This window comes from Avibacterium sp. 20-129, from assembly GCF_026226845.1.
Lineage (GTDB): Bacteria > Pseudomonadota > Gammaproteobacteria > Enterobacterales > Pasteurellaceae > Avibacterium.
In genome coordinates, this window is the sequence record NZ_JAKKOE010000001.1 from 1,326,445 (window position 1) to 1,384,115 (window position 57,671).

General features: G+C 41.8%; 48 protein-coding genes, 7 tRNA genes, 2 pseudogenes and 2 CRISPR repeat arrays (2 of these 59 only partly in view). Of the genes and pseudogenes, 34 read left to right on the top strand and 23 right to left on the bottom strand.

Annotation, left to right across the window (positions count from 1 at the left end; translation table 11 throughout):
- From udp to L5B90_RS06360, 4 genes are all read left to right on the top strand, one after another.
- Window positions 1-420, top strand: partial view of a uridine phosphorylase gene (udp, locus tag L5B90_RS06345; RefSeq protein WP_250351368.1) — the 3' portion only. It extends 339 nt beyond the left edge of the window; 420 of the gene's 759 nt are visible here — the last part of the coding sequence; its start codon lies beyond the left edge, outside the window; its stop codon occupies window positions 418-420.
- 401 nt (window positions 421-821) lie between these two features.
- Window positions 822-1,925, top strand: a complete 1,104-nt coding sequence (locus tag L5B90_RS06350) for a transglutaminase-like domain-containing protein (RefSeq protein WP_265762411.1) — start codon at window positions 822-824, stop codon at window positions 1,923-1,925.
- Window positions 1,900-2,277 carry a mercuric transporter MerT family protein gene (locus L5B90_RS06355; protein ID WP_265762412.1) on the top strand — a complete coding sequence of 126 codons (378 nt, stop codon included), beginning with the start codon at window positions 1,900-1,902 and terminating at the stop codon, window positions 2,275-2,277. The genes L5B90_RS06350 and L5B90_RS06355 overlap by 26 nt, the downstream gene beginning before the upstream one ends.
- Window positions 2,274-2,546 carry a heavy-metal-associated domain-containing protein gene (locus L5B90_RS06360; RefSeq protein ID WP_265762413.1) on the top strand — a complete coding sequence of 91 codons (273 nt, stop codon included), beginning with the start codon at window positions 2,274-2,276 and terminating at the stop codon, window positions 2,544-2,546. The genes L5B90_RS06355 and L5B90_RS06360 overlap by 4 nt, the downstream gene beginning before the upstream one ends.
- A gap of 97 nt (window positions 2,547-2,643) precedes the next feature.
- On the opposite strand, the gene L5B90_RS06365 is transcribed toward L5B90_RS06360, so the two are convergent.
- Window positions 2,644-4,143, bottom strand: a complete 1,500-nt coding sequence (locus L5B90_RS06365) for a helicase HerA-like C-terminal domain-containing protein (protein ID WP_265762414.1) — start codon at window positions 4,141-4,143, stop codon at window positions 2,644-2,646.
- A gap of 177 nt (window positions 4,144-4,320) precedes the next feature.
- On the opposite strand from L5B90_RS06365, the gene L5B90_RS06370 reads away from it, so the two are divergent.
- The 3 genes from L5B90_RS06370 to dtd are packed head-to-tail and all read left to right on the top strand — an operon-like array spanning window position 4,321 to window position 6,091.
- Window positions 4,321-4,818 carry a YchJ family protein gene (locus L5B90_RS06370; protein WP_250351364.1) on the top strand — a complete coding sequence of 166 codons (498 nt, stop codon included), beginning with the start codon at window positions 4,321-4,323 and terminating at the stop codon, window positions 4,816-4,818.
- Window positions 4,794-5,657, top strand: a complete 864-nt coding sequence (locus tag L5B90_RS06375; protein ID WP_265762415.1) for a virulence factor BrkB family protein — start codon at window positions 4,794-4,796, stop codon at window positions 5,655-5,657. The genes L5B90_RS06370 and L5B90_RS06375 overlap by 25 nt, the downstream gene beginning before the upstream one ends.
- Window positions 5,657-6,091 (top strand): D-aminoacyl-tRNA deacylase, encoded by a 435-nt coding sequence (gene dtd, locus L5B90_RS06380; protein WP_265762416.1) that lies wholly within the window; start codon window positions 5,657-5,659, stop codon window positions 6,089-6,091. The genes L5B90_RS06375 and dtd overlap by 1 nt, the downstream gene beginning before the upstream one ends.
- A 393-nt stretch (window positions 6,092-6,484) precedes the next feature.
- On the opposite strand, the gene tuf is transcribed toward dtd, so the two are convergent.
- The 5 genes from tuf to L5B90_RS06405 all read right to left on the bottom strand — a co-directional run bounded on the left by tuf (window position 6,485) and on the right by L5B90_RS06405 (window position 8,162).
- The gene (gene tuf, locus L5B90_RS06385) at window positions 6,485-7,669 is read right to left on the bottom strand and encodes an elongation factor Tu (RefSeq protein WP_046097610.1); all 1,185 of its coding nucleotides are present in this window, start codon (window positions 7,667-7,669) and stop codon (window positions 6,485-6,487) included.
- 102 nt (window positions 7,670-7,771) lie between these two features.
- Window positions 7,772-7,847, bottom strand: a tRNA-Thr gene (locus L5B90_RS06390).
- 4 nt (window positions 7,848-7,851) lie between these two features.
- Window positions 7,852-7,926 (bottom strand) — tRNA-Gly (locus L5B90_RS06395).
- Window positions 7,927-7,967: 41 nt separating this feature from the next.
- Window positions 7,968-8,052 (bottom strand) — tRNA-Tyr (locus tag L5B90_RS06400).
- Between the two features lie 34 nt (window positions 8,053-8,086).
- Window positions 8,087-8,162, bottom strand: a tRNA-Thr gene (locus L5B90_RS06405).
- Between the two features lie 215 nt (window positions 8,163-8,377).
- On the opposite strand from L5B90_RS06405, the gene coaA reads away from it, so the two are divergent.
- Window positions 8,378-9,331 carry a type I pantothenate kinase gene (gene coaA, locus L5B90_RS06410; protein WP_265762417.1) on the top strand — a complete coding sequence of 318 codons (954 nt, stop codon included), beginning with the start codon at window positions 8,378-8,380 and terminating at the stop codon, window positions 9,329-9,331.
- A 63-nt stretch (window positions 9,332-9,394) separates the two neighbouring features.
- On the opposite strand, the gene gltS is transcribed toward coaA, so the two are convergent.
- From gltS to L5B90_RS06480, 14 genes and pseudogenes are all read right to left on the bottom strand, one after another.
- Window positions 9,395-10,603: a sodium/glutamate symporter gene (gene gltS / locus L5B90_RS06415; protein WP_250351360.1), complete on the bottom strand. Its 1,209-nt coding sequence runs from the start codon at window positions 10,601-10,603 to the stop codon at window positions 9,395-9,397.
- Window positions 10,604-11,459: 856 nt separating this feature from the next.
- A CRISPR array of direct repeats spans window positions 11,460-12,930; the repeat unit is 28 nt; unit sequence TTTCTAAGCCATCTATGCGATGGATAAC.
- 148 nt (window positions 12,931-13,078) lie between these two features.
- Entirely contained in the window at window positions 13,079-13,675 is a 597-nt protein-coding gene (gene cas6f, locus L5B90_RS06420; protein ID WP_265762419.1) for a type I-F CRISPR-associated endoribonuclease Cas6/Csy4, read from the bottom strand.
- A gap of 10 nt (window positions 13,676-13,685) precedes the next feature.
- A complete protein-coding gene (gene cas5fv / locus L5B90_RS06425; protein WP_265762420.1) occupies window positions 13,686-14,699 on the bottom strand; it encodes a type I-Fv CRISPR-associated protein Cas5fv in 1,014 nt (337 codons plus the stop codon).
- 10 nt (window positions 14,700-14,709) lie between these two features.
- Complete coding sequence (gene cas7fv / locus L5B90_RS06430; RefSeq protein ID WP_265762421.1) at window positions 14,710-15,675, bottom strand: type I-Fv CRISPR-associated protein Cas7fv; 966 nt, start codon at window positions 15,673-15,675, stop codon at window positions 14,710-14,712.
- A 29-nt stretch (window positions 15,676-15,704) separates the two neighbouring features.
- Window positions 15,705-18,359: a CRISPR-associated helicase Cas3' gene (gene cas3, locus L5B90_RS06435; protein ID WP_265762422.1), complete on the bottom strand. Its 2,655-nt coding sequence runs from the start codon at window positions 18,357-18,359 to the stop codon at window positions 15,705-15,707.
- 139 nt (window positions 18,360-18,498) lie between these two features.
- Window positions 18,499-18,735: pseudogene (locus L5B90_RS06440) on the bottom strand (hypothetical protein); the annotation flags it as partial.
- Window positions 18,736-18,982: 247 nt separating this feature from the next.
- Window positions 18,983-19,219: pseudogene (locus L5B90_RS06445) on the bottom strand (helix-turn-helix domain-containing protein); the annotation flags it as partial.
- A 94-nt stretch (window positions 19,220-19,313) separates the two neighbouring features.
- Window positions 19,314-20,182: direct repeats of the CRISPR family, unit length 28 nt; unit sequence TTTCTAAGCCGCCTATGCGGCGGATAAC.
- Between the two features lie 148 nt (window positions 20,183-20,330).
- A complete protein-coding gene (cas6f, locus tag L5B90_RS06450) occupies window positions 20,331-20,903 on the bottom strand; it encodes a type I-F CRISPR-associated endoribonuclease Cas6/Csy4 (protein ID WP_265762423.1) in 573 nt (190 codons plus the stop codon).
- Window positions 20,904-20,905: 2 nt separating this feature from the next.
- Window positions 20,906-21,913, bottom strand: a complete 1,008-nt coding sequence (gene csy3 / locus L5B90_RS06455) for a type I-F CRISPR-associated protein Csy3 (protein WP_250363889.1) — start codon at window positions 21,911-21,913, stop codon at window positions 20,906-20,908.
- A 12-nt stretch (window positions 21,914-21,925) separates the two neighbouring features.
- A complete protein-coding gene (gene csy2, locus L5B90_RS06460; RefSeq protein WP_250363888.1) occupies window positions 21,926-22,825 on the bottom strand; it encodes a type I-F CRISPR-associated protein Csy2 in 900 nt (299 codons plus the stop codon).
- Window positions 22,822-24,180, bottom strand: a complete 1,359-nt coding sequence (gene csy1 / locus L5B90_RS06465) for a type I-F CRISPR-associated protein Csy1 (RefSeq protein WP_265762424.1) — start codon at window positions 24,178-24,180, stop codon at window positions 22,822-22,824. Before csy1 ends, csy2 begins: the two co-directional genes overlap by 4 nt.
- A 358-nt stretch (window positions 24,181-24,538) precedes the next feature.
- Window positions 24,539-27,865, bottom strand: a complete 3,327-nt coding sequence (gene cas3f, locus L5B90_RS06470; protein WP_250363886.1) for a type I-F CRISPR-associated helicase Cas3f — start codon at window positions 27,863-27,865, stop codon at window positions 24,539-24,541.
- On the bottom strand, window positions 27,862-28,842 hold the full coding sequence (cas1f, locus tag L5B90_RS06475) for a type I-F CRISPR-associated endonuclease Cas1f (RefSeq protein ID WP_250363885.1): 981 nt from the start codon (window positions 28,840-28,842) through the stop codon (window positions 27,862-27,864). The genes cas3f and cas1f overlap by 4 nt, the downstream gene beginning before the upstream one ends.
- 234 nt (window positions 28,843-29,076) lie before the next feature.
- Window positions 29,077-30,018, bottom strand: coding sequence for a GlxA family transcriptional regulator (locus L5B90_RS06480; RefSeq protein WP_250363884.1), 942 nt, complete (start codon window positions 30,016-30,018; stop codon window positions 29,077-29,079).
- Window positions 30,019-30,198: 180 nt separating this feature from the next.
- Between L5B90_RS06480 and L5B90_RS06485 the strand changes: the two genes are divergently transcribed.
- The 3 genes from L5B90_RS06485 to L5B90_RS06495 all read left to right on the top strand — a co-directional run bounded on the left by L5B90_RS06485 (window position 30,199) and on the right by L5B90_RS06495 (window position 33,718).
- Window positions 30,199-31,050 (top strand): MBL fold metallo-hydrolase, encoded by an 852-nt coding sequence (locus L5B90_RS06485; RefSeq protein WP_250363883.1) that lies wholly within the window; start codon window positions 30,199-30,201, stop codon window positions 31,048-31,050.
- Between the two features lie 326 nt (window positions 31,051-31,376).
- A complete protein-coding gene (locus L5B90_RS06490; RefSeq protein ID WP_250363882.1) occupies window positions 31,377-33,245 on the top strand; it encodes a monovalent cation:proton antiporter-2 (CPA2) family protein in 1,869 nt (622 codons plus the stop codon).
- 47 nt (window positions 33,246-33,292) lie between these two features.
- Window positions 33,293-33,718, top strand: a complete 426-nt coding sequence (locus tag L5B90_RS06495; protein WP_250363881.1) for a GNAT family N-acetyltransferase — start codon at window positions 33,293-33,295, stop codon at window positions 33,716-33,718.
- Here the strand turns inward: L5B90_RS06495 and L5B90_RS06500 are convergent.
- A complete protein-coding gene (locus L5B90_RS06500) occupies window positions 33,710-34,120 on the bottom strand; it encodes a copper chaperone PCu(A)C (RefSeq protein WP_250363880.1) in 411 nt (136 codons plus the stop codon). The two genes, L5B90_RS06495 and L5B90_RS06500, sit on opposite strands and share 9 nt — an antisense overlap.
- 159 nt (window positions 34,121-34,279) lie before the next feature.
- Between L5B90_RS06500 and hflD the strand changes: the two genes are divergently transcribed.
- From hflD to L5B90_RS06540, 8 genes are all read left to right on the top strand, one after another.
- The gene (gene hflD, locus L5B90_RS06505) at window positions 34,280-34,891 is read left to right on the top strand and encodes a high frequency lysogenization protein HflD (RefSeq protein WP_250351341.1); all 612 of its coding nucleotides are present in this window, start codon (window positions 34,280-34,282) and stop codon (window positions 34,889-34,891) included.
- 12 nt (window positions 34,892-34,903) lie between these two features.
- Window positions 34,904-36,271 (top strand): adenylosuccinate lyase, encoded by a 1,368-nt coding sequence (purB, locus tag L5B90_RS06510; RefSeq protein WP_265762425.1) that lies wholly within the window; start codon window positions 34,904-34,906, stop codon window positions 36,269-36,271.
- A 166-nt stretch (window positions 36,272-36,437) separates the two neighbouring features.
- Window positions 36,438-37,556 (top strand): A/G-specific adenine glycosylase, encoded by a 1,119-nt coding sequence (gene mutY / locus L5B90_RS06515; protein WP_265762426.1) that lies wholly within the window; start codon window positions 36,438-36,440, stop codon window positions 37,554-37,556.
- Window positions 37,556-37,837: an oxidative damage protection protein gene (locus L5B90_RS06520; RefSeq protein WP_250363877.1), complete on the top strand. Its 282-nt coding sequence runs from the start codon at window positions 37,556-37,558 to the stop codon at window positions 37,835-37,837. Before mutY ends, L5B90_RS06520 begins: the two co-directional genes overlap by 1 nt.
- Window positions 37,834-38,907 carry a membrane-bound lytic murein transglycosylase MltC gene (mltC, locus tag L5B90_RS06525; protein WP_250351345.1) on the top strand — a complete coding sequence of 358 codons (1,074 nt, stop codon included), beginning with the start codon at window positions 37,834-37,836 and terminating at the stop codon, window positions 38,905-38,907. The genes L5B90_RS06520 and mltC overlap by 4 nt, the downstream gene beginning before the upstream one ends.
- A 156-nt stretch (window positions 38,908-39,063) precedes the next feature.
- A tRNA-Phe gene (locus tag L5B90_RS06530) sits at window positions 39,064-39,139 on the top strand.
- A 4-nt stretch (window positions 39,140-39,143) separates the two neighbouring features.
- Window positions 39,144-39,219: transfer RNA gene (locus L5B90_RS06535), tRNA-Asn, on the top strand.
- A gap of 143 nt (window positions 39,220-39,362) precedes the next feature.
- Window positions 39,363-39,439: transfer RNA gene (locus L5B90_RS06540), tRNA-Arg, on the top strand.
- 122 nt (window positions 39,440-39,561) lie between these two features.
- Here L5B90_RS06540 and L5B90_RS06545 read toward each other — a convergent pair.
- Window positions 39,562-40,164, bottom strand: a complete 603-nt coding sequence (locus tag L5B90_RS06545; RefSeq protein ID WP_442778764.1) for a YajG family lipoprotein — start codon at window positions 40,162-40,164, stop codon at window positions 39,562-39,564.
- 147 nt (window positions 40,165-40,311) lie between these two features.
- Here L5B90_RS06545 and L5B90_RS06550 point away from each other — a divergent pair, with 147 nt between their 5' ends.
- From L5B90_RS06550 to coaD, 12 genes are all read left to right on the top strand, one after another.
- Window positions 40,312-40,623 (top strand): BolA family protein, encoded by a 312-nt coding sequence (locus L5B90_RS06550; protein WP_250363874.1) that lies wholly within the window; start codon window positions 40,312-40,314, stop codon window positions 40,621-40,623.
- 380 nt (window positions 40,624-41,003) lie between these two features.
- A complete protein-coding gene (locus L5B90_RS06555) occupies window positions 41,004-42,362 on the top strand; it encodes a Na(+)-translocating NADH-quinone reductase subunit A (RefSeq protein WP_250363873.1) in 1,359 nt (452 codons plus the stop codon).
- A gap of 2 nt (window positions 42,363-42,364) precedes the next feature.
- Window positions 42,365-43,603 carry an NADH:ubiquinone reductase (Na(+)-transporting) subunit B gene (locus L5B90_RS06560; RefSeq protein ID WP_250363872.1) on the top strand — a complete coding sequence of 413 codons (1,239 nt, stop codon included), beginning with the start codon at window positions 42,365-42,367 and terminating at the stop codon, window positions 43,601-43,603.
- Window positions 43,596-44,372, top strand: a complete 777-nt coding sequence (locus L5B90_RS06565; protein WP_250351350.1) for a Na(+)-translocating NADH-quinone reductase subunit C — start codon at window positions 43,596-43,598, stop codon at window positions 44,370-44,372. The genes L5B90_RS06560 and L5B90_RS06565 overlap by 8 nt, the downstream gene beginning before the upstream one ends.
- Window positions 44,372-44,995, top strand: coding sequence for an NADH:ubiquinone reductase (Na(+)-transporting) subunit D (locus tag L5B90_RS06570; RefSeq protein ID WP_250351351.1), 624 nt, complete (start codon window positions 44,372-44,374; stop codon window positions 44,993-44,995). Before L5B90_RS06565 ends, L5B90_RS06570 begins: the two co-directional genes overlap by 1 nt.
- A gap of 3 nt (window positions 44,996-44,998) precedes the next feature.
- Complete coding sequence (gene nqrE, locus L5B90_RS06575) at window positions 44,999-45,595, top strand: NADH:ubiquinone reductase (Na(+)-transporting) subunit E (protein ID WP_250363871.1); 597 nt, start codon at window positions 44,999-45,001, stop codon at window positions 45,593-45,595.
- A 14-nt stretch (window positions 45,596-45,609) separates the two neighbouring features.
- The gene (gene nqrF, locus L5B90_RS06580; RefSeq protein WP_250351353.1) at window positions 45,610-46,833 is read left to right on the top strand and encodes an NADH:ubiquinone reductase (Na(+)-transporting) subunit F; all 1,224 of its coding nucleotides are present in this window, start codon (window positions 45,610-45,612) and stop codon (window positions 46,831-46,833) included.
- Between the two features lie 121 nt (window positions 46,834-46,954).
- Entirely contained in the window at window positions 46,955-47,962 is a 1,008-nt protein-coding gene (locus L5B90_RS06585) for an FAD:protein FMN transferase (RefSeq protein ID WP_265762560.1), read from the top strand.
- 9 nt (window positions 47,963-47,971) lie between these two features.
- Window positions 47,972-48,220 (top strand): (Na+)-NQR maturation NqrM, encoded by a 249-nt coding sequence (gene nqrM, locus L5B90_RS06590; RefSeq protein ID WP_250351355.1) that lies wholly within the window; start codon window positions 47,972-47,974, stop codon window positions 48,218-48,220.
- A 50-nt stretch (window positions 48,221-48,270) separates the two neighbouring features.
- Window positions 48,271-49,422, top strand: coding sequence for a tRNA 2-thiouridine(34) synthase MnmA (gene mnmA / locus L5B90_RS06595; RefSeq protein ID WP_250364521.1), 1,152 nt, complete (start codon window positions 48,271-48,273; stop codon window positions 49,420-49,422).
- Between the two features lie 92 nt (window positions 49,423-49,514).
- Window positions 49,515-50,804 (top strand): lipid IV(A) 3-deoxy-D-manno-octulosonic acid transferase, encoded by a 1,290-nt coding sequence (gene waaA, locus L5B90_RS06600; protein WP_250363870.1) that lies wholly within the window; start codon window positions 49,515-49,517, stop codon window positions 50,802-50,804.
- Window positions 50,801-51,295, top strand: coding sequence for a pantetheine-phosphate adenylyltransferase (coaD, locus tag L5B90_RS06605; RefSeq protein ID WP_250363869.1), 495 nt, complete (start codon window positions 50,801-50,803; stop codon window positions 51,293-51,295). The genes waaA and coaD overlap by 4 nt, the downstream gene beginning before the upstream one ends.
- A gap of 66 nt (window positions 51,296-51,361) precedes the next feature.
- Here coaD and L5B90_RS06610 read toward each other — a convergent pair whose 3' ends face one another.
- Window positions 51,362-54,388 carry a glycoside hydrolase family 2 TIM barrel-domain containing protein gene (locus tag L5B90_RS06610; RefSeq protein ID WP_265762427.1) on the bottom strand — a complete coding sequence of 1,009 codons (3,027 nt, stop codon included), beginning with the start codon at window positions 54,386-54,388 and terminating at the stop codon, window positions 51,362-51,364.
- 569 nt (window positions 54,389-54,957) lie between these two features.
- On the opposite strand from L5B90_RS06610, the gene L5B90_RS06615 reads away from it, so the two are divergent.
- The 3 genes from L5B90_RS06615 to L5B90_RS06625 all read left to right on the top strand — a co-directional run.
- Window positions 54,958-55,320, top strand: a complete 363-nt coding sequence (locus L5B90_RS06615) for a winged helix-turn-helix transcriptional regulator (protein ID WP_250363867.1) — start codon at window positions 54,958-54,960, stop codon at window positions 55,318-55,320.
- Between the two features lie 88 nt (window positions 55,321-55,408).
- On the top strand, window positions 55,409-55,816 hold the full coding sequence (locus L5B90_RS06620; RefSeq protein ID WP_250363866.1) for an OsmC family protein: 408 nt from the start codon (window positions 55,409-55,411) through the stop codon (window positions 55,814-55,816).
- Window positions 55,817-55,849: 33 nt separating this feature from the next.
- Window positions 55,850-57,671, top strand: the 5' portion of a protein-coding gene (locus tag L5B90_RS06625; protein ID WP_250363865.1) for an SNF2-related protein. Its footprint extends 1,073 nt past the window's final position; only the first 1,822 of its 2,895 coding nucleotides appear in the window; its start codon is at window positions 55,850-55,852; its stop codon lies beyond the right edge, outside the window.

The following is a 57,671-nucleotide window of genomic DNA, read 5'->3' on the forward strand; positions in this document are numbered from 1 at the left end:
TTAGATGGCGCAAGCCGTCATTTTGCTCCATTGGAATATCCTGCCGTAGCCGACTTTACTTGCACCTCAGTGCTTCACAAAGCCGCATTAGAAAATCAGAACGCCAAAGTGCATATCGGTATCACCGCGTCATCCGATACGTTCTACCCGGGGCAAGAACGCTACGACACTTACACGGGCAAAATTTACCGCCACTATCAAGGTTCATTAAAACAATGGCAAGAACTCAATGTGATGAACTATGAAATGGAAAGTGCAACCTTATTTACAATGTGTTCAGCCTTAGGGTTGCGTGCGGGAATGGTGGCAGGCGCTATTGTAAACCGTACCCAGCAAGAAATTCCAAACGAGGAAACCATTCACCAAACGGAACAAAACGCCATTGATATTGTGGTGAAAGCCGCCGCATTATTAGTTTAATTAAAAAATAAAGTGCGGTGAATTTTTACCCATTTTTTACCGCACTTTCTTAAATGACGTATCATAATTATGATGAATTTCAGGCTTTCTTATCTGGTTCTTGTCCCTCCGTACTCAATAAAAGATTGCAATTTCAGCCATAGATCGTAAAATCCCTTTGTTCGTTGAACAGCTATATCGCAAGTATTGTGTATAGGAAATGATCAAACTGTTTTCAATTCTGGTTTTCATCGTTATACCATTCTTGCCGTTTTCAATTTCTCTTAAGGATTTAAGGAAGGTTAGAAATTTGGCAATTCTTTAACGCAATGCGTTTTCTCTCGCCTAATTCCTATAAGGTAGCCCATTTTTAATCGCGAATGGCATAACCTTGCAATCCCTTTTGTAAACAGGAGTTTTCTATGAAAAAAACGATTTTTACTACCGCACTTTTCGCGGCGGCTACGTTGGCAAATGCTACAACGATGCCAACCCCCAATACTACTACGCATACTTATGAGTTCACCCAAACCTATGCGTTGCAAGTTCCCAAAGGTTCATCAGGCACCACCAATTTATGGGTGCCATTACCTTTTAGCAATGACTATCAAAAAGTAAAATCCATTACATTTGACGGCAATTATCAACAAGCGTACATCACCGAAAATAATCAATATAGTGCAAGTACCTTATTCGCCAGTTGGGCGCCAGATGCCCAAAAACGTGATTTAACAATTACCTTGGTGGTGGAAACGCAAGATCGTGAACCAAAGCAACAAGGATTACTGAAAGACTATCAAGCCCCACAAAACATAGAATATGGCGTTGATGTAAAACCTTATTTACAGCCAACAAAACATATTAAAATTGACGGAATCGTAAAAGAATATGCCGATAAAATTGTAGGCAATGAAACCAATCCACTCAAAAAAGCAGAACGCATTCATCAGTGGATCGTGGCGAATATGGAGCGAGATAATTCGGTGTTAGGCTGCGGTGATGGCGATGTAGAAAAAATCTTAACCACAGGTGTATTAAAAGGAAAATGCACAGATATTAATTCTGTATTTGTTGCCTTAGCCCGTGCTTCTGGCATTCCTGCTCGTGAAGTGTTTGGTATCCGTTTAGGTGAAGCCGTGAAAATGGGGAAATATTCTCAGTCTGCGTTTGGCAGTGCCAAAAATAACATTGCCAATGAAAACGGTGGGCAACATTGCCGTGCAGAATTTTACCTTGCCGGCTTTGGTTGGGTGCCTGTTGATTCAGCCGACGTAGCAAAATATCGCCTAACAGAGAAAAAAGACGTGGCGGATACAAATACCCAAGCCGTTTCAGATTATTTATTTGGAAATTGGGAGGGGAATTGGATGGGCTTTAATCACGCACGAGATTTCACTCTTTACCCAACGCCAGAACTCTCACCAATCAATAATTTTGGCTATCCTTATGCCGAAGTGGGTGGCGATCCGTTAAATTCATTTGATGCAAAAGAATTTGGCTATGAATTTATCTCACAACAACGTTAATCCGAAAAACGCCAATACCAAATTTTGGGCGATATGTACCACTGCAGTGAGTGCTGCGGTGGCATCAACATTGTGCTGCATTGCTCCGTTATTTTATTTACTCTTCGGCATTTCCAGCACTTGGTTGGTGAGCTTAAATCAGCTTGCCTTTTTACAAATTCCAATGCTTGTGATTTCTCTCTTTGCCTTTGGTTATGGCTTTTGGCTATTGAATTTCTCAGGGAAAATCATTTGTAGCAAATATTTATCACGCCGTATGTTACAAATTTTATATTGGTTAATGGCGCTGATTATTCTCTTTTTCTTAACCTATCCTTATGTTTTACCTTATATTTTGGATTATTTAGAATGAAAAAAATATTACTTTTTTTTACCGCACTTAGTTTTTCACTATCAAGTCTTGGCGCAGAACGAAAGGTGACATTGCATATTGAAGAAATGAATTGCCAGCTTTGTGTCTATTTAGTCAATAAAGTATTACGTAATATTGATGGCGTGCAATCCACTAAAGCGAATTTTAACTCGCGTTCAGTAAATGTCGTTGCAGATGAGAAAGTGAGTGATGAAATGCTGATTCAAGCCATTGATAGCTTGCATTATCACGCAGTAGTACAAAAATAAATCCTCCTATAGCCATCAACTAAAATAGAAAAATGCAATAAAAAAGGCTTAAAACCTTATCATTGGTTTTAAGCCTTTCGCTATGCAATTTAAAACATTATTTCTTTAACGCACCTAAAATCCCGCGCATAATTTGCTTGGTGATTTGGTTACGAATGTTGCGTCCTACGGATTTAGCCACGCCACTAACCACTTGTTCCGTCACGCTCAGTTGCTCGCCACGTTTTTTCTTACCAAACAACATTCTGCTTAAGCTACCCATAAAGCCATTTTCTTCTTCCTCTTGCGCTTGTTCTGCTTGTTTTTGTGCAACAGCGGCAAGATCAGCTTGCTCTTGTAACATTTCAAAAGCCGAAATATTATCCACATAATTATGGTAATAAGGATAAAGATCATCGTCTTTTACCCATTGGCTACGCTGTTCAAGAGAAATCGGTTTAAGCTGGCTTTTCGGTGGATAAATATACGCCACTTCCACGGGGGTTGGCATTCCTTTCTCATCAAGGAAAGACACTAATGCTTGCCCAACACCGAGGGTAGAAATCGTTTCTACCACATTCACATTTGGATTTGTGCGGAAGGTTTCAGCCGCAGATTTAACGGCTTTTTGATCGCGAGGCGTAAAGGCACGCAAGGCGTGTTGTACACGGTTCCCTAACTGTCCTAGCACGGTATCGGGTAAATCTAATGGATTTTGTGTAACAAAATAAATCCCTACCCCTTTAGAACGAATGAGACGCACCACTTGCTCCACTTTATCCACCAATACGGCTGGCGCGCCATCAAATAATAAATGGGCTTCATCAAAGAACATCACAAATTTAGGTTTCTCTGGATCGCCCACTTCAGGCAATTGCTCAAATAATTCTGCCATCAGCCAAAGTAAAAAGGCGCTGTACATACGAGGGGAGTTAATTAATTTTTCTGAATTCAATACATTAATCACACCACGCCCATCACGGGTTTGTAGCCAATCATCAAGATTTAATGCGGGTTCACCAAAAAGGTTAGTTGCCCCTTCATTCTCTAAGGTGAGTAAGGCACGCTGAATTGCCCCTACGCTAGCGGCTGAAACATTGCCATATTCCACTTGGAAGGTTTTTGCATTTTCTGCCACATATTTGAGCATTGCGCGTAAATCTTTTAGATCAATAAGTAACAACCCTTTATCATCTGCCACACGGAATACCAAATTGAGTAAGCCTTCTTGCGTAGCGTTAAGATTGAGTAAACGAGAAAGTAACAATGGTCCCATTTCTGAAATAGTGGTACGCAATGGAATGCCTGTTTCACCAAATACATCCCAGAAAGAAACGGGATAGCCTTGCAAATAGCTTTCCCCACCTAAATGAAATTGCGCAATTCGTTCTGCTACTTTGCCTTGAAATTCACCCGCTTTAACTAAGCCCGATAAATCGCCTTTGACATCCACCAAAAACACTGGCACACCGTCATCGCTGAATGCTTCTGCCATTTTACGCAAGGTAACCGTTTTTCCCGTTCCAGTTGCGCCCGCGATTAAACCGTGGCGGTTTGCCATTTTAACGGTTAAACCTAAAACCTCGCCTTGTTCTGTTTGTGCTAATGAATATTGCATATAAGCCTCTAAAATCGATCAAAATGTGGGGGCATAATAAAAAAAAAATAAAGTGCGGTCAAAAATTATCACCAATTTTCTGGATCTGTCGTTTTTATTTTTGACAAATGAAATCATTAAATTGATGTGGTATGCTTAGGCTAATTTGCTAAATTTTTGAAGAATTATTGTTGAAAAATGAACGAAAAAAGCACCGCACTTTGTCCTTGCCAATCGGGTAACACATATCAAGATTGTTGCCAACCATTACATCAACAGCGCAAAATGGCACAAAATGCCGAGCAACTAATGCGTTCACGTTATGCCGCTTTTGTTCTGCAACAGATTGATTATATTGTGGAAACCACCGTACCAAGCCAACAAAACCTCTTGGACTATCAGGCCTTAAAGCAATGGGCGGCACAAACACAATGGCTTGGTTTAGAAATCATAAAGCACGAACCTGAATTAGATAAAAAGCACAGTGCGGTGGAATTTAACGCACAATTTGCTAGCCCTGAGGGAAAGCAAATTCATCACGAAAAATCGCTATTTGTCAAAGTAGATGAACGCTGGTATTTTGCTGATCCTACGGTTAGCCTGCCGGCGATGAAACAGCCTTGCATTTGCGGTTCAGGGAAAAAATTTAAACATTGTTGTGGAGTGATGTTATGTCAGTTTTATGGCGAAAACTAAGCCTCTTTCTCAACGTATTTTGGTTACGTTTCAACCAAAATAAACTTACCCAAGCAGCGGGGTATCTCACGTACAGCACGATGTTGGCGCTTGTTCCGCTGATTATGGTGATTTTTTCTATTTTCTCTGCCTTTCCAGTATTTAACGAAGTAACTGGGGAGCTAAAGCACTTTATTTTTACCAACTTTGCGCCTGCTGCCAGTGATACGGTCGGCGAATATATTGACCAATTTGTTGCTAATTCTAAACAAATGAGTGCGGTAGGTATCATCAGTTTAATTGTGGTGGCATTATTACTCATCAATTCGATTGACCGCACCTTAAATAGTATTTGGCACGATAGCAGTGTGCGCCCAACCATTTTTTCATTTGCAATTTATTGGTTAATTCTCACGCTTGGCCCTATCATCATTGCAACCAGTATTGGCGTGAGTACTTATGTAACCAATCTTGCGAGCAATTTTCTCCAATCAGATCTGAGCCTACCCTTTGGCTTAAAAATACTCAGTTTTATCCCCTTTATACTGACGTGGTTTATTTTCACCTTAATTTATAAAATTGTGCCGAATAAACCCGTTAGCATAAAACATTCTGCCGTAGGTGCATTAGTCGCCGCAATTTTCTTTACCTTAGGCAAACAGGCCTTTGCGTGGTATATCACTAACTTTCCTTCTTACCAGCTTATTTATGGTGCAATGGCAACACTGCCCATTATGTTACTGTGGATTCAATTAAGCTGGATTGCCATTTTACTCGGCGCACAACTTGCCGCCGTTCTTGGTGATATGCGTTTATTAAAAAACGGTGAGATTGAATTACAACAAATTGAGGAACAATAATGATCGCATTAATTCAACGCGTAACCCAAGCCAAAGTAGAAATCAATGGCGAAATAACAGGGCAAATTCAACAGGGTTTGCTAGTGTTACTTGGCGTACAAAAAGAAGATAACGAAAACAAAGCAGATCGCTTAATGGAAAAAGTACTGAACTACCGAGTATTCAGCGATGAACAAGGTAAAATGAATTTAAATGTCCAACAAGTGAACGGTGCATTGCTTGTCGTTTCCCAATTCACTCTTGCCGCAGACACACAAAAAGGGCTACGCCCCAGTTTCTCTAATGGTGCTGCCCCACAGAAAGCCGAGCAGCTTTATGATTATTTTGTCCAGAAATGCAGTGAACGCATTTCAACCGCAACGGGAAGATTTGCTGCGGATATGCAAGTTAGCCTGACCAATGATGGCCCTGTGACTTTTTGGCTGGAGATGTAAAGATTACATAAATAGGAAGAGAGATAAAAAAGTGCGGTACTTTTTCTCTAAGTTTTTATGATCTTCATTGAAATAATCAATCAATGGAAGATAACCCATCACTAAATAAAGAATAGATTTAAAGAAAAAGAATATAAAAGAGAAAAATGAATAGAAACATTCAAAGTAAAAAAGAGAAATCATCCTGATTAAGCTATTACTTAAATTTAGTTCTTTAATGAATGACATTTTTATCTGGCTTTATATCATTCAGCTTCACTTCATTTAGCTTACTATTACTTTTATTTCATCCTTCTTTATAGCCTAATCTTTAAATCAAAAAAAACAAAAGGGCATCTTTCGATGCCCTCTTTCGCTTTCTGATAGCTTTCTAGTGTTACCTAGCAATAATCATTATTTGATGATTTTCGCTACAACACCCGCACCTACTGTACGGCCACCTTCACGGATCGCAAAGCGTAAACCTTGATCCATTGCGATTGGGTGAATTAAGCTTACTGTCATTTTGATGTTATCGCCTGGCATTACCATTTCTACACCTTCTGGTAACTCGATTGTTCCTGTTACGTCAGTGGTACGGAAATAGAATTGTGGACGGTAACCTTTGAAGAATGGGGTATGACGTCCACCTTCTTCTTTTGATAATACGTAAACTTCTGATTCAAAGTCGGTGTGTGGGGTGATTGAACCCGGTTTCGCTAATACTTGACCACGTTCGATTTCTTCACGTTTTGTACCACGTAATAATGCACCGATGTTTTCACCTGCACGACCTTCGTCAAGTAATTTACGGAACATTTCTACACCAGTTACAGTTGTTTTCGCTGTTTCTTTGATACCAACGATTTCTACTTCATCACCTGTGCGGATGATACCACGCTCTACACGGCCTGTTACTACGGTACCACGACCTGAGATTGAGAATACGTCTTCGATTGGTAATAAGAACGGTTGGTCAATCGCACGCTCTGGCTCTGGGATGTAAGTATCTAAGTGGTTTGCTAACTCAAGGATTTTTTCTTCCCATTGTGCATCGCCTTCTAACGCTTTTAACGCTGAACCACGTACGATTGGGGTATCATCACCTGGGAAGTCATATTGAGAAAGAAGCTCACGCACTTCCATTTCAACTAGTTCTAATAACTCTTCGTCATCTACCATATCGCATTTGTTTAAGAATACGATGATGTATGGTACACCTACTTGGCGACCTAATAAGATGTGTTCACGAGTTTGTGGCATTGGACCATCTGTTGCTGCTACTACTAAGATTGCTCCGTCCATTTGCGCTGCACCAGTAATCATATTTTTCACATAGTCCGCGTGTCCCGGGCAATCAACGTGTGCGTAGTGACGAGTTGGGGTATCGTATTCAACGTGTGAGGTGTTGATGGTGATACCACGCGCTTTTTCTTCTGGCGCGTTATCAATTTGGTCAAATGCGCGTGCCGCACCACCGTAGTGTTTTGCTAATACGGTTGTGATCGCTGCTGTTAAAGTTGTTTTACCATGGTCAACGTGGCCGATTGTACCCACGTTTACGTGCGGTTTTGTACGTTCAAATTTTTCTTTAGACATTAAGAGTCCCTCTAGATAAACACGGTTATCGATGGTTCAAAATACCACATTAACCAATTGAATAAGTCTAAGCTATTAATAAGAGAAAGGTGAAATTAAGGCTGGTGCTGATAGGCGGATTTGAACCGCCGACCTCACCCTTACCAAGGGTGCGCTCTACCAACTGAGCTATATCAGCGCTTTGGAGCGGGCAGCGGGAATCGAACCCGCATCATCAGCTTGGAAGGCTGAGGTAATAGCCATTATACGATGCCCGCAGTCCTAAATTCATCTGTCCCATCAGAATTCATCTAAAAAATGGTGGAGGGAGAAGGATTCGAACCTTCGAAGGCTGAGCCGGCAGATTTACAGTCTGCTCCCTTTGGCCGCTCGGGAATCCCTCCGCACTAAATGAATGAACTTGGCTACGCTTGGTTATGGTGCCGACTACCGGAATCGAACTGGTGACCTACTGATTACAAGTCAGTTGCTCTACCTACTGAGCTAAGTCGGCGTCGTAAGCAAGTGAGGCGTATTATAGGGAAATTTTTATTGCTGACAAGCGTTTTTTTGAAAAAAAATTAATTTTTTTTATTGTTCGGCTATTTCTCACTCAAAATGCACAAAATTTATAAAAAAAGTGCCAATTTATTCTAAATTTTACTAATCAGAAGCCAATTTATAGGGTATATTTCTATTCATCATTCTATAAATTATGAAGACAACATTGTGGCCTTTTCTGATTCAACGTTATTAAATGAGCAATTAACGCCTTTTCTTTCTTTTGATCGCCAGCAATGGGCAGAATTACGCAAATCCGTTCCATTAAAACTGACCGAGCAAGATCTTAAGCCTTTGTTAGGTTTCAATGAGGATCTTTCATTAAATGAAGTAAGTACCATTTATCTGCCTTTGGCACGTCTAATTAATTACTATATTGAAGAAAATTTACGCCGCCAAACCGTATTAAAACGATTTTTAGCTGGCGATACCCCAAAAGTACCTTATATTATTAGCATTGCAGGCAGTGTCGCGGTGGGGAAAAGCACTTCAGCACGCATTTTGCAATCGCTCCTATCAAACTGGCCGCAAGTGCGTAATGTGGATCTTATCACCACCGACGGCTTTCTTTATCCCTTAGAAAAACTTAAAAAAGACAATCTGTTACAAAAGAAAGGCTTTCCTGTTTCTTATGACACCCAACGCCTAATCCATTTTTTGGCAGAAATAAAATCAGGTAAACGCAATGTGAGCGCACCGATTTATTCTCACTTAACTTACGACATTGTACCTGACCAATTTGATTATGTGGATCAACCTGACATTCTTATTTTGGAAGGATTAAATGTGCTACAACGTGACAATAGCAATACAAATCAAGTTTTTGTTTCTGATTTTGTGGATTTTTCTATTTTTGTTGATGCCGAAGAACACTTATTAAAAGAATGGTACATTCGCCGTTTTCTCAAATTCCGCCAAAGTGCATTTAATAATCCTCATTCTTACTTTAAGCACTATGCCAGCCTTTCCGAACAAGAAGCCATTGCCACCGCGAGTAAAATTTGGGAGGAAATCAACGGCAAAAACCTCCGAGAGAATATTTTACCGACCCGAGAGCGGGCTAATTTAATTTTGACCAAAGGCGCCAATCACGCGGTGGAAAAGATTAAATTGAAAAGATAGATATGAAAAATCGTTGTTAAGTTTGATTAACAACGATTTTTTATTATATCAATCGGCTCCTGTTTAATGGAATATCGCGACCACTTCCACAAAAAGCTTCAGTAAACTCGCATTAAGAATATCAATAAAAAATGCCCCCACCATTGGCACAATCAAAAAAGCTTTGTGAGAAGGCCCATAGTGAGACGTTACCGCCTGCATATTCGCAACAGCAGTTGGCGTTGCCCCTAAACCAAAGCCACAATGCCCCGCACTCAGTACCACAGCATCATAATCTTTCCCCATCACTCGGAAAGTAACAAGAATAGCATATAACGCCATTACTGCCACTTGAATGAGCAAGATCACTAAAATTGGCAATGCTAAGCCGACTAATTCCCACAATTTGAGCGACATCAATGCAATGGCTAAAAAAATCGAAAGTCCGACACTTCCCAAAATATCAATGGCCTCTTCCGCTACTTTAAATTTAAACAGATGAGATAAAGAATTACGCACAATCACCCCAGTAAACAAACACCATACAAAGGTTGGAAGTTGGAATGCGGTGCCTTTCGCCAATAAATCTAATTGTTGCCCAATAAACAAACAAATCGATAACATCGTAATTGTTTCAATAATTGAACGCGTATTGACTTTACGGCGATACACGGGTTTTTCAAACGCCTCTTCCACATCATCTAAATTTTCATCTTCAGGAATTTCTTTGCGGTGTAAACGCTTAAGTAAAAAGCTCGCCACCGGCCCGCCGATAACCCCACCAAAAATCAAACCGAAAGTTGCACAAGCCATTGCTAATTCTGTCGCACTTTGAATACCAAAACGTGCTGCCAACGCATCGGCCCAAGCCGCCCCCGTACCGTGTCCTCCGGTTAAGGTCACGGAACTGGCTAACAAGCCATAAGCGGGATCTAAGCCTAATGCCATTGCACTGAAAATGCCTACCGTGTTTTGTAATGCAATTAATCCCGCTGCAACAAAAAGGAACATTACTAACGGCATTCCGCCTTTGATTAAACGAGAAAAATTCGCACTCAAACCGATAGAAGTAAAGAAAGTTAGCATCATTGTACGTTGTAAATCCGTATCAAAACTGAAACTTAATCCCCAGAATTGATGAACGCCTGTTAAAACGATTGCAACTACAAAACCGCCTACAACCGGCTCAGGAATATTATAGTGATTCAATAAACGAACACGTTTGACTAAAAAATACCCCAACAATAAAACTAAACAAGCTAACGCCAATGTTTCATAAGTATCAAAAACCATATCCTTCTCTTTTTATTTCTTTGTCTTCTACTCCTTTAGGAGTAAAAGCATACCCTATGGAAAATCAAAGTGGGTTAATATAGCAAAAAAACCTTTATTAATGTAGGCTCACTGCGTTATTTGCCTGTTTTTCTCATTTCATATTGTTGCCGCACATTGAATTTTACTCCCTGTGATCGTTATCACAAATTTTCTTTTTCACCCGCACTTTTCGCAAAAATTCGCGTATATTTTGTACATTGATAACAACCTTCTTAAAGCGGATGTTGAGGCTTATCCCAATGATTATCAATGGCAACGGGTACAGCGTTTAGGCAGCAGTCAAAATGCCATTTGATTTGCTTTAGAAAGGTTAGGGATAACACGTAAAAAAAGACGTTAACCCATCCTCAAGCAAGTGCTGAGAAACGTGCCTCTTTTGTTAATAAATTTGAATTATTTGAAAAAATGGAAGAAAGATCATTTAGTTAGATCAAAGTGGTTTCAAAATGCAGGACAATAGACCATATGGCTACACCCAAAGAGTGTCAGCCTTGACTGAGTCACAAAAACTGACAACGTAAACATCAGAGTAATGCCATTGAAGCAGTGTTCAATCAACAGCTTTTTACTGTAGGCTTTATGATTGTGGTATCAATAATGATGTTTTTCATCACTGGTCAAACAGCGATTGCTTCCGCAACTTCGCGGTACTAAAGTCATTGCGATGGATAACTCGGATTTTCACAAACGTTCAGACGCAAAAGCATTGATAAAACCACGGGGTACACGATTCTCTGACTCCCGTCTTACAGCCCTAGCCTTAATCCGATTGAACGCACTTGGACTTGGAGTTACAGAAGAATAATAATTATGACTTCTAAGCCATCTATGCGATGGATAACATTCACCGCACTTTGTGCTTCGGCGATAAGCTGTTTCTAAGCCATCTATGCGATGGATAACCTTTTCAGTGAGTTTTTTACTTTGCCAATGTATTTCCAAGCCATCTATGCGATGGATAACACGAAAACATCCCGTGGTTAGTGGAGTATTTGTTTCTAAGCCATCTATGCGATGGATACCCCCCCGCTTTAGATGGGATGGATGAGGCAATGTTTCTAAGCCATCTATGCGATGGATAACGGGGACGACGTCCATCCCGAGCTTTTTCGTGCTTTCTAAGCCATCTATGCGATGGATAACGCTTTGACTAATTCAGATAATGCCCACTCATATTTCTAAGCCATCTATGCGATGGATAACGCCTCCACTTTTTGACGCTCACCGCCACGTTTTTTCTAAGCCATCTATGCGATGGATAACTTTCTAGGTTACAGTTACTGACACAAGTCCAATTTCTAAGCCATCTATGCGATGGATAACTTTATATTCCAATCGTGGAGTTACTAACTGATTTTCTAAGCCATCTATGCGATGGATAACCTCTTTCTGTTCTGTCTATGCAAGAGCAAAGTTTTCTAAGCCATCTATGCGATGGATAACGTGAATATCTTGATAATCGCTATTTAGAAAAATTTCTAAGCCATCTATGCGATGGATAACATCTTTGCCCATTTTTTTCAACACAGGGTCAGTTTCTAAGCCATCTATGCGATGGATATAACAGCGTTTTACAAAATATTGGCTTAAATAGTCATTTCTAAGCCATCTATGCGATGGATAACCAAGCCTATCCAATGTTAGAAGCCATTAAAGTTTTCTAAGCCATCTATGCGATGGATAACATTTACGGAGACCCAAGGCAGTAGAACCGAGATTTCTAAGCCATCTATGCGATGGATAACAAATTGCGAACCGCCGATATAAAACAGCAGACTTTCTAAGCCATCTATGCGATGGATAACTCATTCTTGGTTCTGTTCCACCGTAACCGTCATTTCTAAGCCATCTATGCGATGGATAACTCACTTGGGCGTACTCGCTAAAATTAAGTTCTTTTCTAAGCCATCTATGCGATGGATAACATCCCTTGCATACCCCGCAAATTTTTAGGATTTTTCTAAGCCATCTATGCGATGGATAACAACCTCATCATTCACGAGTAGGATTTACCACATTTCTAAGCCATCTATGCGATGGATAACGCTCCGCAAAGGCTTGAATGATGAAGATGCGTTTTCTAAGCCATCTATGCGATGGATAACCATCAACTGTTGAATATATTGTTTGCGGTTTTTTTCTAAGCCATCTATGCGATGGATAACGGGAAAAACTGTTTAATCAGCCATTTTTGATGTTTCTAAGCCATCTATGCGATGGATAACAAGCACAGCTACAAATAATGAAACAACGCGCATTTCTAAGCCATCTATGCGATGGATAACCTTAATTTTATCTAGAAAATTTAGCTATAACAATGTGTTATAGTAAATTTTGTAATTTACCCCATCATTTGTTTATTATTTATAACCTATTGTTTTTAATAAAATTATTAAAACGCCTTTGAAAAAGGGTATTTTAATTTTTAAGATCTCACCAAGAGGGTACCGTGCTGCTTTTATGGCTTAATCCATAGGTACTATAACCCCCCTTTACGGAATTATCTGCTCGTGTTTGCAGAATCACAAGCGGATAAGATTGTGCATTGCTCTCGCTTTTCATTCTGATAAAGGGCGGGTGAAGCTCTGCTCTGCGGTGAGTCTTGCAATGCGTCAGTGCCTCTTCATAGCTGATTTGGTGCCGTTTTGCGTGGGCTTTGGCCTGCTGGTCAATCGGGCGGAAGCGGTAGCGTTTAACCATAACTGGCACCGCATAGTCAGGCACGGCAGCTGGCTTTTTGATGTGGATATAGTCCGTCAATCTTGCCAGCCATTTTTCTACATTCAGCGTTGAAAGAGTGGCTTCATCTGGGGCGATGAGGCGAATTTTATTTCCAAGAGTTGCAAAGTGTTTATTATTTTTCTGCTCGTATTGATAATGAGGAAAACTTACACCAATAGGATTAGTCTTATGCTGATTATAAAGGTCAGCAAAAGCAATATGCAGCTGCTGATACAGTTTTTCCCAAAGAACCCTAATACTATAATCTTCATTATCTATTAAGGTAATCTCTTGATAAAACTTGGTCATCTTATCTCCTTTAAATAAATCGTATCGCTGACACATATGCCAAGCCTTTTTTTCCTAACGGAAAAGGACTAACACCTGCATTCTCTATCATACTTTTAAGTTCTTGAGCTTTATCTATATCAATATCAAGTTTGATGCTAAGTTGCCCACTTGCTTTGGTCAGGGAGTATTTAACCTCCCCTTCCCCCTTCTTAAATTCACTTCTTATATAGGGATTACCGTAAATAATTTTTTTATTTCCCGTTGTGTATTTCTCCATAAAATCTTTGGTCGTATGACCATTTTTAGAGATACCGCTAATACCGCCCCTTGCTGATTTAGCCGTTGCCATATCATATTTTTTTTCCAGCCGTTCAAGCTGTAAATATAAAGCTGAGCAATATAAAGGAAGAATGAGCAATTTACCTGCAGTATTGACTGACTTATACTCTTCTAGAAATTTCTTTTTTAATATTTCTGCTGCTTGCTGGGGTTTTCCTTCAAAAGGTATTGGCTTTGCTTTCTTAAGTAAATCAAGCCTTCCGATGATATGCACGGGATTAAGCGGTATTTCTGCTTTAACCTGAGTATCATTTAAAATAAATTCACACAACTCTTCTACAGAAAGTGCAAGCACACCCCAAAATGCTTGAGAATAATCCGATTGAAAGATGGGATCATTTGATTTAATCATACCCGTAAAGGCATTTTGATCAGTACTACCCTTGATGTTTCGGATATAGACAACTTCTTGGTTGACTGTTTGTATGTTGTCTTCAAAGCTGATTTTATCTTCAAGACTACGAAAATAATAGCAGCCACTTTGCTTTGCCTGATAAAGTTTTCTTTGATCGCCAATCAGGCGGCATAGCACACCCAAAACGGTATTTTGGGTGATTTCTCGCTGATGATAATTCTCCGCTTTCTTTAACTCAGTCATTGAAGCGATAAAATCTCTGCCTTTTTTCGGTAAAGACTCATCGTTACTGCCATTAAGGAAAGAATTTCGCCAACTGGCTTCATAGTCAATCATAATTTCTAACATAGCAATACTCTTATTTGGTCTCTTTCGCTTCAAAATAAATAGCGTATGCTGATGTAGGCTGTGGATTGATTTCTTCAGGACTGCGCTTGATACGCATCATTTTATTGCTATCGTTGTAATCCACTTCAATTTCATCTACATACATATAGCCCTTAGCTTGGCGGATAGAGAGTTCACGAATCATTTCCAGTATCATCTCGACTAAGATTGCAATTGCATCTTGATTTAACAGAATACCAACTTCTCCCTCTTGATAAATGGTACCTTGACGGACGTAGTTAGGGTGGAATATGGCTTGAGGGTTGCGATGAGAGTCAGCATTTAGCGTCTTGATAAAATTGGTAATGGCTTGGGCGACTTTCTCTCCCTCAGTTTCTTTAATGACCATGGCACAACGGTCAAATTTTTTATCTAAAGAAATAAATTCCAATTGTTCGATGCTAAGCGATCCATAAGCAATATATTGGGTATCACCAAAAGTGGTTTTGGAAAAAAACGAAGAACTATCGCGCTCCCCTGCTTGGGCAAATTGCTCAAAATTGCCATTACCCAGCTGATCAATAAAATCTTCAATCAATAGCGGACTGGTACGCTTACATTGGCTTGCGGGTACAACATAACCACGAATTAAGCCTGTAAGAGAAGCCAATAGGGGGATCAAATCTTTCTCTTTTTCAGAGGCAAAATGTAAGTCATAAGCTTGTTCACGAAAAAGATGGTGGCGGATACAATTCTGGCTGATATAAAGCGGTGTTTCTTTAAAATCAATATCAGTCGCTTCTTTTTTGTATTTATATCCCGTTTCATCTTTTATTCTTCCCGTTAGGTTGCTGTAACCGCGCAGTTTAGGTAAGGTATGATTATCAACAGAACGCCCTTCATTGCTCAATGTTGTAGGTCCGTTCCAATTGACAACACCATGCCCATAAGCAGTAATTTTAAAATCAACAGATTTAATGCCTTCAATTTTTTTCATTATCTATCTCCTTATTAATAAATGATATTTTATTTTTCATATGCCGACTTTATATTGTCAATATTCATGATGCCAACAGGCTGCTTCGTGGTTTTGACGTAATAAATTGCTAAACTATGAGGGTCTCCCCCAATAGCCCTTAAATCATCAGGGGTATAACTTAAATAGATGGGGGACTCTGGTGAGCGCGCTTGATTGAGTAAGATAAAGTCTTTATAAATTTTTTTACCGCCTTTAATATTGTGATGTTTTTGCTGCATAAAAGCCAATAAGTTCTTACCGCTATCACCATATCCTTCAATACGCTCTCTGCTTTCAGTCAACGACGCGTCAATTGCTGCTTCTACGTTATCTTCTTCATAAGCGTATTCATTGCAAATATGCGGGTTAAGCTGTTCATCAACAAAACACACTGCCATTTGCACAAAGCGATTATCACCACGCAGTGAATTTTTTGCGATTTTCGGTGCGGTTGGCTGCTTACGTTTTGGTGCAATGCTAATGGGATCTAAAACCTTTTGATTAATAAGCGACACGCTATGTTTTAATAATTTTTCTATATCTTGTTCAATTTCTGATTGTATCTTTTCATTTTGGTAGAAAGAAGCATACAGTGCATAAAGCTCGTTGAGTGAATAGTCTTTTCCCTCATCTAAATTGTTTTTGAGATAGTTTAGCCAGCAGTAGGTACTACGCCAAGTATGTAATTGGTTTAAGAATTTAGCTGTTTGACTGGTTTGTTTACCGTTCTCACTGCTTTTAGGTATCACGGTGATATAGGGATTGGGGGTGTTATTTTTTCCAAAGCGATCTAACCGACCAAGGCGTTGCAGCCAATTTTCTGCCGTTGTTATTTCAGTCAGCATTTTATTACAACTGATATTCAGTGAGGCTTGTACAATAGGACCGCTTCTTAAAGTTTGATATTTTTTAGAGCCATTTTCTTTAAAATTTTTAAAGGTCTCATCAAACCAATAAGCTTTATCGGTTTTGCTATATTTTGAATGTAAAAGGATATTGTTTTCATCACATTGATGATGAAGAAATCCGTATTGTGCATCTTTAGCAGTATTGGTAATAACAAAGGTTTCTGTTTCATCCTGTTTTCTACTAATAAGCGGATTTGCTTCATTGGCATCATCATAGCTTTCAAAAAGAATTTGATAACGTGATAGATTAAAACTTGGTATAGATACCATTTTATGCTCAGGAATACCAAGAAATTCTTTGATAAAAAAATAATTTGGAGTCGCAGAAATAAGCAGAGTATCACTGTTTGTTCCAGTCGCTTTTTTGGCTTCTATGAGCTCGGCAAATAGAAGATTAAATGCGGGCAGTGTCATTATTTCATGAAATTCATCAAAAATAATATGCTGCTTCATAAAGTTAAAGATGGAAGTAATTTTATTATGAGAAATAATATTATTAACAATTTGATCAATGGTTGTAATAACAATATCACCACTAAAGTAACTGTCTTCTGGGGTATCTGGACTGTCGATAATATTGCCGTTACCTGTCAGAATCTTTTTGTACTCGCCAGTAAAGAGTTCAATTTGGGCATTAGGAAGATAATCAGCTTGGGTTAGGTCATGTACCAAGCCAAGGCACACTTGTACACGTGGACAAATCCAAATAATTTGTTTTGCATCCGTTTTCAATGCCCACTCCAAGGCAATTTTGGTTTTGCCACAGCCAGCTGGGCCTTGTAGCACAGCGATGTTATCTTCTTCGTTAAATAGTGCACGCTTTTTAATTTCTATTAGTTTATTAACAGCTTCACTTTGAGAGAGATTGCGTTGGCTATTTGGAAAACGGCGTTCAAATTGAGTCAAACAACTATGGATATGATCTTTTAATATGGTCTCACTTTCGATATCAATTAAAGTGTCTAAGCTATTTTCAGCAATGCATTCGGCAAGTTCTTCTGCGCTTTGTGCTGAAATAATCCGATCTGCACTAATGACCGCAGTTCGGATTAAATTATTATGTGCGTTTATCTTAACATCTTGGCGGTATTCTTCTAGCTTATCAGCCAAATCATCATAGCTTTTATAAGGCGGTAAGGATATTTGCTGTAAATCGTAGTTTTTCTGCCAATGGATGGGAAAGTATTGACTGCCGATTGACTCCATGTCTTTTAATAATTGTAGTGTCTGCTGATAAAGTGCATTGATACCATCTGGCAGATTTTTATTCAGTATTTTTTCAATGCCTCTTGGCTGTTCAAATAATTTTCCTTCTTTGCGAAATGTCCGTGTGTGATGCCAGTAAACGGTATGCATAATTTGATTTTTTTGACTGTCATTCAATGTTAATGCGTCAGTATTTAAAAGACTTTGGGTTAAAAGCCAAGATATTTCATTATGCCGTGGGTGTTTTTCAAAACTAAATGCACTAAATCCTTTATGACTGGCATCAATATGCTCACCATCTTCAGAAATAATAAACTCATCTCGGCTATCTTCATCTAAAGATTTAATCTTTTCCGTTACCCATCTCTGAAATTTTGGGTCAAGTTTGCCAATATCATGTAACAATCCCGCATAAAAGGCAGCCTCAATCAGTTTAGGCTGTGTTAACCCCATCATTTCCACTAGCTTAGCAGCGAGATAGCCTACAGCATAAAGATGGTGGCTGAGTAATTGTCCTTTGGTGTTAGCGTAAGCTTGATTAGCAGACATAGTTATTTTCTCCATAATAACGGGTTGATTGGTGTAATTAACAGGAACAATGCCTAATTCATTAAATTTACGTCTGTTGCCAATAATAAAAAGCAGTTCTGTGGTATGGCTGGTGCGGTTGCGGTGGCAGCCAGCTGATTTCCGTGCCTGCAAAGAGCGGAGTGCCGCCACCGCCGCAAAAACCGACCAAAGCACCAGCCTGAGCCAATACACGCATAGCGACTTGTGTGATAGAGGTGCCTGTCCCCAGTAAGATAACGGTTGTATTGGCAATGGGAATATTGTAATAGAGATTGGCACGCTTGCTATGCAGAATGATTTTGAGATCGGAAGCATTGAATCCAGATGCCTGATAACGGCTTAGTGTATGAGGCATAAAGGCTCCTTTTGAATTTTTGACAACCCTATTTTCTGTTAATACTTATTCTTTATACAACATATTTTGCCGTAACTCACGGAGCTGGCGAAGAATACCGACTAAAACCTTTTGATGTCACTTTAGTCTATCAAAGTGCTATTTCCCCCAAAAAACAGATTAAGACTTTCGCCATTCCATATTTAGCATAATTATTTTATGATGTACTGCTTTAACGCTCAAATCATTCTCATCCCCCCCCCCGCCGCTACGCTCTCGGGCTTAGGCGGTGTTTCTTTCTAAAATGCTGGCGAAAGGCGGTGGCAGAGTGAAAGCCGATTTTGCTCACAATGTGTTCAATGCCCAAATCCGTGCTTTCTAACAGCTGCCGTCCACGCTGAAGACGCTGGGCAATCAGCCACTCAGTCAAAGACACACCTGTGGCTTGGCGAAAATGGCGGGTAAAGGTGCTTCGGCTCATATTCAGACGCTTTGCCAGTGCGTCAATATAATCATTTCCATAGATGCGTCTGTCTGTTAAATATGGTTGCTTTTACAACGGCTCACCTCCGCTTATTACGAAAGAATAATAATTATGATTTCTAAGCTATCTATGCGATGGATAACAAGTGCGGTGAGATTTAGCCACGTTTTAAACTTTTCTAAGCCATCTATGCGATGGATAACGGTAAACTAAATAAGGTAATCCTCCGCACTTTTTCTAAGCCGCCTGTGCAGCGGATAACGGCGGACGTATTGGTTTTCTGCACCCAGTCACTTTCTAAGCCGCCTATGCGGCGGATAACATTCTGATTTTGCTTGTCAAACCAAAACATACTTTCTAAGCCGCCTATGCGGCGGATAACAAAATATTACAATTGCAAATAATATTATAAAATTTCTAAGCCGCCTATGCGGCGGATAACCTGCTATTTGTTGTCACCAAATTAAGTACGGTTTTCTAAGCCGCCTATGCGGCGGATAACAGCATTAACGCACCACTTGCGGCAACGGCTGCTTTCTAAGCCGCCTATGCGGCGGATAACTACATCAACCAACAAATGAAAAAAGAAATTATTTTCTAAGCCGCCTATGCGGCGGATAACGTGCAGTCTGCTTAGGCTGGTGTCGCGGGGGTATTTCTAAGCCGCCTATGCGGCGGATAACTTGGCTGGTATTACCACCACTATCGCCCCTGTGTTTCTAAGCCGCCTATGCGGCGGATAACATGATTTATAGATTGGATTACTGTGGTTGGCTTTTCTAAGCCGCCTATGCGGCGGATAACGTCAAATGGTGGAACATATCGCCATTGCGTGCTTTCTAAGCCGCCTATGCGGCGGATAACAAAATGCGCCACGCATTCACTTGCTCATACAGTTTCTAAGCCGCCTATGCGGCGGATAATTGTCTAACGCTGCCATTAATTGCCCCATATAATTTCTAAGCCGCCTATGCGGCGGATAATTGCAATTTTTGCCGTGCAAATGCCCTAGCTGCAAAGGTTTGCACCGATTTTATTGTGTTTACCCCATATTTTTCTCCTTATTTTTAACTCATTGTTTTTGTTTGATTTGTTAAATTGCTCGCAAAAAAGGGTCTGCTACCTGAAATGCTCACCAATGCGGTACGGTGCTGCCTTGATGGCTAAGCCCATAGCTGTTGTAGCTGCCATGAACGGCGGCATCAGCTGTTTTTTGCAGAATTACAAGCGGATAGGGTTGGGCGTTGGTCTCACTCGTCATTCTGATAAAGGGCGGGTGAAGCTCTGCTCTGCGGTGGGTTTTGCAATGCGTCAGTGCCTCTTCATAGCTGATTTGGTGCCGTTTTGCGTGGGCTTTGGCCTGCTGGTCAATGGGGCGGAAGCGGTAGCGTTTAACTGTAACTGGCACTGCGTGGTTAGGCACGACAGCTGGCTTTTTGATGTGGATATAGTCCGTCAATCTTGCCAACCATTTTTCTAAATTCAGCGTTGCAAGGGTCGCCTCATCTGGAGCGATGAGGCGGATTTGATTGCCGAGGCTATGCTGCCCCAGTTCATAGCGGGGAAAACTCACCCCGATGCGGTTCACGCTTTCACGGTTCTGCACATCAGCCAAACCAATGTGCAGTTGTTTGTAGAGGGCTTCCCAAAGGGCGTGCAGCGGTATTTCTGCTGAGGGAAGCAGGGTAAGCTCTTGGTAAATCATGGTTACTCCTTACCGCTTTCACCAAAGACGCCGCCACGGATAAGAATCGCGATAACGTAGTGTTGCTCATCTTTTTTGGGGGCTTTGCCTTCTTTTATCCAAGGGTCAAACAGGCTGTAAAAATCTTGTTTGTCTTTTGGCTGGCGGTAGGCGGTTCCCAGTGTGGTAACCGCACCATAGGGTTCGGCGGCAATGGGGAATGCTGCGTTGGGATACCAGTTATCTATGGTGCGGATGGCATTGCCAATTTTTTGCGAATGGATACCTGCTTGGTTTTGTTCACGTCCGACTGTGTAGAGGATTTTGCTTTTGTTTTTGCCCGTGTCTAGCACCAGTTCTTGGCTTGGGAAGACTTCTTGTCCGTTGCCGATGTTGGCTTGGGCTTCAACCTGCAAGAGGGTAAAGGCTTTGCCATTAAATCCTGCTTCTATCCAAGCGGCAAGCTTTGTCAAATCTGGGCTTTCAAAGTCAAAATCATTGAGCGAAATATCACGGGCTTGGTTAAAGGTTAAGGTGTCCTCACCGTTTTTGATGGTTACGGTGATGCTTTCGGCACCGATACGGTTACGCCACAGCCAACGGGCGTTAATCAGGTTGATGGCATAGCGTTTGGCAAGTTCGGCAAAACCTTGTTCTTGTTTGTACTGGGCAACGGTTTCTTCTAATGCTGCCTGAAAGTCTTGGTTGTTGCAGACACTGGGTTTGCCCGTAAAGGGTAAGATTTTGCAGGTAAAGCTGGCAATGAGGGTATCGCAGTCTTCATTTAAGAAGGCGGCATCTACACGCTGCAGGTTGGCTTTTTCAATTTCTGCATCAAGTTTCGCAGGGTTGCTGGCAATCGCATTTTTTAAGCGGTTGCTGATAGTGCCGCGTACGGATTTTTCTCGCACGATAACGGGTTCTTTGAGTGCGTTTTCTTTTTGGCTGTTCGTTTGCCAGAGATAGGCGTCAGAAATATCAATTTTGCGTTCAAAGGCGAGTACGGTAACTTTGCTGTTAATTTTTGCCATGATGTTTTCCTCTTAAGGCTGTTGGACAAGATAAAGATGGTGTTCGGCATCATAGGTTTGATACCAAAAGGCGTGTTGTAAGTCGGCAATACGGTTCGGGAAGACCCATTTGCCAAGACTGTAAATGGTTTCAACGTATTGTGCTGGGTATTCGGGGTTGCGGCTGTTGTTGAGTTTGCCTGCTGCTATCACAGGGCTGATGCCTTGATAGCCAACGGGAATCGGCACAAGCCAGCCACGTCCTGTTTTAATGCTTTCACTGTGCCATGTACCGTCATCATCTGGAATTTGGTGGATAACAGCGGTTTCAATCAGCGCATCAAGGGGCGAGAGCTGTTTTTCTTCGCAAATGGCGGTCAGTTCTTCGTGGGCATTCATCAAAATGAAAGCAGGCAGAAAATCTTTTTTGCATTCATTGATGGTTGGGCTGTAGCTAACAGGGGCTTTGGCATCAATGCCAACCACGCTGCCGCCAGCTATCCGCTGCTGCTGAATTTTTTCAGCGATAAAACGCTTTAAGCCGTCCATCTGCTGCTGTTCAAGGCTGCCGTAAATGCCAATGGCAAGGCTGACGGTAAGATGGCAGCGTCCTGATTCAATAATGGCGGCACTGCTGCCGTCTTTTAAAATCGGATTGCGTGTTTGGTTAAAACTGTAGTTGCTGTAACGGCTTTTTCGGTAACGCTGGATATGGATATCACGGCAGGCAATCAGCGTGCCATCTAACCGCAGATGGGAAAAATCTTGGCTTTGGGCAAGGGTGCGGCTTAAGGCATGTACGGCACCGACAAAGCCGCTGATGGCAGGGAATCCATAGGTGAGCGGACTTGACAAGGTGTTGGCATTCTCAATACGCAAATTTTTAATAATCAGGTAGCCTGCCTGCGGATAATTGGGGTAAATGTGGCTCATTGAAATACTCCTTCACCAAGACGCTGTGAGGCTTTGATGGCATCTTCAATCGCAGTTTTCCAATACAGATATTCTGGTGTACCAAAATCACTGCTTTGGATTTGGCTGTCTTTTTTAAAGATTTCTTTCAGGCTGCTTTGCAGCCAATCGGCAAATTGTTCAGCAACAGCATTTTGCCAGTCCTCTTCTTCACGGTCTTGCTGGTGGTCTTCATCGGGATTGTTTGGGTCAAGCCAGAGGCTTTGCTCGAAATTAAGTTTGCTATCTTCGCTCCAGCCTGCAGGCTGCTGCTGTATGGTGGCTGCGATGGCAAAGGTTTCCATCAGGATTTCGGCAAGCAAATCATCACGCTGTTCACGCAAAGAAACATTGTTGCGTCTGTCTTTGATAATTTCAGCCAGGCTTTTGATTTTATAACGCATTTTATGGCGGTAAGCACGGCTTTTAAATAAGCTGCTGTCGTACTTGGTAAGCTGCACCGTTCCAAATGCCCGTTTTTGAAAAATAGGCGGAATAGACGACAGAAGATATTGGCGGCCGCCCTGACGGCTGTTAAGCAGGCTGATGTTTTGTGGCTTGGTGCCGCCAAGCTGGGTTGCGGCAAGATCCAGCAGTTCTTGATAAGGTACTTGCGGTTTGTCTGGGTGTTTGTAGCGGTTTTCGCGTGCGGTTTTTTGCTCATCGCTATAACGGCGGTGATTAATGTTGAGATAGACCTCATGGGTTAATTTGGAAGGGTGCAGCGGTACCAGTGTGCAATATTCGTTTTCATCGGGGTTGATTGCCCAGAGTATTTGCTTGTTGCGTTCGTGGGTACTTGGCGCATCGGGCTGGGCGGTTAAGTAGTAGTAAAATACTTGCTGATAGTGTTCAGAACGTGCGGAATCTGTACCAAAACAGCCGTGAAGTGCAGGCAGTTGGGCAAGAATCACATCACGCATCAGGTATGACCCGCTGACAGGCTGCTCAAAAAACGCAGCTAACGGCAGTGCGGCGGCATTACCGCTGGCATCAAGCTGTGTACTGTCTATGCTGTGCGTGCCGATATAGCCGTGTGCTGGGCTGCTGCTAAAGATAATGTTGTCGCCTTTGGCATCGCTGTGAATGCCTTTAGAGGTGTGGGTGCCAAAATTTAACTGCCCCGCCATTTTTTCAGCTGCCTGAAACCAATGGTCAGCTTGGTATTTTTCTTGAATCGGACGCAGGGCTTCACGGGCTTCGGCAATGGCGATGGGATCATTTTCTTGCTCGGCTTTGACAAGCTGTTTTTGTTCTTTTTCGCTTTTCTTGTGGTATTGGGCAGTTAAAAAGGTGTTGATTGCCTCTTTAATCTGCTCGGCGGTAATGGTGTTCATAGAGGACCTCGTTTTTAATCTGCTTGATGGTGTGCATCCTAACCCAAAGAAATTTTCTTTTCAATCCATTGTTTTTTTATTTTTTAAATACTTTTATGTTATAATAGAAACCCATTGTATAGATGGCTTAGTAAATTGTATTTTTGTTTTTCATTTAGCCACCGCATAGGTGGTTTTTTTCATAAGTTGCTTAAGTCTAGAGTTTGATCAATAGCTTAAGCACCGCTTTTGTTCTTATAGATTGGTTCAAATAACCTTTTTAAACCATTGTATTTCGCTATCTGGCTTTTTGAACAAAGCACGGCAAAGCAGTTTTTTAGCTGTTCTTTTGATGGCTTATTGAGTATCCATTTCCTTTTTACTCATTTTCCCAGCAGCCAAAGTATTCATGAAAATACCAAGCATGTTGTCTCTCTGGCAGGGTGATGCCGGCAAAGCGGATAACGGCGGTATTGGCAGAGATGCCCAGTTTGTCGCTTAATTGGCTGATTTGTGTTTTGAGTGAGGCGGTGAGCCATGGGGTGATGTTTTCATTTTTGTTTTCAAAAGGATAGGGTTTAATCACATCTTGGGCTGTTTTAGCACCCGAAAAACCATGGGCTTCAATTTGTTCTAGGTGATATGGCACATTGCCGCTGTCTTCGGGGCGGATAAGGTAGTCAGCTTCTTTTTCGCCTTGTCGGAATGGGCTTAGGCGAATCAGGTGGCAGTGCTGGCGGTTTAGGGTTTTAGGCTGCCAGTAGGCATTGACGATATTGATTTTGTCATTTTGCATCAGCTCAGCAAGCACTTGATGTTCTAGGTCGGATAGGCGGTTTTTGGGGTCGGGTTCGGCTGGCTTGATGATGCGGGGCTGGGCATCAATACGCTTGAGCTGTTCGGCAGGTATGAGGGTTTCACAATTGTGGCTGTTTAGGCGGTACTCGGCACTTTCATAGCCTGGGTGGATAAAGGCACAGTTTTCTTGTTTGATGCCACGGATATTGTGCTGCCAGATGCCAAGGTTGGGCATTTTGGGCTGCCTGTCAGGGCGGTGGCGGTTGATGCGTCCTGCCAGCTGAATGAGCGATCGCATGGAGCTGGGTTCGGCAATTGCCCAGTCGTAGTCGTGGTCGCGTCCGACTTCACAGACTGGGCTTGCCAGTACGATAAAGAGGTGATGCTTGGCGTTGGGATAAGCGGTAATCGCGGTTTTGATGGCTGGGTGGTTGGCAGGGTTGTTGCCGTTTTTGCGGTTTAAGATGGCATCAAGCTGTTGTTCCAGTTGGTTACGCAGTATGAGGGCTTGCCTGCTGTGATAGACGGCAAGGTGGATATGGGTGTCTTTGGCAAGACTGTCTTGTGCATACAGGGCAAGTGCGGTCTGCATGAGGGGGGTGATGTTCGCCATACGGATTAGCCCAATGCTGATGGTTTTTCCGTTTTCGTCAAAGTGGTGGCGATGATGGTAATCTGTTGCGTATTCAAGCAGTTGTTTGGCAATTGCAGGATAGAAGCGTTTGGGGTTTTTGCTTACTTTGGCGACCATCGGCAGGATTTCGCCTATCCGCTGTATGGGCTGCTGTTTCAGGCAGCGTTGGCGTTTTTCCAAAAAGCTTTGGTGGGATTGGCTGTGCTGGCGGGTGTCGGTGCAGGTGCTGATGCTGCTGTGGTTTTCATCACTCCATAGGCAGGGAATGGACGGTGCTGGCAGGTTAAAATATTGGTTGTAAATTTTGCGTCCTTCTAGGTAAGCGGTAAATAAGCCATACACTTGGTCGGGCTGTAAGGTGGCTGATGAGAGTATGATGCGGCTGCCGTATAGCCCTGCCAGATGCACAAGCCGTGTGAGAGCGGGCAGGTCGCTTTCGGAAAAGTCGTCTGGTTCATCAAGGATAAGGTCGCTTGAGAGCAATCGCAGGGTGGGAATGATGTAGTGTCCGCCACGAAGCTGTTCGCTGGCTTGCATGAGGTGGTCAATGGTGCAGCTGACAATAGGGCTGTAGAGCAGCTGCTGGGCTTTTTCTTGCTGGGTGAGTACGCCAAGCCCAAGTACGTCAAAATCTGATGGCTCAAAGCGGCTGTCCACATAGCTGTCAATTAGTGATTCGGCAGAGAGGCTGCCGTTTTCTTCGCTGTCTTCTTCGGTTTTTTGATTAAGTTCAAAAAGCTGTTTGTTGGCTCGTCCGCCCACCAAGACGGCGAGTTCTTTTTCGCTTAAGCCAAGGTCTTGTCGCAGGCTGGCACCTGTCTGCAAGGTGAGTGTCCGCAGTCCTAGGGCAATGGTAAAGCGTGCCCCTTGATGTGTATCGGCCAGTGCATAGGCAATGCGGGCGTTGGCGATGGTTTTGCCGCAGCCAGTAGACGCCATATTAATGGCAAAAAAGCCATGGGTTTGGCTTTGTCCGCGGACTTCTCTTGCCCGTTTGAAGGCTTGGTTTTGCCATTGAAATCTTGCATTTGCGGTGTTTTTAGCAAGGCTGTCGCGGTCTTTGAGTTTGGGTAAGGCTGCCTGAATAATGGGCAAGGCTTTGGCGACACGTCCGCAATAGTCCGCTACGCCAAGCAGATGTTCGTCAAGGGCTTGTTTGGTTTCTTTGGTTTTGCGGTCGGTGTTGGCGATAAGTTTATCCTGCCAATCGGTATCGCCTGACACGCGTTGTTTGCTGTCTTTGGGTAGTGAAGAGTAGTTGTGGTCGCCCGTCATCAGGATTAAGCGGGAAAGATTCAGCAGTAAGGGATTGTTGATGGGGCTTTTTTGCTGGCTTAATGCGGTCAATTTGGAGTCGTTTTTGGCTTTTTGGGCAAAGCGTTTAAGCTGCTTCTGCAAGGTTTTGTTATGCAGAACAAGGTGTTCAAATTGCCAGTTTTGCTTTAAGTTTGCAGTTATTTGGGGGTTATGCACCCAATGATTGATGGCACGCAAGCTTTTATAAAAATCTTGAGCAGAGACGTTGTAGTATGAATGACCTGCCTGCCGCATTTCCTTGATGGCGTTGGTGGTGTAGCCATCACCGCTGGCATCTGTGTCTTGCAGCCGTGGCAGGGGCGGCAGACGGTGATGGGTAACAATCAGCCAGCCAATCCATTGGGCAAGCGGCGGCAGATTCTGTATATTGGCGTAGCCATAATCGCTTGTTTCAAATGCAGGCTTATGGTTAGCAAGATAATGGTCTAAATGGATTAAGCGGTCAAATACGGCTTCATCGGTTTGACAGTCAGCAACGAGCCATAGAAAGAGTTTTAACGATACCCATTCATGGCGGTAGGGTTCGCCTTTTGTGGCGGTTTGCCCTTTGAGTTTCTGCTGGAAACCTAAATTGGATTTGCCAATATCATGCAGTAGGGCGGCAAGGGTTGTAATGATTTGTATGGCGGTGAGATATTGCCAATCGTTTTCCCATTCTTGATGCATGATATTTCTCTTGGTGTAATTAACAGGAACAATGCCTAATTCATTAAATTTACGTCTGTTGCCAATAATAAAAAGCAGTTCTGTGGTATGGCTGGTGCGGTTGCGATGGCAGCTGACGGCGGTGGATTTGGTGGCACTTTGACGCAGCAGAGCGGCAACGGTATTAAGCCCTTCTTGGGTGATGGCTGTCTGCCAAACGTTATCGCCAATGCGGTTGGCAAAGCTATCGAGTATGCGGCGGGTGCGTTTTAATGCTTTCTTTTCGCATTGGCTGACAAAGGTAACAATCATGCTGCCTCCCAATCGGTTTTTAAAGCCAGTGCTTTTATCAGGTCAAATTGGGTATCTAAGGCATTATGTTTGATGAATTGATTTAAGCATTCTTGGCGAAATTGCTGTTCGCTTAGGTTGTCGGCAGCAGCAATAAAGGCAAGCGGTAAGACTAGTGCGTCTTTGATGATGTCGGCAATATCAAAAACGAGCGCACCGCGTCTTGTTTTTCCGTGCATCACGGCAAAACCGTGCGGAATGCCCAGCACCCATGCGGTTGTTGCGCCCAGCCCGTAGGCAAGATAATTGCCGTGATTTAAAAAGCGGTTGGCTTTGTCGATGCCGTCATGTTCGCGGCTAAAGCCTTCTTGTTTGGTACAGCTTGCGGCGGCTTTATAAAGGGCTTTGGTCAGATGCGCTTCATGTTGGAACAGATGCGTTACGCTGCTTTGTTGGGCAATGGTGTTTCGGGCAGTTTCAATGGTGTGCAAAATCGCAGAAGCATTAAATCCACGGGCAATGAGTTCACGGTCTTTTTGCCAAATGGTTAATAGATAATCCATGCGTGCAGTTTGCAGTATTTTTGCTGCCTGAAGCCGTTTATTATCGTCCCACCACCATGAAAGCCAGCCTTGTACATATTCCGTTGGGCGGTATTCACTTTGCGGTGTGAACCAGCTGATTTCCGTGCCAGCAAAAAGTGGCGTTCCGCCACCGCCGCAAAAGCCGACCAATACACCAGCCTGAGCCAACACACGCATTGCTGCTTGCGTGATAGAAGTGCCTGTCCCCAGTAAGATAACGGTTGTATTGGCAATGGGAATATTGTAATAGAGATTGGCACGTTCATCTTCGGTGAGATAAAGAACACGGCCGTCTTTTTGCATCACGCGGCAATATTCCAAGTAATACATATTGGCGCGCTTGCTATGTAGAATGGTTTTGAGATCGGAAGCATTGAATCCAGATGCCTGATAGGGGCTTAGTGTATGAGGCATAAAGGCTCCTTTTTAATTTTTGACAACCCTATTTTCTGTTAATACTTGTTCTTTATACAACATATTTTGCCGTAACTCACGGAGCTGGCGAAGAATACCGACTAAAACCTTTTGATGTCACTTTAGTCTATCAAAGTGCTAATTTCCCCAAAAAATAGATTAAGACTTTCGCCATTCCATATTTAGCATAGTTATTTTATGATGTACTGCTTTAACGCTCAAATCATTCTCATCTCACCCCAACCCCCTCCGCCACGCTCTCGGGCTTACGCGGTGCTTTTTTCTAAAATGCTGGCGAAAGGCGGTGGCAGAGTGAAAGCCGATTTCGCTTGCAATGTGTTCAATGCCCAAATCCGTACTTTCTAACAGCTCCCGTCCACGCTGAAGACGCTGGGCAATCAGCCACTCGGTCAAAGACACACCTGTGGCTTGGCGAAAATGGCGGGTAAAGGTGCTTCGGCTCATATTCAGACGCCTTGCCAGTGCGTCAATACGGTAATCCTGCTTAAGGTTTTGCTGCATTTGTGCCAGCAGTTCGCTCATGTTTTCGCTTGGGCTTAGGCGGGCGATGGGCTGCTCGATAAATTGTGCCTGTCCGCCTTCACGGTGCGGTGAAACCACCAGTATGCGGGCGATTTGGTTGGCGATTTTCACCCCGTACGTTCTGCGAATGATGGCAAGACAGCAGTCAAGGGCGGCCGCCGTGCCAGCAGAGGTCATCAGGCTACCTTGCTCAATGTAGATGGCTTCAATACTCAGTTTAACGGCAGGAAAACGCTTGGCAAAATCCGCTTCACCCAGCCAATGAGTGGTCGCCTCTTTGCCGTTTAGCAGTCCGCTGTACGCCAACAAATAAGCACCGTAACAAAGCCCTGCAACCAAAGCCCCACGTTGATTGGCTCGGATAAGTGCCTGTTTTAAGGCATCGCTGGGCATTTTTTCAGGCTGCCAGCCAAAGGCAATCACCATATCGGCCTGCTCAAGCAGGCGTAAATCGCCGTCAGCAGGCACATAAATGTCGTTTTCTCCATAACAGCAGTCGGGATTTTCTGCAACAATTTTCAGATGAAACAGTGGCTTATCATCAACATTGAGCGAAAAAACACGGTGCGGTATGGCAAATTGAAAGGGGTTAAAATCAGGATACAGCAGCAGGGCAACAATCGGTGCGGTCATTTTTTTCTCACTTTTTGAGCCAATTCTTTCGGTTTTTGAAAGATTGGTCAATATTTTTGTTTTTCAAGAAGATGGATAATGCTCGTTCTTGAAAAAGATGGCATTTCACCCGCCATTTTGATGATTTTTCACCGCCCGATGCTTCATTTTTAGCATGGGCAATCGATTTAAGGAATCACGATGCGTACCAAAACTTTACTTGCCACTGCCCTTTTGGGGGCGTTATTGAGCGTTCAGGCTTACGCCAGCGACAGCTATCAGCATATCCGCAACGCCACCGCAAAAGTCAGCTATGCAGGACAGACGTTTTTGATTGACCCGATGCTTGCCAAAAAAGGGGCGTATGAAGGCTTTGCCAACACGCTAAACAGTCAGCTGCGTAACCCTTTGACCGAACTGCCGATGCCGATGAATGAGGCTTGGCAAGGGGTAACGGCGGTTGTGGTTACCCATACCCATCTTGACCACTGGGACGAGGCAGCACAAAAATATCTGCCTAAAGATTTGCCAATTATCGTGCAAAATCAAGATGATGCGAAACTGATTCGTGAACAGGGATTTAATGATGTGCGGGTGTTAAACGAGACCTTGAAAATTGGCGATGTCAGCCTGCACAAAACAGGCGGTGCTCATGGCACCAAAGAGATGTATGCGGTCGCACCGCTTGGGCAATTGCTGGGCGATGCGATGGGCGTGGTGCTGCGTGCCAAAGACCGTAAGACGCTTTATATCATGGGCGATACGCTCTGGACGGCTGATGTCAATAAGGCACTCATCAAATATAAGCCCGATGTTTTGGTGATGAATACGGGGGCGGCAAGGGTCAATGGCTTTAATGAAGGCATTATCATGGGTAAAGAAGACGTCGCCCACGCCCATCAGTCCATGCCCAAGGCAAAAATCATTGCCGTGCATATGGACGCGGTCAATCACGGTGCGGTGAGCCGTCAAGCAATGCGTGCTTTTGTGCAAAAATCTGGGCTGAAAGATTGGGTTACCGTGCCAGAAGATGGGGAAAGTGTGAAGTTTTAAAATAGGGGCGTTTAAGGGTGAAATAAGGCAAGACGGTTTGACGCAGCAAGTTGAGCCAATACTGCCGTATTTCAAAAGCAAGAACTTCTAATTTTGTACTGATATACTTTGATTTTTTCAAACGAAGGCTATCTGAATATATTTTGATGTTGAGATAGCCTTTTATTATAGATAGATTTTGTGTTGATCATCAAAGGTAAATTTTAATGAATGGGGTAGAAGAAAGAGATCGATAATTTTTGTTTAAAATATCTCGTGATATTTGAAGTAAAACTGATTACTATGCTAAACCTATATTTCTATTTGATTAGGTAAATAAGACCCTTATGACATCACTATTAACTTCCGCTTTTATCTATCTTTTTGCTGCCGTAGTTGCGGTACCCATTTCTAAACGTTTAGGGCTTGGCTCTGTATTGGGATACCTTCTAGCAGGCGTGGCAATTGGCCCTATTCTGGGACTAGTTGGACAAGAAACGGAAAGTATTCAACACGTTGCGGAGTTTGGGGTAGTGATGATGCTCTTTCTAATCGGGTTAGAGCTAGATCCGAAATTGTTATGGAAATTACGCAATAAATTATTCGGATTAGGAAGTTTACAAGTCATTCTGACTGTGGGGGCAATAGCAGGTATTGCACATTTATGTGGATTAAGTTGGTCTATGAGCCTTGCAATGGGTTGTGTACTGGCTGTTTCGTCAACCGCAATTGTATTACAGACCTTAGGAGAGAAACGCTTATTAAATAGTCCCGGTGGACAAAGTAGTTTTTCAGTTTTGCTCTTCCAAGATATTGCGATCATTCCTATTTTAGCATTGCTACCTATTCTGGCTTCCCCTGAATTATTAACGAGTTTACAAAGTGCAGAGCAACATAGCGGAAATTTATTAGAAGGTGTAAATAATTATGTTAAAACCTTAATAACCCTAAGTGTGATTAGCTCTATCGTCTTTGGTGGTTATTTTCTCGCACGGCCTATTTTTCGCTATATTGCTGCCTCAAGAATGCGAGAAATTTTCACTGCATTTGCTCTAGCTTTAGTCATTGGGATTGCCGCAATGATGTCAGCTATTGGGCTTTCTCCTGCTTTAGGCACATTTTTAGCTGGGGTTGTTTTAGCAAACAGTGAATACCGGCACGAATTAGAGAGTAATCTTGAGCCTTTTAAAGGATTGTTATTAGGGCTATTTTTTATTACTGTTGGGGCGGATATTAACTTTCGTCTATTTTTTGATGATTTTGCTGTTATTTTGGCTATTACTTTAAGCTTTATTTTAGTGAAAGCGATCGTACTATGGGGGTTAGGTTTTATTTTTCGGCTTGATCGCCTAAACCGTTATTTATTTGCTTTAAGCCTTGCACCCGCTGGAGAATTTGGCTTTGTCCTACTGTCTTTTAGCCAGCAAAATGGGATCTTACCTCAAGAGCTTACCGATAAACTCTTACTTGCTGTCGCCATTTCAATGTTACTGACCCCTTTCTTATTTATTGCTTATGATAAGTTGATTGTCGCAAGGGCAAGCCATCAACAAAGAGAAAATGATGCCATTGAAGATCAAAATGATGTGATTATCATCGGACATGGTCGTTACGGGCAAATTATTAGTGGAATGTTGATAAGTTGTGGTTATAAGCCAACGGTTATTGATTATGATGCAACCTTAGTAGAAGGGCTTTCACGTTTCGGCTTAAAAACCTATTTTGGAGATGGAGCTCGCTCTGATTTGCTCGAAACAGCAGGTATTGATAAAGCCAGCCTTTTGGTTATCGCCTTAGATGATAAAGAACAAGCAATAAAAATTGCACACTTTGCACATCATTTTTATCCTCATTTACCTATTATTACTCGCGCCTATGATCGTTTGCATGTTTATGATCTATACCGTGCAGGCGCGCGAAATATTGTGCGTGAAACATTTGATTCTGCCATTCGTAGCGGACGCCTTGCACTTGAGGAACTGGGAATGGATAAAGATAAAGCCAAGCAAGTTGCCGAATTTTATTATCATCGAGATCGCCATAGTCTCGCTGAAATGGCGAGTCTTTATGATCCCGAAATGTCGGTTTTTAGCAATGAACGTATGATTGCTCGTGCGAAAGAATTAGAACTCGAAACAAAAGAAATGATGCAAACGCTTCTTCAAGGCGGTGAAGTTGATTGGCAACCCGGAGAGGAAAATCGTGCTGGTGAGTAAAGTAAAAGTGCGGTCGTTTTTTCAGCAATTTTTATATGAGGATAAAAATGTGTTTTACTATTGAGCCAATGAAACCAGAGCATTATATTCAAGTTTATCAATTATGGAAAAGTATTGATGGGATAGACATCAATCCTCTTGATGATAGCTTTGAATCAATTAAGGATTTTCTACGCTTTAACCCCGATTTAAATTATATTGCAAGAGAGAATAGCCAAGTTATTGGTGTCATTATGTGTGGTTTTGATGGACGAAGAGCGACAATTTATCATATGGCGGTAGATAAAAACCAACAAGGTAAGGGAATAGGGAAAGCACTATTGACCCATTTAGAACAGAAGCTTAAACACAAAAATATTACAAAAGGGCGTTTGTTAGCATTTAGTCATAATATACAAGGGAGTAAATTTTGGCAGCAGCAAGGTTGGATAAAACAAACGCACTTAGATTATTTTTCTAAAAATTTACTTTGATTGAGCGATTACATTCACCTTTACCACTTCCCCATCATCAAAATACAAGGTAAGCGGGAAGGGGCTACCTTGTTTGATTGGGGTGAGTAAATCAAATACCATAATATGTAAGCCACCACGTTTCAAGCTAATGGTTTGTTTAGCGGGGATTTCTATCCCATCAAGATCGATCATCTTACCATTTTGCATACCGTGTAAGGCTAGTCGAGAAGGTTGCTCACTTTCAAGTAAGGCAAGATGTACTGCCTCATCGCCTGTATTTTGTAATTGCATAAAAATAGCACTAGGCTCACCAGCTTTTTCTGTTGCAAACATTGTTGCCTGAGAAACAAGCATATCCGCTTGACTGATGAGAGGGAAAAGTGCGGTGCAAATTAACAAGGATTTTTTTATCCACTGCATTTTTTTCTCCGTTGAAAGGAATAAAGGCTATCGCGCTAGTATAGCAAGAATTTGTTTTACTGGGGGAATTTTGCTGCTTAGCTTTCAATAACCTATGAAAAATGCTATATTGCCCACACTTTTTAATATTTCTTTCCACATAATGGTTTTTATCTCCTTATGGCTGATTATTACCCCATCACGCTTGCCTTAGCGGGTGTGTGCCAAGCGGCAAAATTAGTTCAACAATTTGCGCATAATGGTCGTGCAGATTCAGATGCATTCAAGGCGAGTTTAGATTCTTTGTTACAAACTTCACCAGAAAATACCTTAGCCGTTTATGGGGGAAATGAAGCCCATCTTAAACTTGGGTTACAAATATTAATGGAGCAGTTGAATGGCAGAGATGCGGAGCTGACACGTTATTGGGTGAGCTTATTGGCGTTAGAAGGGAAGTTAAATAAATCCGCGCAGGCAAAACAACAACTTGCTCAACGTATTGCGTATTTGCCGTCACAACTTAATTTCTATCATCTGCTTGATGAACAGATGATCAGTAATCTAGCAAGTATTTATGTCGATGTAATAAGCCCTCTGGGTAATCGTATTCAAGTATTAGGCTCACCAGATTATTTACAGCAACAAGGCATACAGCACCGCATTCGGGCGTGTTTATTAGCTGGAATTCGTTCGGCAGTACTTTGGCGACAAGTGGGCGGTAAAAAATATCAGCTTCTTTTTTCCCGTAGCAAAATCGCTACAACAGCACAACAAATTTATTCAACCTTTTAGGAGTTTTTTATTATGCAATTAAATGCGCTTACTGCAATATCTCCCCTTGATGGTCGTTATCAGGATAAAACAACGGCATTACGTCATATTTTTAGTGAGTTTGGTTTACTCAAGTTTCGGGTGGAGGTTGAAGTTCGTTGGTTGCAAAAATTAGCGGCAACGACACAAATTCAAGAAGTTCCTTCTTTATCAAAAAAAGCAAACGATTACTTAAATCAAATTGTTGCAAATTTCAGTTTAGCAGATGCCGAGCGCATTAAAGAAATTGAACGAACCACAAATCACGATGTGAAAGCGGTAGAGTATTTTTTGAAAGAAAAAACAACCGCACTTGATGAATTAGCCGCAGTAAGTGAATTTATCCATTTTGCTTGTACCTCCGAGGATATCAACAATCTTTCTCACGCATTAATGTTAAAAACCGCGCGTGAAGAAGTGATTTTACCCGAATGGCAAAAATTGATTGATGAAATTAGTCGATTAGCCCACGAATATAAGGCGATTCCGTTACTTTCTCGTACACACGGACAGCCAGCCTCCCCTTCTACCGTTGGAAAGGAAATGGCGAATGTGGTATATCGCCTAAAACGTCAATTTGAACAGCTACAACGTATTGATATTCTAGGTAAAATCAATGGTGCTGTGGGGAACTATAATGCGCATTTATCGGCTTATCCTGAGCTGGACTGGCACAAGTTTAGCGAAGAATTTGTTACCTCTTTAGGGATTAAATGGAATCCTTACACCACGCAAATTGAACCACACGATTACATTGCAGAATTATTTGATAACATCGCACGTTTTAATACCATTATTATTGATTTTGATCGTGATTTATGGGGCTATATCGCATTAAACCATTTCAAACAACGAACAATTGCGGGAGAAATTGGCTCATCAACAATGCCACATAAAGTAAACCCGATTGATTTTGAGAATTCTGAAGGAAATTTAGGACTGGCAAATGCAGTAATGGCGCATTTGGGAGCAAAATTACCGATTTCTCGCTGGCAGCGTGATCTAACTGATTCGACGGTGTTACGTAACCTCGGGGTAGGCTTAGGCTATTGTTTAATTGCATATGCGGCAACCAGAAAAGGGATCAGTAAATTAGAGGTCAATGAACAACACTTACGTGATGAACTGGATCAAAATTGGGAAGTGCTTGCAGAGCCAATTCAAACGGTGATGCGTCGTTATGGCATTGAAAAACCTTATGAAAAACTGAAAGAATTGACGCGTGGTAAGCGAGTTGATGAGCAAGCTATGCGTGAGTTTATTGAAAAATTAGACATTCCAGTAGCAGAAAAACAACGCTTACAACAACTTACCCCAGCCACCTATATTGGGGCGGCCGTGGCGTTAGTGGAGAAACTTTAATTGCTCAATCATTCATAACCTAAGTGCGGTGGAAAATTAAGAAATTTTCACCGCACTTTTGTTTTAGGCAAATTTTTCTTCTATGGCATTTCCTTCGCAATTCTTTTGCAAGATAAATTTTGCCTATGATACACTTCGTTTTTTGATTCTTTTATCTATTATATTTATGCTATTAGCTCAATCTTCCACCACATCTCCTTTTGCAAAATCTGTGCTTACTTGGTATGAGCAATTTGGACGGAAGCATTTACCTTGGCAGCAAAATAAAACCCTTTATGGTGTATGGTTGTCAGAGGTGATGTTGCAACAAACCCAAGTTGCCACTGTGATTCCCTATTTTGAACGCTTTATGCAAACTTTTCCCACGATTACTGCGCTGGCGAATGCGCCTCTTGATGAAGTATTACATTTGTGGACAGGCTTAGGTTATTACGCAAGAGCAAGAAATTTGCACCAATCAGCACAATATATTCGAGATCATTATCAAGGTAATTTTCCCACAGAATTTGAACAAGTGCAGGCATTAAAAGGGATTGGGCGTAGTACTGCGGGGGCGATTTTATCTTCTTGTTTAAATGCCCCTTACCCGATTTTAGACGGTAATGTGAAACGGGTATTATCACGTTATTTTACCGTGCAAGGTTGGGCTGGAGAGAAGAAAGTAGAAAGTCAGCTTTGGCAGTTAAGTGCAGAAGTTACACCAAAACAGCGTGTGGCGGATTTTAATCAAGCGATGATGGATATTGGCGCAATGGTTTGTACACGCACAAAACCCAAATGCGAACTTTGTCCTTTAGCTACAAAGTGCGGTGCAAATTTACAACAAAATTGGCAAGCTTATCCAGCTAAAAAGCCGAAAAAAACCTTACCTGAGCGACAAAGTTATTTTTTGATTTGGCAAGAACAGGGAAAAGTTGTCTTAGAACAGCGTGAAAAATCAGGATTATGGGGCGGTTTGTATTGTTTTCCGCAATTTGATAGTAAGCAGGATTTACTGGCGTATTTAGCCCGTCAAAATGTGGCTTTTTACCAAGAATGGCCGGCTTTTCGTCATACGTTTAGCCACTTTCATTTAATGATTCATCCTATTTATGTGAAACAGGAATATCGGGGTGAGGATAGCAATCGCTCTGATTGGAAAAAGGTGGGTGAAAATCACGGGAAGTATGAATCTTCTATACAAAGTGCGGTCAAATATTGGTATGATCCGCAAAATCCAGATCAAATTGGGCTGGCAACGCCAGTTAAAAATCTTTTATTACAGTTAGCAAAAGGAAAAGAATAATGGCAAGAACGGTATTTTGTGCCTATTTAAAACAAGAGGCAGATGGCTTAGATTTTCAACTCTATCCGGGGGAGTTAGGTAAACGTATTTTTGATCATATCAGTAAACAAGCGTGGGGCGAGTGGATGAAAAAGCAAACTATGCTCGTTAATGAGAAGAAATTAAATATGATGAATGCCGAACATCGTCAATTATTAGAACAAGAAATGGTGAACTTTTTGTTTGAAGGCAAAGAGGTTCACATTGAAGGTTATGTTCCACCAGCAGAAAAAACACTATGAAAAAATATGTTGTTGCGTTGATTATTCCTTTTTTATTTGCTTGTAGTGGCTCAAGCCATAAAAGGATTGATTATGATGAAGCCTTTGCAAAAGATACACAAGGGCTAGATATTTTAACTGGACAATTTTCCCATAATATTGATCAAATTTGGGGTGTTAATGAGTTATTGGTTGCTAGCCGTAAAGATTATGTGAAATATACGGATAGTTATTATACGCGTAGCCACGTGAGTTTTGATGAAGGGAGTATTACGGTTGAAACATTAAGTGATGTAAATCGCTTACATAATGCCATTGTACATACATTATTAATGGGATCTGATGCTAAAGGCATTGATCTATTTGCTTCTGGTGATGTTCCGATTAGCTCACGCCCGTTTCTCTTAGGGCAGGTTGTGGATAATTTGGGTGGACAAATTGCGAATGTAACGACAGCAAGTAATTTTGCCAATTATTTATTGCAAAATAAATTACAGACGCGTCGTTTGAGTAATGGCAGAGTGGTGCAATTTGTGGTGATTCCAATGATTGCGAATCACGTTGCAGTGCGTGCGCAAAAATATTTACCTATGGTACGTCGTGCTGCAAGACGTTATAACCTTGATGAAAGTTTAATCCTCGGCATTATGCAGACAGAATCAAGTTTTAACCCTTATGCAATTAGCTATGCCAATGCCGTAGGATTAATGCAAGTTGTGCCACATACGGCAGGACGTGATGTATTCCAAATGAAAGGGCGTGGTGGGCAACCATCAAAAAGTTATTTATTTGATCCTGAAAAGAATATTGATACAGGCGCGTCTTATTTATGGTTATTACAAAATAAATATTTAGATGGTATTACCAATCCGACATCTAAACGTTTTGCAATGATCTCAGCTTATAACAGTGGTGCTGGCGCAGTATTACGCGTGTTTCACGAAGATAAAGAGATGGCAATTGAACAGATTAATCGCTTGTATCCTGAGCAAGTGTACCGTATTTTAACGACGGCACATCCTTCTTCACAGGCAAGAAATTATCTTATTAAGGTGGATAAAGCACAAAAAAGTTATCGTGTTAGACGATGAGCATTAAAAGTGGTTTTGTTTTTTTACACAATTTTTGCTGTATTTCTATGCGTTTCGTCTGTTAAATATTCAAACGAATAAAAAAATGTAAAAAAGTTAAAATTAATGATTGACTTACCGCGGTAAAAATCGTTTAATACGCACCACTGATGCGTTGCCTCGATAGCTCAGTCGGTAGAGCAGGGGATTGAAAATCCCCGTGTCGGTGGTTCGATTCCGCCTCGAGGCACCACTATTCCTCCTTAGTTCAGTCGGTAGAACGGTGGACTGTTAATCCATATGTCGCTGGTTCAAGTCCAGCAGGAGGAGCCAAATTCTTAATAGCCGCTAATGAAAATTAGCGGCTTTTTCATATCTAATTACCCTCTCTTTTCTGATTAAAAATTAACACCGCACTTTATTTCTCAGTATTTGCTTTTCATCATCACCTATTTATGCGAAACTGAATCACAAAAGAACGTGTAGCTTAGCAGGATAGAGCAGTCCCCTCCTAAGGGACAGGTCGGCGGTTCGACTCCGCCCACGTTCGCCATTTTAGGTAATAAAAAACCTTGCGTTAGTTTGCAAGGTTTTCTTTTATTGCGGCTTCACTTTGCAATAAGTGAAAACCAGCTAGGCTGTGTTATTTCAAAATAAAGCAAGATAGCCATCACATTAATTGGAATAGCGATTAATCGCATTAGCGATGTCTTGATCTTGATAAATACTTTTCACGGTTTCTTGCAAGGCTTGGGTTAGCACCTTCTGGATATTTTCATTACTGGCTTTGAACGCCCCTTCTTGGGTTCTTGATGAACCAATATTTTTATTAAATTGCCCTTTTGCACCCTGTACTTGAACGCTAAGTTGTACATTTGCTGTGATTTTGTAACGCAAATTGCCCTGATCAATATCGGCATAGAATTTATTGATATTCACAATGACGTTGGTGTTGGATTGAGCCGGTGTTGCCGCAATGCGGAAACCTTTGGCATTTAAATCTTGTTTGATGACTTGATCGAAAAGCTCGGTTGGCGTTGGTTTAGCAAAGAGTTTAAATATTTTTTCATTATAAACATAGCTCGATACTTCAGGTTGTTGGCGCACATCGCGGGTTAAAATGTTTAGCACCGCCTGTTGATTTGCGGTATTGAATTGTACACTTGGGCTAGGTGGGGTAAAAGTGAGCGTGTTACTGGGCTGAGATTGGCAAGCAGATAATAGCACGGCACTTGAAAATAAGCTGATGAGAGAGAGTTTGGTAAAACGCATAGTCATTTCCTCGCTAACAAAAAAGAAAGGGTTATTCTTGCAAACTTCATTATGAATGTATAGTCTTTGCGCTGGCAAATTTATTCATAACATTTAAGCACAAATAAAACGACCTTACTTTAATGTGCGATTGATCATCAAAAGGAAACGAGAATGAATACTCAACAAATTTTAACACAAAAAATTCAGCAAAAATTTGCACCGCACTTTTTACATATCGAAAATGAAAGCCATATGCACAGTTCGGGGCGTGGTGCAGATTCGCATTTTAAAGTGGTGTTAGTGAGCGATGAATTTAATGGGGTGAGAAAGGTCGCGCGCCATCAAATGTTGTATCAGTTATTAGCAGAAGAATTGAAACAGGGTATCCACGCATTAGCCTTACATACTTATACATTAGATGAATGGCAAGCGTTGGAACAGCAGTTCCCAAAATCACCAAATTGTTTAGGTGTCGGGCAATAAACAAGCTACCTCATACGAGGTAAGATTAGCTAACAGGTTTTTGCAAAATTTGATTTTCCACAAGAACAGAGCGGTTTTTTTGCGAAAAAGCAGGAAAAACTGTTTGTCAAAGTGGAATGAAAGTTATTATTTAGTTAAAATGAACTGCTAATTTTTATCAAAATTTTAACGTATATTGCGCGTTTAGTTTTATGCGCGGTATAAAATCTAAACAGAATTTGAGTTTTAAATTTATGTGGTTGGAGTGGATATTATGACGATGTTTTTTGCATTCATCGTTGATAATTAAGCAAAAATCATTACTCAAGACGAGGTTATCGCATTGCGTTTTATCTTGCGATAGCTATATTTTTAATCTAACGAAAAGTAGTGCATACAATATGATTACGATTAAAAAAGGCTTGGATCTTCCTATTGCTGGGAAGCCAGAACAAGTAATCCATAGCGGCAATGCCGTTACTGAAGTTGCCTTGCTTGGCGAAGAGTATGTGGGAATGCGTCCTTCAATGAAGGTGCGTGAAGGTGATGTAGTGAAAAAAGGTCAGGTACTTTTTGAAGATAAAAAGAACCCCGGCGTATTATTTACTGCCCCTGCCAGCGGTACTGTAACTGCGATTAATCGCGGTGCTAAGCGTGTGTTGCAATCAGTAGTGATTCAAATCGAAGGTGATGATCAGGTTACCTTTAATAAATATTCTGCCGATGAGCTAAAAAGTTTAACTTCGGAGCAAGTTCGTCAAAACTTACAAGCCTCAGGGCTTTGGACAGCATTGCGTACCCGTCCATTTAGTAAAGTGCCAGCTATTGATGCGGTACCTTCTTCTATTTTTGTCAATGCAATGGATACAAATCCATTAGCGGCAAATCCAGAAGTGATTATTGCAGAACATCAGCAAGCTTTCTTTGATGGCTTAACGGTGTTAAGCCGTTTGTTTGACGGCAAAAAAATGATCCATCTTTGTGGTGGCGCTGATTCTAATATCTTAAATGCAGCACAAAGTCGCCAAATTGAAAATGTGCAAACTAACCGTTTTAAAGGTCCACATCCTGCAGGACTTGTTGGTACACATATTCACTTTATCGATCCTGTGGGGGCAACCAAGCAAGTTTGGCATTTAAACTATCAAGATGTGATTGCTATCGGTAAATTATTTACCACGGGTGAATTGTTTACAGATCGTGTTGTCGCATTAGCTGGTCCGCAGGTGAAAAATCCACGTTTAATTCGCACGCAACTTGGTGCTAATTTAGCCCAATTAACTGAAGGCGAATTAAAAGAAGGCGAAAACCGCATTATTTCAGGCTCTGTGTTAAGCGGTCATAAAGCGGAAGGCGCATTAGCTTACTTAGGACGCTATGCGTTACAGGTTTCTGTGCTTGTAGAAGGGCGTGAGAAAGAGTTCCTCGGTTGGATTATGCCGGGCGCAAATAAATATTCGATCACCCGTACCGTATTAGGTCATTTCGGCCATAAATTATTCAATTTTACCACCGCACTTAATGGTGGACACCGTGCAATGGTACCAATTGGCGCTTATGAACGTGTGATGCCATTAGATATTATCCCGACATTATTACTGCGTGATTTAAGTGCAGGCGATACCGATAGTGCGCAAGCATTAGGTTGCTTAGAGTTAGATGAAGAAGATTTAGCACTTTGTACATTCGTTTGTCCGGGTAAAAATGATTACGGTCCAATGCTGCGTGCGGCTTTAGATAAGATCGAGAAGGAAGGTTAAAAATGGGTTTAAAACATCTTTTAGAGAAAATGGAACCTGCTTTTTTACCGGGTGGTAAATATGAAAAATGGTATGCACTGTTTGAAGCAACGGCAACCTTTTTATATACCCCCGGTACAGTAACAGCGAAAGCTTCTCACGTCCGTGATGCGTTAGATTCAAAACGTATGATGGTATTAGTGTGGCTGGCGTTATTTCCAGCAATGTTCTACGGTATGTTTAATGTGGGGGCGCAATCTATCCTTGCATTAAACGTCGGCGATTTTGCACAAAACTTAGCACAAAATGTGGCGAATGACTGGCATTTTGCCTTAGCAAACGCATTAGGTTTAGTGTCGCCTGATGCAGGTGTACTTGCTAAAATGGCATTAGGGGCGATTTTCTTCCTACCAATTTATTTAACCGTATTCCTTGTGGGCGGTTTCTGGGAAGTGTTATTCGCCATGGTGCGTAAACACGAAATCAACGAAGGTTTCTTCGTAACCTCTATTTTATTAGCCCTTATCGTTCCGCCAACATTGCCATTATGGCAAGCGGCACTAGCGACCACTTTCGGTGTTGTTGTGGCGAAAGAGGTGTTTGGTGGTGTAGGTAAAAACTTTATGAACCCAGCATTAGCAGGGCGTGCGTTTTTATTCTTTGCTTATCCAGCACAAATCTCAGGGGATTCCGTATGGATCGCCGCTGATGGTTTCTCTGGTGCAACCGCACTTTCACAATGGGCAACCGGCGGTCAAGGAGCATTAAAACAAGTTACCACCGGTCAGCCAATTCAATGGATGGACGCTTTCTTAGGGAATATCCCGGGTTCAATCGGTGAAGTTTCGACCCTTGCATTATTAATTGGGGCTGCGGTGATTGTATTCGCCCGTATTGCTTCGTGGCGTATTATCGCGGGTGTGATGATCGGTATGATTGCCACTTCTACCCTATTCAATGTGATTGGTTCAGAGACAAACCCATTATTCTCAATGCCTTGGCATTGGCATTTAGTGTTAGGTGGTTTTGCGTTAGGTATGTTATTTATGGCAACAGACCCTGTATCCGCCTCATTTACAAATAAAGGGAAATGGTGGTATGGCGCATTAATTGGTGCAATGGCAGTGATTATTCGAGTGGTAAACCCTGCTTATCCAGAAGGAATGATGTTAGCCATCTTATTAGCTAACTTATTTGCCCCAATTTTTGACTATCTGGTTGTTCAAGCAAATATCAAACGTCGGAGAGCGCGCAATGGCTAAGTTTAATAAAGATAGTGTTGGCGGAACAATCCTTGTTGTTGTTCTAGTCAGCTTAGTTTGCTCAATTATCGTAGCAAGTGCGGCAGTAGGTTTAAAACCGACGCAAAATGAGCAAAAATTATTAGATAAACAGAAAAACATTCTCAGTGTGGCAGGGTTACTCCCAGCGAAAGCAAAAGGGGCGGAAATAAAAGCACTTTATGCGGAAAACATTGAGCCTAAAATTGTTGATCTTGCAACAGGTGATTATGTTAATAACATCACGAATTTTGATGCGCGTGTTGCGGTGAAAAATCCAGCTGAAAGTGTCGCAATTAAACCAGAAGATGATAAAGCTGGTATTAAAGTGCGGGCAAAATACGCTGAGGTTTATTTGGTAAAAGATGCACAAGGCAAAACTTCACAAATTGTCTTACCAATTTATGGTACGGGATTATGGTCTGTGATGTATGGTTTTGTGTCTGTTGCACCGGATGCAAATACCATTAAAGGGATTACTTATTATGAGCAAGGTGAAACGGCTGGTTTAGGGGGCGAAATTGCTAATCCAAACTGGCAAAAATACTTTGTAGGTAAAAAACTCTTTAATGAACAAAATCAAGTTGCGATTAAAATTGGTAAAGGGGCTTCAGCAGATAAAGAACACGGTATTGATGGTTTATCTGGTGCAACCTTAACAACGAAAGGGGTACAAGGTTCTTTCGATTACTGGTTTGATCGTAATGGCTTTGGTCCATATTTAGATAAACTTAGAGCGGAGGCTAACTAATGGCTAATGCAAATATGAAAAAATTATTGTTATCTCCGATTGTGAGCAATAACCCAATTGCATTGCAAATCTTGGGTATTTGTTCTGCTTTAGCGGTAACAACAAAATTAGAAACCGCGGTGGTAATGGCTATCGCAGTAAGTTTGGTTACGGCATTTTCAAGTTTCTTCATTTCTTGTATCCGTAATTATATTCCAAACAGTATCCGTATTATCGTGCAAATGGCAATTATTGCATCATTAGTAACCCTTGTGGATCAAGTGTTGCAAGCCTATGCTTATGAGTTATCTAAACAGCTTTCCGTATTCGTTGGTTTGATTATCACAAACTGTATCGTAATGGGACGTGCAGAAGCATTCGCAATGAAAGAACCCCCATTAGCGAGTTTTGTTGATGGCTTAGGTAACGGTATTGGTTACGGGACTATTTTGATTATTGTTGCGTTTTTGCGTGAATTAATTGGTTCAGGTAAAATCTTTGGTATGACTGTTTTCCAAACCATCCAAGACGGCGGTTGGTACCAAGCAAACGGGCTTTTCCTTTTAGCACCAAGTGCGTTCTTTATTATCGGCTTCTTAATTTGGGGCTTAAGAACGTGGAAACCAGAACAAGTGGAGAAATAAGCAATGGAACATTATTTAAGTCTCTTTGTTAAGTCCATTTTTATTGAAAATATGGCACTTTCTTTCTTCCTTGGTATGTGTACATTCCTTGCTGTTTCAAAGAAAGTTTCAACCGCGTTTGGTTTAGGGATTGCGGTAATCGTGGTATTGGGGATTGCTGTGCCTGCCAACCAAATTGTTTACACTCACATCTTAAAAGATGGCGCGTTAGTGGAAGGGGTGGATTTAAGTTTCTTACGCTTTATTACCTTTATTGGGGTGATTGCTGCGTTGGTTCAAATCCTCGAAATGGTTTTAGACAAATTTTTCCCCGCACTTTATAACGCATTAGGGATTTTCTTACCGTTAATTACCGTAAACTGTGCGATTTTCGGTGGCGTCTCCTTTATGGTTCAACGTGAATATAATTTTGCGGAATCCGTGGTTTATGGAGTTGGTGCGGGTACAGGTTGGATGCTTGCTATCGTTGCACTTGCTGGTTTAACTGAAAAAATGAAATATGCTGATATCCCAGCAGGTTTACGTGGTTTAGGGATTACCTTTATCACGGTAGGTCTAATGGCGCTTGGCTTTATGTCATTTTCAGGTATTCAGTTATAAGAAGGGGATACTAAATGGAAATTATTTTAGGTATTGCAATGTTCACGATTGTGGTTTTAGCTTTAGCAGCAATTATCTTGTTTGCTAAATCTAAGCTAGTAAACTCGGGGGACATTACTATTGAAATTAATCACGATCCAAATAAAGCCATTCATTTACCAGCAGGTGGAAAATTATTAGGCGCATTAGCCAGTAAAGGGATTTTCGTGTCTTCTGCTTGTGGGGGCGGTGGCTCTTGTGGTCAGTGTGTGGTGAAAGTTACAGAAGGTGGCGGAGATATTCTACCTACTGAACTTTCCCATATCTCAAAACGTGAAGCAAAAGAAGGTTATCGCCTTGCTTGTCAGGTTAATGTCAAAACCAATATGCAAATTGAGTTACCTGAAGAAGTCTTTGGCGTGAAAAAATGGGAATGTACCGTTATTTCTAACGATAATAAAGCGACCTTCATTAAAGAGTTAAAATTACAAATTCCTGAAGGGGAAGAAGTCCCATTCCGTGCGGGGGGGTATATCCAAATTGAAGCTGAACCGCATACGGTATATTACAAAGACTTCGATATTCCAAAAGAATACCACGAAGACTGGGATAAATATGACCTATGGCGTTATGTTTCAAAAGTGGATGAGCCTATTGTACGTGCTTATTCAATGGCTTCATATCCAGAAGAAAAAGGCATTATTATGCTGAATGTGCGTATTGCAACGCCACCACCACGCAATCCAGATGCACCACCGGGACAAATGTCATCTTACATTTGGTCATTAAAACCGGGTGATAAAGTCACTATCTCTGGTCCGTTTGGTGAATTCTTTGCCAAAGAAACCGATGCTGAAATGGTCTTTATCGGTGGTGGGGCTGGTATGGCGCCAATGCGTTCACATATCTTTGACCAATTAAAACGTTTGAAATCTAAACGTAAAATGTCTTTCTGGTATGGGGCGCGTTCTAAACGTGAAATGTTCTATGTGGAAGATTTCGATACCTTACAAGCAGAAAATGACAATTTCCAATGGCACGTGGCACTTTCTGATCCATTGCCTGAAGATAATTGGGATGGTTACACCGGCTTTATCCACAATGTGCTTTATGAAAACTATCTAAAAAATCACGAAGCGCCAGAAGATTGTGAATACTATATGTGTGGACCACCAGTGATGAATGCTGCCGTAATCAAAATGCTTAAAGATCTTGGCGTTGAAGATGAAAACATCTTACTAGATGATTTTGGCGGTTGATAACACTGCTTCACGACAAAAAAGAGCGGTCAGATTTCTGACCGCTTTAACCATTTTTAGCCAAACCAAAATGAGTGATTGCCTAATGCGAAGAAAATTAAAATCCGTTTATGCTTGGAGTATGGGAATACTTTTGGCTTGCTGCTTAACCGCCTGCCAAAAAGAGCCTGAAATTGTGACCTTAAGTGGAAAAACAATGGGAACAACCTACCATATCAAATACATCACTGAGGAAGGCTCACAATCGGTTGCCGATACACACGAGGGGATTGAACATATTTTAAAAGACGTTAATGATAAAATGTCCACTTATATTCCGACTTCTGAATTAAGTCGCTTTAATCAAAATCGTCAAGTTAATACGCCCATTGAAATTTCAGCCGATCTTGCCAAAGTGATAGGTGAAGCCATTCGCTTAAATAAGGTTACACAAGGTGCATTAGATGTTACCGTAGGCCCCTTGGTGAATTTATGGGGATTTGGCCCCGAAAAACGCGTGGAAAAAGCACCGAGCCAGCAACAACTTGATGAACGCCGTGCGTGGGTTGGCATTGAAAAATTAAAACTCAGTGAAAGTGCGGGTAAATTTTACTTAGAAAAAACTGTGCCAGAACTTTATGTGGATTTATCTTCGATTGCCAAAGGCTTTGGTGTGGATCAAGTGGCGGATTACCTAGAAAGTTTAGGCATTGGCAACTATATGGTAGAAATTGGTGGCGAAATTCGTGCTAAAGGAAATAATAGCGAAAACAAACCTTGGCAAATTGCCATTGAAAAGCCTACCTTTGACGGTTCCAGAAGTGTTGAGCAAGTTGTTGGGCTACATAATTTAGCAATGGCAACCTCAGGTGATTATCGCATTTACTTTGAAGAAAATGGCGTGCGTTATTCGCACGAAATTGATCCACAAACTGGGCGACCAATCCAACATCATTTAGCCTCGATTACCGTATTAGCGCCGTCATCAATGACCGCAGACGGGCTTTCAACAGGGCTATTTGTGCTGGGTGAAGCGAAAGCACTGGATATTGCAGAGCAGCAAAAACTTGCCGTTTATTTAATTATCAAAACGGAAAAAGGATTTGAGGTAAAAATGTCTTCTGCATTTAAACAACTCATCAACCAATAAGGGGGAAATATGGAACTCTTTTTTATTACTTTCGGCTTTTTCGTCCTCGTTATTTTTGCTATGTCTATTGGCTATATTATTAAACGTAAATCCATTGCAGGAAGCTGCGGGGGGATCTCCGCGTTGGGGTTAAAAAAAGTCTGCGATTGTGATGAGCCTTGCGATAACTTAAAAGCAAAAGTAGAGAAAGGTGAAGTGGACGCATCAGAATTAGAGCGTTTCAACAAAAGCGAAAATAACTTTTACGAAGTCAAATAATGCCCCAATGGGGAAACGAAAGTGCGGTAAAAAAATTAAGCAAAATTATGATGAAATCAAAAACTTACGAACAATATTTTCCAGCACTCAGTGAAGAACAACGTGCAGAAAACAGTAAAATAAAAGTGATTTGTGGTATGTCTGGCGGGGTAGATTCCTCTGTTTCCGCATTTATTCTTCAACAACAAGGCTACCAAGTGGAAGGCTTGTTTATGAAAAATTGGGAAGAAGATGATGATACGGATTATTGCACCGCAGCAGCGGATTTGGCAGACGCACAAGCGGTTTGCGATAAGCTCGGGATCAAATTACATAAAATCAATTTTGCCGCAGAATATTGGGATAATGTTTTTGAACATTTTTTAGCGGAATATAAAGCAGGCCGCACACCTAACCCTGATATTTTGTGCAACAAAGAAATCAAGTTTAAAGCCTTTTTGGAATATGCGGCAGAAGATTTAGGAGCAGATTATATCGCCACAGGGCATTATGTGCGTCGTCGAGATCACAATGGCAAAGCGCAATTGTTGCGTGGTTTAGATACGAATAAAGATCAAAGTTACTTTCTTTACACCTTGAGTGAACGCCAAGTGGGGCAAAGCCTTTTCCCTGTTGGCGAGCTTGAAAAGCCCGTGGTGCGGGCCATTGCAGAAGATTTAGGCTTGGTTACCGCCAAGAAAAAAGATTCGACTGGCATTTGTTTTATCGGCGAGCGTAAATTTAAAGATTTTCTAGCCCGTTTCTTGCCTGCTCAACCGGGTGATATTAAGACAACGGAAGGCGAGATTATTGGGCGTCATCAAGGCTTAATGTATCATACCTTAGGGCAACGCAAAGGCTTAGGCATTGGTGGGGTGAAAGGTAAAGCAGAAAATGCGTGGTATGTGGTCGAAAAAGATCTCACAAATAACGTGTTAGTGGTGGCTCAGGGGTTAGATAATTCCGCGTTGCTATCCAGTGGCTTAATTGCACAACAGCTACATTGGGTAGATCGCCAGCCGATTCGTGAACCCCTGCGTTGCACTGTGAAAACACGCTATCGTCAAACGGATATTCCTTGTCAAATTATCCCAATTAATGATGATAGCATCGAAGTACGTTTTGATGAACCGCAAATTGCGGTTACACCGGGGCAATCAGCAGTGTTTTATCAAGGTGAAATTTGCCTTGGTGGTGGAATTATTGAACAATCCATAAAATAAAAACGTCGCGAAATTCCACCGCACTTTGTTTCTTGTCTCAATAAAGTGCGGAGAAGTTCTCGGTTTTCTCGCTATTTAATGAAGAAACGGCTATGTGGCACAGAATTTACACCAGCATAATGTATCTTGTTCAACCGCTTATTTGGTTATTTATTTTATTACGTAGCTTCAAAGCGCCGGCTTATCGTCAGCGAATTTTGGAGCGTTATGCTATTTATTCTGCCTCACAAACCCCACCGAAACCGAATGGTGTGTTAATTCACGCGGCATCGGTGGGCGAAGTCATTGCAGCCACGCCATTAGTGAAAGCGATTCAACGTACTTACCCTGATTTAGCCATCACCCTAACCACCGTAACGCCAACGGGATCTGAACGCGTCAAAGCGGCCTTTGGTGAGCAAGTCAGTCATTTTTATTTGCCTTATGATTTACCCGGTGCGATCAAACGCTTTATTGGTTTTATTCAGCCAAAAGCTTGCATTGTGATCGAAACCGAAATTTGGCCGAATTTAATTTATCAACTAGATAAACAGCATATTCCTTTTATTATTGCCAATGCTCGTTTATCTGCCCGATCAGCAAAACGCTATGGCTGGTTGGAAAGCTATATCCAAGCGATCTTAAGTAAAATCAGCTTGATTGCACCGCAAGATAACATCAGCGGTCAGCGTTATCTCAAACTGGGCTATAATCCACAAAAGCTCAAACTCACTGGCAATATCAAATATGATCTCGTATTAAGTGAGAGCTTACTTACAGAAACAGAAAAGCTCAAAATCCAGTGGAAACAACAACGCCCTATATGGGTAGCGGCGAGTACCCACGAAGGTGAAGAAAGCCTGATTTTGGAAAGTCATCGTTTATTATTACAAGCCTTTCCTAATTTATTGCTGATTCTCGTGCCGCGCCACCCTGAACGCTTTAATCAGGTGGCGGAACAAATTGAAAAGCAGCATTTCACCTTTGTTCGCCGTAGTGAAAATCGCGTGCCACAACCTGATACCCAAGTGGTGTTAGGCGACACGATGGGTGAGCTAATGTTAATGTATGCATTGGCTGATGTTGCCTTTGTGGGGGGCAGTTTAGTGAAACGGGGAGGGCATAATCCACTTGAACCGTTAGCCTTTCAAATCCCCGTGGTGAGTGGCAAATATACCTTCAATTTCCCAGAAGTTTACCGCAAGTTAATGGAAGTTCAGGGCTTTGTTGAAGTGAATAATAATGCTGCCGCAATTGCAAGAGCGGTGGAAATTTTGCTTAATTCCCCCACCTTACGTGAACGCACCGGCAAAGCAGGCTATACGGTATTATTAGAAAATCGTGGCGCCTTGCAACGCCTATTAGATTTATTACAGCCTTATTTAAGCGAGGAAAGACAATGACAACTGTGATTTATCCCGGCACTTTTGACCCTATCACAAATGGGCATTTAGATATTATTGAGCGAAGTGCGGTGCTTTTTTCAAACGTTTTTGTTGCCATTGCTGCCAGCCCGAGTAAAAAGCCTCTGTTTGATTTAGATAGCCGAGTAAAAATTGCACAGCAAGCCGTGGCGCACTTGCCAAATGTAGAGGTTTTTGGCTTTGCTGATTTACTTGCCAATGTCGTGAAAGAAAAACACATTCACGCCATTATCCGTGGTGTACGAACCACCACTGATTTTGAATACGAACTGCAACTTGCCAGCCTAAACCGTTTATTGACAAAAAATGAAAATGGACAAGGCGTAGAAAGTTTATTCTTCCCTCCAAGTGAAAAATGGGCATTTGTGTCTTCTACAATGGTGCGAGAAATTCATCTACACGGTGGCGATGTGAGTGAGCTTGTACCGCAAGCCGTGTTGCAAGCAATGAAAGATCCTATTGAAAAATAACAGGATATAAAAATGGGGCGAACTTCCGCCCCACGTTTTACCTATGCCTTATTTTGCCCATACGCCTCAAAGCAAACTCACCTTAAAGGTGCAATCCCATTGGGTTTCATTCAAACGATAAGCCTCTTTGAGCGATGACCCACAAGAGTTTGAGCCAATGCCACTCATTTTATAATCCACACACAGCACACAGTAAGGGCTTTCTTGTAAATCGTAATGATGTTTTTTACTTGCCAATTCTTCTTGGCTATAAGGGGAAAGGTTAAAGCTGAATGGTTGCTGGGCAGTGATGTACAAACCACCTTCAGCACGGGTTAATTTAATAAAAGAACAATGATAATGGCTACCATTTTCCTGTGGTTTTAAATAATCCACGTGATTTTCCTGTGGGGTTGTTTGATAAAGCCCAAGCTGAGTGGCGTGGTGTTTATCAATATAGCTTTCGCCGTTGCCATAGCCAAAATAGCGTGCTTGCCATTGTCGTTTGGCTAAATAAAAGCGTAACCCAAAACGGGGTAGAAAAGGCAAGTGCGGTGCTTTTTTCGCGTGAATTTTGATCTCAAACTGTGTGTGATTAAACAAATGATATTCAACCTTAAGATCTAAAATTTTACTTTGCGATACGGCGAGCAAAGCACAATGCGTTTTCACCACAACCCGATCTTTTCGCATTTCCACTTGCATCGTATAGGCGCGACTGTAAGCGTGATGATAACCCGCTGAAACCCAATGTGCTTTGATAAGACTGTCGTTATCCAATGGCGCGCGCCAAATATTAAACGCCAGCGGACGCTGAATAATAGGGCATTGCCCATAAAGCCATTGCGAGAGAATGCCTTTTTGTTTATCAAAAATATAATTTGTCTTGCCAAAGGTAATGTGAATTTCGTGCGAACGGTATTGAATATGGGCTTTTTCTGCTAAGCGCGGGGGATAAAAACTGGGTAGCCGTTTATCGCCAAAGAGGCAGAGTTGATCAACGCCGAGTAAGTGATTTTTTTCCACTAAAGGTGAGGCGTGTTTTTGTCGATATGTTAAATTCAACAGCCATAAACTGCCATTATTTGTCGGTAAGGTGAAAGGTAAAAGTGCGGTGCATTTTGGTGGAATTTTTGGGGTGGCAATGTTTCCTTGTTGCACGAGAACCCCGTTTTCTAGCAGTTGATAGTGAATGCTCACCACATCTTCTGCGTGGGTAAAATCAAAATAATTGGTGAGTTCAATCTGCCCATTGTGATAGTTTGCGCGTAATGGACGTTGTACGTTTTTCAGTTCAAGTAGATTACTTTGAATACGGCGATCCGCACGCACTAAACCGTCTGCACAGAAATTGTTGTCATTAGGGAAATCACAAAAATCACCGCCATACCCCATTTTTTTTGACTGCGGTAAATAAGGGCTATGATCGCACCATTCCCACACAAACCCACCACAAGCCCCCGCGTGTTGCTGTATTGCTTGGAAATAATCTTCCGCATCACCACAAGAATTCCCCATTGCGTGCAGATATTCACAGAGTAAATAAGGTTTTGGGGCAGTTTGTGTTGCAAAGTAGGCAGCCATATCCTCTGTACTGCGGTACATTTCACTGTGTAAATCTAACTGCGTCGTATCATTTTGGTGAGCGGAATGTTGAAAAATGGCATTCTCATAATGTACTAAACGGCTTGGATCAACGGTTTTTACCCACTGTGCTGCCGCCTCAAAATTTTCTCCATAACCACTTTCATTACCTAGCGACCAAATCAGCACACTAGGACGATTTTTATCGCGCTGCACATTGGCTTGTACGCGATCTAAAATCGCTTGTTTGAAATCAGGGTTGCGTGCCATATAGCAATAATTATCAATGATTTGCTGACGAGTCGTTGCGTCATCAGAGGCGGTTTCTACGCCAAGTAAAATGCTTTTTTCAGGGCTTGGCACATAGACCGCATTGGTGCCGTGGCTTTCAATATCGGCTTCCGCGATCAAATAAAAGCCGTAGCGATCGCACAATTCCGCAAACCAAGGGGCATTAGGATAATGGGCAGTGCGAATGGCGTTAAAATTGTGTTGCTTCATTAGACGCAGATCTGCCATTGCTTGCTGTTCACTAATCGTATAACCGCTCTGAGGATCACTATCGTGCCGATTTACGCCTTTAAATTTTATTGGTTGTTGGTTAAGCAATAAAATCCCCTTTTTCACTTCAATTTGCCGAAATCCTATTTTTTGGCAAATCACTTCTTCACCATAGCAGATGAATAAATCGTAACACTGTGGATTTTCTGCATTCCATAATTGAATGTTTTCTACGCAAAATTGAGGCTGTTCTGTGCGGAGAAGTGGTTTTCCTTGTGGATCAAAAAGGTGATAGGTAATTGTTGGGGGATTTTCAGGTTGGCGGAAAAAAATCGCCAAATTTACCACCGCACTTTTTAAATCCGCAGAAAGTGCCGTTTTAATGAAAAAATCCTGCACATAATTTTGCTCGCGTTCCAATATATACACATCACGAAAAATACCCGACATTCTAAATTTATCTTGATCTTCCAAATAGCTGCCATCACACCACTTTAAGACCACCGCGGTAAGGTGGTTTTCTCCTTCGCATAAATAATCAGTGAGATCAAATTCAGCTGTGCAGTGGCTGACTTGGCTATATCCAATAAACGTTTGATTTACATATAAAAAGAAACAACTATCTACACCTTCAAAATTAATTAAGTAGCGTTTATTGGCTTTAGCTTGCAAATAAAAAGTGCGGTGATAAAGCCCACAAGGATTTTCCTGTGGAACATAAGGCGGATCAAAAGGAAACGGGTAATTCACATTGGTGTAATGGTGTTGATCATATCCCTGAGTTTGCCAAGTGGAAGGCACAGGAATGCGTTGTTGAAAGGGAAAATCGAGGAAATTCTCGGGCAAATCCCAATAACTTTTAAAATAATGAAAATCCCAATTTCCATTGAGAGGAATGAAATAGTGAGAAAATTCTCGCGAATTTTGCACCGCACTTTGGATATTATGGTGTGGAATAAAATAAGCGTGATGAGCCGTGGTGTTTAGATGCAACACCTTTGGGTCTTGAAAATAATTCGGTAAAAACATAAAGCCGCCTATATAGTAAAAAACCATTGATCATCACTACACAATCATAAAGCCTACAATAAAAAGCGGTTGATTGAATACTGCCTCAATAGTATTACTCTGGTGTTTAAGCTACCAGTTGTCTTGATTGGCTAGGAGCATTTGTCGGTAATCTTGTGAAGATATTATGCGACTATTGTAGTGTATTTAATTGGGTTTGACTATATGAGCATTGATCTAAGACAGCCCTTAAAAGGCGACCTCAGTGCTTCAAAAGATTTCCGAACTCTAAATGAGATCTCACCGTATTGTAGAAATTGATAAGTCTATAAATAAGTTATCAATAACGTCTTAGAGATAATCTCTGTGAATTATTTATTTTGTTTTTCAGTAAAGATATTAATATTTACAATCTGCTAAGGTGGGATTTATTGTAATATTTGTCTTACTGTTTGAATTTTTATTAAGTATTCATCTCTATTTTGGCTCAATACTTTATGCTATACCATAATTTACCCATTTAAATACTTTATAAATATAGTGGTATTAGGGTTTTATACAATTAAAGTTAAAATGCATAGGTTGAAAAGATGCTTAGCAAAATCAAATTAAATAATGATTACTGGTCTATTCTGTTAAAGTTAGAGGTCAGTTTGCTGATGATTGGCGAAAAATGGCGTGTGCTTATCCTACGTGAATTAATGGACGGCACCAAACGGTTTGGCGAATTAGCACGCGGTGTCGGCGGTATTTCGCAAAAAGTGCTCACCGCCCATCTGCGCGCGATAGAGGAGGGCGGTTTGGTTACACGAACGGTTTATGCGGAAGTACCGCCGAGAGTGGAATATGCTTTAACTGAATTGGGGCTAAGTCTCTCACCGATTCTTGATGCGCTGGCAGAATGGGGGGAGTCATATCGTGAACAGATTGAAAGTGCGGGCAAAAAATCTTAGAAAATTAAATGACCACTGCCATTTTCTATTAAAATATATTGGTTTTTTGCTATACTTTTTAACATATTAATCTAATGAGGAAAAAACAATGGCACATATTGCAACTTTGAATTACACAGGCGATTTACACAATGACATCGTGCATTTGCAAAGCGGTGATAAGATTTCAACCGATGCACCCGTTGATAATAACGGCAAAGGTGAAGCGTTTTCACCGACCGATTTGCTGGCATCTTCTCTGGCTGCGTGTGCGATGACGATTATGGGGATTAAAGCACGTGATATGGGCGTTGATTTACGTGGCAGCCGTATTGAAGTTGAAAAAGAAATGGCAGCCAATCCACGCCGTGTGGCGAGAGTAAGCCTAGATATTTATCTGGATAAAGCGTTAGATGAAAAAAGCCGCCGTATTTTGGAAGCGGCAGCCCACGCTTGCCCAGTCGCCAAAAGTCTGAGTGCTGATTTACTGCAAGAATTTCGCTTTCATTATGAGTGAGGTTTTCAGGCTGCCTGAAAACTTTTAACCCAAATGGAAAATATCCAGATGTTTCATTTATCCCCACTCACCCCTCATCAAAGCCAGTATATTGCATGGCTGCTTAGCAAACAGACTGCATCCAGCAGCGTTGAGGATTTTGCGGCGACTTTGGTTGATGCACAGGTTGATTTGAACCCGCATCAAGTGGATGCTGCACTTTTTGCCTGTAAAAACCCTCTATCGCAAGGCGTGATATTGGCAGATGAGGTCGGTTTGGGCAAAACCATTGAAGCAGGCTTGGTGATTTTGCAGCGTTGGGCGGAGCGTAAACGCCGTATTCTGATTATCACGCCTGCCAATTTACGCAAGCAGTGGCATCAAGAATTGCAGGAAAAATTTGGTTTAACTTGCGAAATTTTGGAAAGCAAAAACTACCATGTGTTTAAAAAGCAAGGTGAAAATCCGTTTGACCGCCCTGTGCCGATTATCTGTTCCTATCAATTTGCCAAGGCAAAAGCGGCTGATATTAAGAAAATCCCTTGGGATTTGGCGGTGCTTGATGAAGCCCATCGCCTGCGTAATGTCTATAAAAAAAGCAATATTATTGGCAATACGCTAAAAGATGCCCTAAGCCATGTCCGTTCCAAAGTTTTGCTGACCGCCACACCGCTGCAAAATGATTTGCGTGAACTGTATGGCTTGGTCAGCATGATTGATGAACGGGTTTTTGGCGGCTTGGAGAGTTTTCGCAGTCAATTTGGCAGCAAAACCAGCGAGCAAAATCTTTTTCAGTTACAAAGGCGGCTTAGACCGATTTGCCAGCGTACTTTACGCCGTCAGGTGCAGGCATATGTTGCCTATACCAAGCGGCACCCCATTGTTCAGGCGTTTACCCCATCAGATGCCGAAAAAGAACTGGCAGAGTTGGTTCGGGAATATTTACGCCGTGAAGATTCGCAGGCTTTGCAGGCAGGGCAGCGGCATTTGATTGCGATGGTGCTGTGGAAGCTTTTGGCATCAAGCAGCCGTGCAATTGCAGGTGCATTAGGCACCATGCTCAAACGCCTGCAAAAAGAATGGGCAGAAGAGACGGATGCGATTGAACAGCTCAATGCAGATTTTGAGGGCTTGGAGGATACCGCTGAAGAATGGACGGAAGACGAGGCGGACAAGCTGGCTTTATCGGAAGCCGAAACCCTTGCCCTTGCCGATGAAATTGAAGAATTAAAGCGTTTTAAGGCATTGGCGGAAAGCATTGATAAAGATGCCAAAAGCGAGGCATTGCTTGCGGCATTAGAAAAAGCCTTTGATCAATTGCGTGAAAAGAATGCCCCACAAAAAGCCATTATTTTTACCGAATCCAAACGCACCCAAGACTATCTTTTGCAGTGTTTGGCGGACACGCCCTATGCAGGCGAAAATGGCGAAGGCATTGTTTTATTTAACGGCACAAACAGCGATAGAAACGCCCAAAAAATTTACAAAGACTGGCTCAAACGCCATGCAGGCAGCGACACCATCACAGGTTCCAAAACCGCCGATACCCGTGCCGCGCTGGTTGAACACTTTAAAGAAAAAGCAAGCATCATGATTGCCACCGAAGCAGGCAGCGAGGGCATCAACCTGCAATTTTGTTCGCTGATTATCAATTACGACTTGCCGTGGAATCCCCAGCGGATTGAACAGCGAATCGGACGCTGCCACCGCTATGGACAGAAGCACGATGTGGTTGTGGTGAATTTTTTAGACCAAAGCAATGAAGCCGATGCCCGAGTTTATGAATTCTTAGAGAAAAAATTTCAGCTATTTGACGGCGTATTTGGTGCCAGCGATGAAGTGTTGGGGGCGATTGGTTCGGGCGTGGATATAGAAA

What these genes read in the sequence shown, in the direction of transcription:
- L5B90_RS06350 (WP_265762411.1), top strand. Translation starts at nt 822, where the DNA reads ATGAAAAAAACGATTTTTACTACCGCACTTTTCGCGGCGGCTACGTTG.
- L5B90_RS06355 (WP_265762412.1), top strand. Translation starts at nt 1,900, where the DNA reads ATGAATTTATCTCACAACAACGTTAATCCGAAAAACGCCAATACCAAA.
- L5B90_RS06360 (WP_265762413.1), top strand. Translation starts at nt 2,274, where the DNA reads ATGAAAAAAATATTACTTTTTTTTACCGCACTTAGTTTTTCACTATCA.
- L5B90_RS06365 (WP_265762414.1), bottom strand. Translation starts at nt 4,143, where the DNA reads ATGCAATATTCATTAGCACAAACAGAACAAGGCGAGGTTTTAGGTTTA.
- L5B90_RS06370 (WP_250351364.1), top strand. Translation starts at nt 4,321, where the DNA reads ATGAACGAAAAAAGCACCGCACTTTGTCCTTGCCAATCGGGTAACACA.
- L5B90_RS06375 (WP_265762415.1), top strand. Translation starts at nt 4,794, where the DNA reads ATGTCAGTTTTATGGCGAAAACTAAGCCTCTTTCTCAACGTATTTTGG.
- dtd (WP_265762416.1), top strand. Translation starts at nt 5,657, where the DNA reads ATGATCGCATTAATTCAACGCGTAACCCAAGCCAAAGTAGAAATCAAT.
- tuf (WP_046097610.1), bottom strand. Translation starts at nt 7,669, where the DNA reads ATGTCTAAAGAAAAATTTGAACGTACAAAACCGCACGTAAACGTGGGT.
- gltS (WP_250351360.1), bottom strand. Translation starts at nt 10,603, where the DNA reads ATGGTTTTTGATACTTATGAAACATTGGCGTTAGCTTGTTTAGTTTTA.
- cas6f (WP_265762419.1), bottom strand. Translation starts at nt 13,675, where the DNA reads ATGACCAAGTTTTATCAAGAGATTACCTTAATAGATAATGAAGATTAT.
- cas5fv (WP_265762420.1), bottom strand. Translation starts at nt 14,699, where the DNA reads ATGTTAGAAATTATGATTGACTATGAAGCCAGTTGGCGAAATTCTTTC.
- cas7fv (WP_265762421.1), bottom strand. Translation starts at nt 15,675, where the DNA reads ATGAAAAAAATTGAAGGCATTAAATCTGTTGATTTTAAAATTACTGCT.
- cas3 (WP_265762422.1), bottom strand. Translation starts at nt 18,359, where the DNA reads ATGTCTGCTAATCAAGCTTACGCTAACACCAAAGGACAATTACTCAGC.
- cas6f (WP_265762423.1), bottom strand. Translation starts at nt 20,903, where the DNA reads ATGATTTACCAAGAGCTTACCCTGCTTCCCTCAGCAGAAATACCGCTG.
- csy3 (WP_250363889.1), bottom strand. Translation starts at nt 21,913, where the DNA reads ATGGCAAAAATTAACAGCAAAGTTACCGTACTCGCCTTTGAACGCAAA.
- csy2 (WP_250363888.1), bottom strand. Translation starts at nt 22,825, where the DNA reads ATGAGCCACATTTACCCCAATTATCCGCAGGCAGGCTACCTGATTATT.
- csy1 (WP_265762424.1), bottom strand. Translation starts at nt 24,180, where the DNA reads ATGAACACCATTACCGCCGAGCAGATTAAAGAGGCAATCAACACCTTT.
- cas3f (WP_250363886.1), bottom strand. Translation starts at nt 27,865, where the DNA reads ATGATTGTTACCTTTGTCAGCCAATGCGAAAAGAAAGCATTAAAACGC.
- cas1f (WP_250363885.1), bottom strand. Translation starts at nt 28,842, where the DNA reads ATGCCTCATACACTAAGCCCCTATCAGGCATCTGGATTCAATGCTTCC.
- L5B90_RS06480 (WP_250363884.1), bottom strand. Translation starts at nt 30,018, where the DNA reads ATGACCGCACCGATTGTTGCCCTGCTGCTGTATCCTGATTTTAACCCC.
- L5B90_RS06485 (WP_250363883.1), top strand. Translation starts at nt 30,199, where the DNA reads ATGCGTACCAAAACTTTACTTGCCACTGCCCTTTTGGGGGCGTTATTG.
- L5B90_RS06490 (WP_250363882.1), top strand. Translation starts at nt 31,377, where the DNA reads ATGACATCACTATTAACTTCCGCTTTTATCTATCTTTTTGCTGCCGTA.
- L5B90_RS06495 (WP_250363881.1), top strand. Translation starts at nt 33,293, where the DNA reads ATGTGTTTTACTATTGAGCCAATGAAACCAGAGCATTATATTCAAGTT.
- L5B90_RS06500 (WP_250363880.1), bottom strand. Translation starts at nt 34,120, where the DNA reads ATGCAGTGGATAAAAAAATCCTTGTTAATTTGCACCGCACTTTTCCCT.
- hflD (WP_250351341.1), top strand. Translation starts at nt 34,280, where the DNA reads ATGGCTGATTATTACCCCATCACGCTTGCCTTAGCGGGTGTGTGCCAA.
- purB (WP_265762425.1), top strand. Translation starts at nt 34,904, where the DNA reads ATGCAATTAAATGCGCTTACTGCAATATCTCCCCTTGATGGTCGTTAT.
- mutY (WP_265762426.1), top strand. Translation starts at nt 36,438, where the DNA reads ATGCTATTAGCTCAATCTTCCACCACATCTCCTTTTGCAAAATCTGTG.
- L5B90_RS06520 (WP_250363877.1), top strand. Translation starts at nt 37,556, where the DNA reads ATGGCAAGAACGGTATTTTGTGCCTATTTAAAACAAGAGGCAGATGGC.
- mltC (WP_250351345.1), top strand. Translation starts at nt 37,834, where the DNA reads ATGAAAAAATATGTTGTTGCGTTGATTATTCCTTTTTTATTTGCTTGT.
- L5B90_RS06545 (WP_442778764.1), bottom strand. Translation starts at nt 40,164, where the DNA reads ATGACTATGCGTTTTACCAAACTCTCTCTCATCAGCTTATTTTCAAGT.
- L5B90_RS06550 (WP_250363874.1), top strand. Translation starts at nt 40,312, where the DNA reads ATGAATACTCAACAAATTTTAACACAAAAAATTCAGCAAAAATTTGCA.
- L5B90_RS06555 (WP_250363873.1), top strand. Translation starts at nt 41,004, where the DNA reads ATGATTACGATTAAAAAAGGCTTGGATCTTCCTATTGCTGGGAAGCCA.
- L5B90_RS06560 (WP_250363872.1), top strand. Translation starts at nt 42,365, where the DNA reads ATGGGTTTAAAACATCTTTTAGAGAAAATGGAACCTGCTTTTTTACCG.
- L5B90_RS06565 (WP_250351350.1), top strand. Translation starts at nt 43,596, where the DNA reads ATGGCTAAGTTTAATAAAGATAGTGTTGGCGGAACAATCCTTGTTGTT.
- L5B90_RS06570 (WP_250351351.1), top strand. Translation starts at nt 44,372, where the DNA reads ATGGCTAATGCAAATATGAAAAAATTATTGTTATCTCCGATTGTGAGC.
- nqrE (WP_250363871.1), top strand. Translation starts at nt 44,999, where the DNA reads ATGGAACATTATTTAAGTCTCTTTGTTAAGTCCATTTTTATTGAAAAT.
- nqrF (WP_250351353.1), top strand. Translation starts at nt 45,610, where the DNA reads ATGGAAATTATTTTAGGTATTGCAATGTTCACGATTGTGGTTTTAGCT.
- L5B90_RS06585 (WP_265762560.1), top strand. Translation starts at nt 46,955, where the DNA reads ATGGGAATACTTTTGGCTTGCTGCTTAACCGCCTGCCAAAAAGAGCCT.
- nqrM (WP_250351355.1), top strand. Translation starts at nt 47,972, where the DNA reads ATGGAACTCTTTTTTATTACTTTCGGCTTTTTCGTCCTCGTTATTTTT.
- mnmA (WP_250364521.1), top strand. Translation starts at nt 48,271, where the DNA reads ATGAAATCAAAAACTTACGAACAATATTTTCCAGCACTCAGTGAAGAA.
- waaA (WP_250363870.1), top strand. Translation starts at nt 49,515, where the DNA reads ATGTGGCACAGAATTTACACCAGCATAATGTATCTTGTTCAACCGCTT.
- coaD (WP_250363869.1), top strand. Translation starts at nt 50,801, where the DNA reads ATGACAACTGTGATTTATCCCGGCACTTTTGACCCTATCACAAATGGG.
- L5B90_RS06610 (WP_265762427.1), bottom strand. Translation starts at nt 54,388, where the DNA reads ATGTTTTTACCGAATTATTTTCAAGACCCAAAGGTGTTGCATCTAAAC.
- L5B90_RS06615 (WP_250363867.1), top strand. Translation starts at nt 54,958, where the DNA reads ATGCTTAGCAAAATCAAATTAAATAATGATTACTGGTCTATTCTGTTA.
- L5B90_RS06620 (WP_250363866.1), top strand. Translation starts at nt 55,409, where the DNA reads ATGGCACATATTGCAACTTTGAATTACACAGGCGATTTACACAATGAC.